Annotated in this window: 53 protein-coding genes; 36 read left to right on the top strand and 17 right to left on the bottom strand. The window is 40.1% G+C overall.

Annotated elements, in window-relative coordinates; translation table 11 throughout:
- Positions 1 to 232: 232 nt before the first annotated feature.
- Positions 233 to 1354, top strand: a complete 1122-nt coding sequence (mltA, locus tag PSE60_RS00265; protein WP_210835339.1) for a murein transglycosylase A — start codon at positions 233 to 235, stop codon at positions 1352 to 1354.
- Between the two features lie 30 nt (positions 1355 to 1384).
- On the top strand, positions 1385 to 2200 hold the full coding sequence (gene tcdA / locus PSE60_RS00260) for a tRNA cyclic N6-threonylcarbamoyladenosine(37) synthase TcdA (protein ID WP_272664258.1): 816 nt from the start codon (positions 1385 to 1387) through the stop codon (positions 2198 to 2200).
- 41 nt (positions 2201 to 2241) lie between these two features.
- On the opposite strand, the gene csdE is transcribed toward tcdA, so the two are convergent.
- Together csdE and csdA are read right to left on the bottom strand one after the other, a co-directional pair.
- On the bottom strand, positions 2242 to 2700 hold the full coding sequence (csdE, locus tag PSE60_RS00255) for a cysteine desulfurase sulfur acceptor subunit CsdE (RefSeq protein WP_272664257.1): 459 nt from the start codon (positions 2698 to 2700) through the stop codon (positions 2242 to 2244).
- Positions 2701 to 2718: 18 nt separating this feature from the next.
- Complete coding sequence (csdA, locus tag PSE60_RS00250) at positions 2719 to 3924, bottom strand: cysteine desulfurase CsdA (RefSeq protein ID WP_272664256.1); 1206 nt, start codon at positions 3922 to 3924, stop codon at positions 2719 to 2721.
- Between the two features lie 696 nt (positions 3925 to 4620).
- Between csdA and PSE60_RS00245 the strand changes: the two genes are divergently transcribed.
- Genes PSE60_RS00245 through rlmM form a run of 3 tightly spaced genes read left to right on the top strand, consistent with a single transcriptional unit; the run spans position 4621 to position 7081 of the window.
- Complete coding sequence (locus PSE60_RS00245) at positions 4621 to 5562, top strand: transcriptional regulator GcvA (protein WP_004908711.1); 942 nt, start codon at positions 4621 to 4623, stop codon at positions 5560 to 5562.
- A gap of 27 nt (positions 5563 to 5589) precedes the next feature.
- Positions 5590 to 5985, top strand: coding sequence for a DUF423 domain-containing protein (locus tag PSE60_RS00240; RefSeq protein WP_004908716.1), 396 nt, complete (start codon positions 5590 to 5592; stop codon positions 5983 to 5985).
- A complete protein-coding gene (gene rlmM, locus PSE60_RS00235) occupies positions 5978 to 7081 on the top strand; it encodes a 23S rRNA (cytidine(2498)-2'-O)-methyltransferase RlmM (RefSeq protein ID WP_004908722.1) in 1104 nt (367 codons plus the stop codon). Before PSE60_RS00240 ends, rlmM begins: the two co-directional genes overlap by 8 nt.
- Before the next feature lie 54 nt (positions 7082 to 7135).
- Here rlmM and xni read toward each other — a convergent pair whose 3' ends face one another.
- From xni to queF, 3 genes are all read right to left on the bottom strand, one after another.
- Positions 7136 to 7891 (bottom strand): flap endonuclease Xni, encoded by a 756-nt coding sequence (gene xni / locus PSE60_RS00230; RefSeq protein WP_210836168.1) that lies wholly within the window; start codon positions 7889 to 7891, stop codon positions 7136 to 7138.
- An 18-nt stretch (positions 7892 to 7909) separates the two neighbouring features.
- Positions 7910 to 9277, bottom strand: coding sequence for a nucleotide 5'-monophosphate nucleosidase PpnN (ppnN, locus tag PSE60_RS00225; protein WP_210836169.1), 1368 nt, complete (start codon positions 9275 to 9277; stop codon positions 7910 to 7912).
- 85 nt (positions 9278 to 9362) lie between these two features.
- The gene (gene queF / locus PSE60_RS00220; protein ID WP_272664255.1) at positions 9363 to 10208 is read right to left on the bottom strand and encodes an NADPH-dependent 7-cyano-7-deazaguanine reductase QueF; all 846 of its coding nucleotides are present in this window, start codon (positions 10206 to 10208) and stop codon (positions 9363 to 9365) included.
- A 146-nt stretch (positions 10209 to 10354) separates the two neighbouring features.
- Between queF and syd the strand changes: the two genes are divergently transcribed.
- Positions 10355 to 10915, top strand: a complete 561-nt coding sequence (syd, locus tag PSE60_RS00215; protein ID WP_272664254.1) for a SecY-interacting protein — start codon at positions 10355 to 10357, stop codon at positions 10913 to 10915.
- 468 nt (positions 10916 to 11383) lie between these two features.
- On the opposite strand, the gene PSE60_RS00210 is transcribed toward syd, so the two are convergent.
- A complete protein-coding gene (locus PSE60_RS00210) occupies positions 11384 to 12280 on the bottom strand; it encodes a DUF535 family protein (protein ID WP_210836174.1) in 897 nt (298 codons plus the stop codon).
- Positions 12281 to 12532: 252 nt separating this feature from the next.
- Between PSE60_RS00210 and PSE60_RS00205 the strand changes: the two genes are divergently transcribed.
- Genes PSE60_RS00205 through PSE60_RS00195 form a run of 3 tightly spaced genes read left to right on the top strand, consistent with a single transcriptional unit; the run spans position 12533 to position 14108 of the window.
- Positions 12533 to 12868, top strand: coding sequence for a YqcC family protein (locus PSE60_RS00205; RefSeq protein ID WP_272664253.1), 336 nt, complete (start codon positions 12533 to 12535; stop codon positions 12866 to 12868).
- Between the two features lie 7 nt (positions 12869 to 12875).
- The gene (gene truC, locus PSE60_RS00200) at positions 12876 to 13634 is read left to right on the top strand and encodes a tRNA pseudouridine(65) synthase TruC (protein ID WP_115167788.1); all 759 of its coding nucleotides are present in this window, start codon (positions 12876 to 12878) and stop codon (positions 13632 to 13634) included.
- Positions 13635 to 13655: 21 nt separating this feature from the next.
- Positions 13656 to 14108, top strand: coding sequence for a flavodoxin (locus PSE60_RS00195; RefSeq protein WP_272664252.1), 453 nt, complete (start codon positions 13656 to 13658; stop codon positions 14106 to 14108).
- A gap of 83 nt (positions 14109 to 14191) precedes the next feature.
- On the opposite strand, the gene PSE60_RS00190 is transcribed toward PSE60_RS00195, so the two are convergent.
- From PSE60_RS00190 to map, 4 genes are all read right to left on the bottom strand, one after another.
- On the bottom strand, positions 14192 to 14572 hold the full coding sequence (locus PSE60_RS00190; protein ID WP_004908747.1) for a DUF3461 family protein: 381 nt from the start codon (positions 14570 to 14572) through the stop codon (positions 14192 to 14194).
- Positions 14573 to 14990: 418 nt separating this feature from the next.
- Complete coding sequence (gene dapD / locus PSE60_RS00185) at positions 14991 to 15818, bottom strand: 2,3,4,5-tetrahydropyridine-2,6-dicarboxylate N-succinyltransferase (protein ID WP_004908750.1); 828 nt, start codon at positions 15816 to 15818, stop codon at positions 14991 to 14993.
- 62 nt (positions 15819 to 15880) lie between these two features.
- Positions 15881 to 18517 (bottom strand): bifunctional uridylyltransferase/uridylyl-removing protein GlnD, encoded by a 2637-nt coding sequence (gene glnD, locus PSE60_RS00180; protein WP_272664251.1) that lies wholly within the window; start codon positions 18515 to 18517, stop codon positions 15881 to 15883.
- 109 nt (positions 18518 to 18626) lie between these two features.
- Positions 18627 to 19424, bottom strand: coding sequence for a type I methionyl aminopeptidase (map, locus tag PSE60_RS00175; RefSeq protein ID WP_210836180.1), 798 nt, complete (start codon positions 19422 to 19424; stop codon positions 18627 to 18629).
- A gap of 652 nt (positions 19425 to 20076) precedes the next feature.
- Here map and rpsB point away from each other — a divergent pair.
- From rpsB to tilS, 19 genes are all read left to right on the top strand, one after another.
- The gene (rpsB, locus tag PSE60_RS00170) at positions 20077 to 20802 is read left to right on the top strand and encodes a 30S ribosomal protein S2 (RefSeq protein WP_004908759.1); all 726 of its coding nucleotides are present in this window, start codon (positions 20077 to 20079) and stop codon (positions 20800 to 20802) included.
- Positions 20803 to 20944: 142 nt separating this feature from the next.
- Entirely contained in the window at positions 20945 to 21796 is an 852-nt protein-coding gene (gene tsf / locus PSE60_RS00165; protein WP_004908761.1) for a translation elongation factor Ts, read from the top strand.
- A 189-nt stretch (positions 21797 to 21985) separates the two neighbouring features.
- Positions 21986 to 22714: a UMP kinase gene (gene pyrH / locus PSE60_RS00160; RefSeq protein ID WP_004257499.1), complete on the top strand. Its 729-nt coding sequence runs from the start codon at positions 21986 to 21988 to the stop codon at positions 22712 to 22714.
- A gap of 107 nt (positions 22715 to 22821) precedes the next feature.
- Complete coding sequence (gene frr / locus PSE60_RS00155; RefSeq protein ID WP_210836181.1) at positions 22822 to 23379, top strand: ribosome recycling factor; 558 nt, start codon at positions 22822 to 22824, stop codon at positions 23377 to 23379.
- Positions 23380 to 23526: 147 nt separating this feature from the next.
- Positions 23527 to 24720: a 1-deoxy-D-xylulose-5-phosphate reductoisomerase gene (gene ispC / locus PSE60_RS00150; protein ID WP_272664250.1), complete on the top strand. Its 1194-nt coding sequence runs from the start codon at positions 23527 to 23529 to the stop codon at positions 24718 to 24720.
- Between the two features lie 186 nt (positions 24721 to 24906).
- On the top strand, positions 24907 to 25662 hold the full coding sequence (gene uppS / locus PSE60_RS00145) for a polyprenyl diphosphate synthase (RefSeq protein WP_109911801.1): 756 nt from the start codon (positions 24907 to 24909) through the stop codon (positions 25660 to 25662).
- A gap of 9 nt (positions 25663 to 25671) precedes the next feature.
- The gene (cdsA, locus tag PSE60_RS00140; RefSeq protein WP_210836184.1) at positions 25672 to 26532 is read left to right on the top strand and encodes a phosphatidate cytidylyltransferase; all 861 of its coding nucleotides are present in this window, start codon (positions 25672 to 25674) and stop codon (positions 26530 to 26532) included.
- 8 nt (positions 26533 to 26540) lie between these two features.
- Positions 26541 to 27893, top strand: a complete 1353-nt coding sequence (rseP, locus tag PSE60_RS00135) for a sigma E protease regulator RseP (RefSeq protein ID WP_272664249.1) — start codon at positions 26541 to 26543, stop codon at positions 27891 to 27893.
- Positions 27894 to 27935: 42 nt separating this feature from the next.
- Entirely contained in the window at positions 27936 to 30350 is a 2415-nt protein-coding gene (bamA, locus tag PSE60_RS00130) for an outer membrane protein assembly factor BamA (protein ID WP_272664248.1), read from the top strand.
- An 89-nt stretch (positions 30351 to 30439) separates the two neighbouring features.
- Positions 30440 to 30934, top strand: a complete 495-nt coding sequence (skp, locus tag PSE60_RS00125; protein WP_115167781.1) for a molecular chaperone Skp — start codon at positions 30440 to 30442, stop codon at positions 30932 to 30934.
- 3 nt (positions 30935 to 30937) lie between these two features.
- The gene (gene lpxD, locus PSE60_RS00120; protein WP_272664247.1) at positions 30938 to 31975 is read left to right on the top strand and encodes a UDP-3-O-(3-hydroxymyristoyl)glucosamine N-acyltransferase; all 1038 of its coding nucleotides are present in this window, start codon (positions 30938 to 30940) and stop codon (positions 31973 to 31975) included.
- A 129-nt stretch (positions 31976 to 32104) separates the two neighbouring features.
- Positions 32105 to 32557: a 3-hydroxyacyl-ACP dehydratase FabZ gene (gene fabZ, locus PSE60_RS00115; RefSeq protein WP_004257450.1), complete on the top strand. Its 453-nt coding sequence runs from the start codon at positions 32105 to 32107 to the stop codon at positions 32555 to 32557.
- A 1-nt stretch (position 32558) separates the two neighbouring features.
- Complete coding sequence (gene lpxA / locus PSE60_RS00110) at positions 32559 to 33356, top strand: acyl-ACP--UDP-N-acetylglucosamine O-acyltransferase (protein WP_210836192.1); 798 nt, start codon at positions 32559 to 32561, stop codon at positions 33354 to 33356.
- 44 nt (positions 33357 to 33400) lie between these two features.
- Positions 33401 to 34552 (top strand): lipid-A-disaccharide synthase, encoded by a 1152-nt coding sequence (gene lpxB / locus PSE60_RS00105; RefSeq protein ID WP_272664246.1) that lies wholly within the window; start codon positions 33401 to 33403, stop codon positions 34550 to 34552.
- Complete coding sequence (gene rnhB, locus PSE60_RS00100) at positions 34552 to 35145, top strand: ribonuclease HII (RefSeq protein ID WP_109911807.1); 594 nt, start codon at positions 34552 to 34554, stop codon at positions 35143 to 35145. Before lpxB ends, rnhB begins: the two co-directional genes overlap by 1 nt.
- An 11-nt stretch (positions 35146 to 35156) precedes the next feature.
- The gene (gene dnaE, locus PSE60_RS00095; RefSeq protein ID WP_210836194.1) at positions 35157 to 38639 is read left to right on the top strand and encodes a DNA polymerase III subunit alpha; all 3483 of its coding nucleotides are present in this window, start codon (positions 35157 to 35159) and stop codon (positions 38637 to 38639) included.
- Between the two features lie 12 nt (positions 38640 to 38651).
- Entirely contained in the window at positions 38652 to 39611 is a 960-nt protein-coding gene (gene accA / locus PSE60_RS00090; protein ID WP_166264467.1) for an acetyl-CoA carboxylase carboxyl transferase subunit alpha, read from the top strand.
- Between the two features lie 146 nt (positions 39612 to 39757).
- A complete protein-coding gene (locus tag PSE60_RS00085) occupies positions 39758 to 40645 on the top strand; it encodes a DMT family transporter (protein ID WP_272664245.1) in 888 nt (295 codons plus the stop codon).
- 13 nt (positions 40646 to 40658) lie between these two features.
- The gene (tilS, locus tag PSE60_RS00080; protein ID WP_272664244.1) at positions 40659 to 42014 is read left to right on the top strand and encodes a tRNA lysidine(34) synthetase TilS; all 1356 of its coding nucleotides are present in this window, start codon (positions 40659 to 40661) and stop codon (positions 42012 to 42014) included.
- Positions 42015 to 42074: 60 nt separating this feature from the next.
- On the opposite strand, the gene rof is transcribed toward tilS, so the two are convergent.
- The gene (gene rof, locus PSE60_RS00075) at positions 42075 to 42338 is read right to left on the bottom strand and encodes a Rho-binding antiterminator (RefSeq protein ID WP_272664243.1); all 264 of its coding nucleotides are present in this window, start codon (positions 42336 to 42338) and stop codon (positions 42075 to 42077) included.
- A gap of 271 nt (positions 42339 to 42609) precedes the next feature.
- Here rof and nlpE point away from each other — a divergent pair, with 271 nt between their 5' ends.
- The 7 genes from nlpE (at position 42610) to chbG (ending at position 48945) form a co-directional block, all read left to right on the top strand.
- The gene (gene nlpE / locus PSE60_RS00070; RefSeq protein ID WP_210836198.1) at positions 42610 to 43266 is read left to right on the top strand and encodes an envelope stress response activation lipoprotein NlpE; all 657 of its coding nucleotides are present in this window, start codon (positions 42610 to 42612) and stop codon (positions 43264 to 43266) included.
- 371 nt (positions 43267 to 43637) lie between these two features.
- A complete protein-coding gene (locus PSE60_RS00065) occupies positions 43638 to 43958 on the top strand; it encodes a PTS sugar transporter subunit IIB (protein WP_115167775.1) in 321 nt (106 codons plus the stop codon).
- A 115-nt stretch (positions 43959 to 44073) separates the two neighbouring features.
- Entirely contained in the window at positions 44074 to 45432 is a 1359-nt protein-coding gene (gene chbC, locus PSE60_RS00060; protein WP_210836199.1) for a PTS N,N'-diacetylchitobiose transporter subunit IIC, read from the top strand.
- 44 nt (positions 45433 to 45476) lie between these two features.
- On the top strand, positions 45477 to 45824 hold the full coding sequence (gene chbA / locus PSE60_RS00055; RefSeq protein ID WP_004908815.1) for a PTS N,N'-diacetylchitobiose transporter subunit IIA: 348 nt from the start codon (positions 45477 to 45479) through the stop codon (positions 45822 to 45824).
- An 8-nt stretch (positions 45825 to 45832) separates the two neighbouring features.
- Positions 45833 to 46699, top strand: coding sequence for a transcriptional regulator ChbR (gene chbR, locus PSE60_RS00050; protein WP_198641592.1), 867 nt, complete (start codon positions 45833 to 45835; stop codon positions 46697 to 46699).
- Between the two features lie 108 nt (positions 46700 to 46807).
- Positions 46808 to 48160 (top strand): 6-phospho-beta-glucosidase, encoded by a 1353-nt coding sequence (locus tag PSE60_RS00045; protein ID WP_272664242.1) that lies wholly within the window; start codon positions 46808 to 46810, stop codon positions 48158 to 48160.
- Positions 48161 to 48195: 35 nt separating this feature from the next.
- Positions 48196 to 48945, top strand: coding sequence for a chitin disaccharide deacetylase (gene chbG / locus PSE60_RS00040; protein WP_272664241.1), 750 nt, complete (start codon positions 48196 to 48198; stop codon positions 48943 to 48945).
- Between the two features lie 62 nt (positions 48946 to 49007).
- Here chbG and proS read toward each other — a convergent pair whose 3' ends face one another.
- The 6 genes from proS to metN all read right to left on the bottom strand — a co-directional run bounded on the left by proS (position 49008) and on the right by metN (position 54638).
- Positions 49008 to 50726: a proline--tRNA ligase gene (proS, locus tag PSE60_RS00035; RefSeq protein WP_115167771.1), complete on the bottom strand. Its 1719-nt coding sequence runs from the start codon at positions 50724 to 50726 to the stop codon at positions 49008 to 49010.
- A 99-nt stretch (positions 50727 to 50825) separates the two neighbouring features.
- Positions 50826 to 51545 carry a tRNA (N6-threonylcarbamoyladenosine(37)-N6)-methyltransferase TrmO gene (gene tsaA / locus PSE60_RS00030; RefSeq protein WP_272664240.1) on the bottom strand — a complete coding sequence of 240 codons (720 nt, stop codon included), beginning with the start codon at positions 51543 to 51545 and terminating at the stop codon, positions 50826 to 50828.
- Between the two features lie 7 nt (positions 51546 to 51552).
- Positions 51553 to 51954: an Rcs stress response system protein RcsF gene (rcsF, locus tag PSE60_RS00025; protein ID WP_272664239.1), complete on the bottom strand. Its 402-nt coding sequence runs from the start codon at positions 51952 to 51954 to the stop codon at positions 51553 to 51555.
- A 125-nt stretch (positions 51955 to 52079) separates the two neighbouring features.
- Positions 52080 to 52901: a MetQ/NlpA family lipoprotein gene (locus tag PSE60_RS00020; protein ID WP_272664238.1), complete on the bottom strand. Its 822-nt coding sequence runs from the start codon at positions 52899 to 52901 to the stop codon at positions 52080 to 52082.
- 59 nt (positions 52902 to 52960) lie between these two features.
- Entirely contained in the window at positions 52961 to 53614 is a 654-nt protein-coding gene (metI, locus tag PSE60_RS00015) for a methionine ABC transporter permease MetI (protein WP_004257375.1), read from the bottom strand.
- Entirely contained in the window at positions 53607 to 54638 is a 1032-nt protein-coding gene (metN, locus tag PSE60_RS00010; protein ID WP_272664237.1) for a methionine ABC transporter ATP-binding protein MetN, read from the bottom strand. The genes metI and metN overlap by 8 nt, the downstream gene beginning before the upstream one ends.
- Before the next feature lie 168 nt (positions 54639 to 54806).
- Between metN and gmhB the strand changes: the two genes are divergently transcribed.
- Positions 54807 to 55373: a D-glycero-beta-D-manno-heptose 1,7-bisphosphate 7-phosphatase gene (gene gmhB, locus PSE60_RS00005; protein ID WP_272664236.1), complete on the top strand. Its 567-nt coding sequence runs from the start codon at positions 54807 to 54809 to the stop codon at positions 55371 to 55373.
- Positions 55374 to 55422: the final 49 nt, after the last annotated feature.

Genomic DNA, 55422 nt, shown 5'->3' with positions numbered 1-55422 from the left:
TCCGATGCGGGCACTATACTCGGGATGAGATCTGATGCAAGTTTTTTCGTGTTTTTTTTACAAAATTTAGCATTTACAGAACAAAATATGTTCTGTCTGGCTGTTTTTTACACTTTGATGAGTAGGGAAAGGAAAATAACCCCTCTAAATATATTTACACGTTTCATTCCCTAATTGGGTTTGCTATTGTGCGCTTCATATTGGATTGTTGGATTTATCTGGGTGGTAGAGCATGAATATAGGGCTAACAAAAATCGTCAATAAACATACAGTAAAAAAATGGTTAGTAACCAGCGTATTTCTTTCTTTATTGGCTGGATGCCAAACCCATCCAACGGATAAAGGCCAACAATATAAAGATGGTCGCTTAGTTCAGGATTTACAGAAAGTAAATCAGGTGAATGTAAATGGGCGACCTATAAATGCGCCAGATTTTAATCAACAAGTTAATGAAATTAAAAATGCATCACCGCGGTTGTTTAAAAATAATAACGACACCTACCATGCTATAGAGAATTGGTTGATGGCGGGAGGAAATCCGGCTCAATTGGCTAATTTCAATTTAACCGCCTTCCAAATGGAAGGCGCCGATAATTATGGAAACGTACAATTTACAGGGTATTACACACCTGTGATTGAGGCCCGCCGTATGGTTCAAGGGGAATTTCGTTATCCGTTGTACGGCATGCCACCAAAAGGAAAAACTCGTTTACCTAGTCGAGCAGCGATTTATAACGGCGCCCTGAGTGACAATTTAATTTTAGCTTATAGCAATTCGCCAGTTGAAAATTTTATGATGGAAGTTCAAGGAAGTGGCTATGTTGATTTTGGGGATGGTAGCCCACTGAATTTCTTTGGTTATGCAGGTAAAAATGGTCACGCATACAAAAGTATTGGAAAAGTACTGGTGGATCGTGGCGAAGTTCCTCTGAGCCAAATGTCATTACAAGCTATTCATGACTGGACTAATCAGCATAGCGAGCAAGAAGTTCGTCAGCTTTTAGAAGAAAATCCGTCATTTGTATTTTTTAAACCGCAATCATTTGTCCCTGTCAGAGGAGCTAGCGCGGTTCCTTTAATCGCTAAAGCATCTGTTGCATCAGATAAAACCCTTATTCCACCGGGTACAGCCTTGCTCGCAGAAATCCCTGTATTAGATAATAACGGGAAATTTACGGGGCAGTATGAAATGCGTATGATGATAGCCTTGGATGTCGGTGGGGCGATTAAAGGGCATCATTTTGATATTTACCACGGTATAGGCCATGAAGCTGGAAAAATGGCCGGTTTTTATAACCATTACGGGCGAGTTTGGGTGCTGAAAAAAAGCCAGCCGCTATTTGGTTCACTGTAGTTACAGGTTTAACTGAGGTTGTTCGTTATTATGCAAGCTAAGCTTTCTGATGCTTGGATGCAGCGTTTTGCTGGGATCGGGCGTTTATATGGGCAACATGCTCTTCATCTTTTTGCACGTTCCCACGTTTGTGTCATTGGTATTGGTGGGGTAGGTGTGTGGGCCGCTGAGGCTCTTGCTCGTTCAGGTATTGGGCATATCACATTGATTGATATGGATGATATCTGTGTGACTAATACTAATCGGCAATTACATGCCATCAAATCGACCGTTGGGCAGCCAAAAGTTGATGTGATGAAAAATCGTATTTTAGAAATTAATCCCGAATGTGTAGTGAATGTTATTGATGATTTTATTACGGTTGATAATGTCGCTCATTACCTTGATGCGGGGTTTGATTATGTTATTGATGCGATTGATAGTGTAAGGCCTAAAGCTGCCCTGTTAGCGTATTGTAGGCGCTTTAAAATACCCGTTATCACCACAGGTGGTGCTGGTGGGCAAGTCGACCCAACAAAAATTCAAGTAGTGGACTTGGCTAAAACAGTTCAAGACCCGTTAGCGGCTAAGTTGCGAGAACGCTTAAAGTCCGATTTTAACGTTGTTAAAAATGGAAAAGGAAAGCTTGGGATTGATTGTGTTTTTTCTACCGAACAGCTTGTTTATCCACAAAGCGACGGCACTGTGTGTGCGGCAAAAAGTACTGCGGATGGTTCAAAGCGAATGGACTGCGCTTCAGGCTTTGGCGCGGTTACTATGGTTACGGCTAGCTTTGGGTTTATTGCTGTTTCACATGCACTTAAAAAGATGATAGCAAAATCACAACGGGAAATGGAAAAGCAGTAAAGTGAATGAGGCTATTGCGATAGATAGCCTCATCCAATGAATTACGCGGGCGTCATTTCATTAGCAATATTTTGAATTGCAGTAATGAGTGATTGAATACCATTTTGGCGCGATTCGCTGAGCTGCCCAGGTAAGCCTGTTTGGGATAATAAGTGATTGAAATCAATCTCCATAATCTCTTTCGCTGTTTTTTGCTCTACTGCTGCTAACAAAATGGCAAATAACCCTTTCACTACTCGGCCTTCACTATCCCCATAAAAATGAAATGTTTCATCATCATTGAGTAGTGCACCAATCCAAACACGGTTTTCACAGCCTTTAACTTCTTGAGTTTGCAGCTTTTCATCATCAGACAATGCAGGCAACTTTCTCGCAAATTGAATTAATAAACGATATTTATCTTCCCATGCTTTATGTGTGGAAAACTGTTCAACTATTTCTTGAATTTTAATCTCTGTACCGAATGGGTGCGGAGCAAGTTCATGGTTAGTCGAAGTCATTAGGCTTCCTTTATTGATTTATTCATTGAGTATAGAAAGTGAAACAGTGACTGCATCGATAAATTTATCGACATCTTGCTGGTTATTGTAAGGCATCATTGAGATGCGCAAGCAGCCACTTATATTTAATGCAACCATTAATGGTTGGGTGCAATGTTGACCATAGCGTAATGCAATATTTTGCTCGGTCAAGAGGGCTCCCAGATCGCTATGGTGAACATCTTTAAAGTTAAATGATAGCAAAGGAGAATGAGGTACACTATAGCTAATAAAGCCGGGTAGCGCCGACAGCTTTTTAGCTGCATATTCGATTAACGAGCAAGTATATGTTTCTGCTAGTGTTAAATTTATTTCTTCCAGCCACTCTAAAGTAGCCGAAAAGGCAATTACCCCGGCAATATTTGGTGTTCCTGCTTCGAATCGTTGGGGAATAGGGGCAAGAGTGAAATTATCAAATGTGACGTGAGTCAACATTTTGCCTCCACCATGCCAAGGAGTCATTTGCTCTAAAAGTTCTGTTTTGGCGTAGCAAACCCCAAGCCCAGTCGGTCCATATAACTTATGTGCTGAAAATACATAGAAATCGATATTCAGCTCACTGACATTTATAGGTCTATGAACGACACCTTGTGCTCCATCAACAACGACTAGCGCTCCTACTTGGTGAGCGAGTTGAGTCACCATCTGTATATCTGGCTGATAGCCAGTTACATTAGACATTTGTGTGATAGCGATGACTTTCGTTTTTTCCGATAATTTAGATTTGAGAACATCAAGGTTCAACGTCAGGTTTTTTTCAACCGGCCATTTTATAATTTTGGCGCCAGTTTGCTGTGAAAGCATAATCCAAGGTAATAAGTTTGAATGATGTTCTATTTCGCTGACAATAATTTCATCGTTAGGCTGTAATCTTGAGCGAAAATAACCTTGTGTAATTAAATTAATTGACTCTGTTGTTCCACGAGTCCAAATAATATTTTTTTCATTTGAAGCATGAATATATTTCGCCGCACGAATTCGACCTAGTTCATAGTCACGGGTTAATTTTAATGATTCAGGTGATTGCCCGCGATATACCGAACTGCCTGACAAGCGATAATAGTCATTTGATGCATTGATCATGGCAATGGGCTTTAATGCTGTGGCTGCACTATCAAAAAATAGTGTTGACGAGTCTATCGCTGGAAAAGCGAGACGAAATGTGGCGGCGCTGAAATGATCCATGAGTATTTTCTTTTTAGTCAAAATTTCAATGTGATTTGATATTACTGAGCGTTGTATTAATGGATTGTACATTTATTAGTACATTTATGGTTATTTCTGATTAATTTAAACGCATCATTTTTTAATCTAATTATTGAAATATTTTGTTACGTTTGGTATTAATTGTTAGCATTATTCTCGATGTGGTTTCAAGATGATTCAGTGTTTTGCATTACAATGCAATGCCTTTAACTTATAAAGTTATTTTTTTTAGCACTTAGTAAATAATTTTCAAGATTTATCTTAAATATCTTACTGATAGTTTTTTCGGTACACTAGTAATTATCTATAGATATCTGTATTTGTTAAGTTAAATTGTTTAAGTAAATACCATTAAAACATTAAAAAAGAGTAAAAAAAAGCACCGCGCGTTGGCGGTGCACTATATAAAATCACTATGGACAGACAGGGTAAATGTACAGGAAGTGAAAAAACAGTAGCTAAAGCTACAAAGGTCTGGTTCAACCAGACAACTTGCAAACACAACATCACAACCACAAAGCCAAAAGTTTCAAAGTAACTAAACTCTGTAACTTTTCGTTCCGGCTTAGGAAGTGTGCATACTATAGGTATTTACTAGCGTATCCTCAAGGGACAAATTATAATGCTTCGGATGAAAAAAACTAATGCATAACAAGATGCCAAGTAGAAGTGATTATGTCTAAAAGATTACCGCCCCTAAATGCTCTGAGAGTCTTTGATGCTGCAGCTCGTCATTTAAGTTTTACTAAGGCAGCAGAAGAATTATTTGTAACTCAAGCGGCCGTTAGCCACCAAATGAAAAGTTTGGAGGATTTCCTTGGGTTGAAATTGTTTCGTCGACGCAATCGTTCATTGCTATTGACAGAAGAAGGTCAAAGTTATTATCTTGATATTAAAGAGATTTTTTCTTCTTTAAACGAGGCAACACGTAAATTACAAGCTAGAAGTGCAAAAGGGGCATTAACGGTGAGTTTATCCCCAAGTTTTGCGATTCAGTGGCTGGTACCAAGGCTTTCTGGTTTTAATCAAGCCTATCCCGGAATTGATGTGCGGATCCAAGCTGTAGATAGAGAAGAAGATAAATTGGCAGATGACGTTGATGTCGCTATTTTCTACGGCAAAGGTAATTGGCCTGGGCTAAGAACAGACAGGCTTTATGCTGAATATTTAATGCCAGTATGTTCACCATCTTTATTAACTGGGGATCGCCAACTAAAAAATCCTGAGGATTTAGCAAAACATACGTTGCTTCACGATTCTTCACGAAGAGACTGGCAAGCATATGTTAAGCAACTAGAGTTACAAAATGTAGTTAATGTACAGCAAGGTCCTATTTTTAGTCATAGCGCTATGGTTATTCAAGCCGCAGTCCATGGTCAAGGGATTGCACTAACGAATAATGTGATGGCTAAAAATGAAATTGATGCAGGGCGCTTAGTTTGTCCCTTTAGTGAGGTATTAGTGAGTAAAAATGCATTCTACTTAGTTTGCCAAGAAAATCAGGCTGATTTAGGCAAAATAGCTGCATTTCGCCAATGGATTCTTGGGCAGGCGGCAAGTGAACAAGAGAAATTAGGCTTTATTACGGGTGACCAAGATGTGGCGCTTATTCAGTAATCAAGTATTTAAATAAAAGGTGTTACTGTGAATAGTCGTTTGATGTTAATTTTCGCTGGAATTAGTGGCTTCTTTACCGTTGCTTTTGGGGCTATTGGTTCACATGCGTTATCGTCAATTATGAGTGTCCACCAAATGGACTGGATTGAAATCGGGCTACGTTATCAAATGTTGCATACTGTTGCATTGATGGTGCTCGGGGCAATTCTATTACGTAAAATTATTCTGTGGTTCTACTGGTCAGGTGTGTTTTTCTCTGTTGGGATACTTCTTTTTAGCGGTAGCCTTTATTGTATGGCACTATTGCAGGTAAAATACTTTTCTTATTTTACGCCAATAGGTGGTGTATGTTTCCTAATTGGTTGGCTGTTAGTGGTTATTGGCGCTATGCGTCTAAGGAAATCGGCGTCACGCAATGAGTAATAAAATTGCACTATATTGCCGTCCAGGCTTTGAAAAAGAATGTGCAGCAGAGATTACAGATAAAGCTGGGCAAAAAGAAATTTATGGTTTTGCCCGCGTAAAAGAAAATAGTGGTTATGTTATTTTTGAGTGCTACCAAGCAGAAGATGCGGATACGCTTGCACGAACGTTACCTTTTCGAGAATTAATTTTTGCTCGCCAAATGATTGTAATAGGGGATTTACTCAAGGATTTGCCGCCTGAAGACCGTATTACTCCGATTGTAAATGCATTGAGCCAGCAAGTTGTACGAGCAGGAGACCTTCGTGTCGAAGTTGCTGATACCAATGAATCGAAAGAATTACTGAAGTTTTGCCGCAAGTTTACGGTACCTTTGCGTAATGCATTACGTAAAGAAAAAATCTTATTACCACTAGAGAACTTTAAGCGGCCAGTTATTCATGTATTCTTTATTGCCCCAGGTTGCTGCTATACCGGGTATTCATATACTAATAACAGTTCAAATTTCTATATGGGGATCCCAAGGTTAAAATTCCCATCAGATGCCCCGAGCCGTTCAACCTTAAAACTAGAGGAAGCTTTCCATGTCTTTATTCCTTATGAAGAATGGGAGGAGCGTCTAGCAAGTGGAATGAAAGCTGTAGATCTTGGAGCATGTCCAGGGGGATGGACTTATCAATTGGTAAAACGCAGTATGATGGTTGATGCTGTAGATAACGGCCCAATGGCTGAAAGCCTTATGGATACAGGGCAAGTTAAACATCACCGTGAAGATGGTTTTAAATTTAAGCCTACTTCCCACAACATCACTTGGTTAGTTTGTGATATGGTCGAAAAACCAGCTAAAGTTGCTGCGTTAATGACGGATTGGCTTGCTCAAGGTTGGTGCCGAGAGGCCATTTTTAACTTAAAATTGCCGATGAAAAAGCGCTATGAAGAAGTTTCACATATCTTAGAAAAGATGAAAATACAGCTTAAAGAACAAGGTGTTAATGTGTTGATTCAAGCGAAGCAGCTTTATCATGACCGAGAAGAAGTGACTGTACATGTGATGAGGGTATGGTCGGCGAATCCGATGGCACGTGAGTATTATTAATTCATAAATTCAGTCAATAAAAAGGCCACTAATGAAGTGGCCTTTGTGTTTCTACTAATTGGTAGTAAAACGCAGCTGATTTAAATTTCCTTGGAGCACAATATCGGTTCTTAAAGTCGCAATATCTCGGCAAATCAATGCAATCTCCTGCTGGTTGATTAACTTTTTTTGCCATTTCTCTTCAATGTTATCTAAATTGGCAAATATATTTTCAATTGAGTGGTATTGCTGCAAGAGTATTGTCGCACTTTTGGGGCCAATGCCCGCAACACCAGGAACTTTACTGCTACTGATCCCGGCAAGTCCCCAATAATCAGGGAGCTGCTCAGGAGAAACGCCAAATTCCTTTTCGATGAAAGGGATATCAAGCCAGCGCTTTTGAAAATAATCGCGAATTCTTAAGTTAGGGGCTAGTAGTTGGCAGTAACCTTTATCTGTGGATACGATGGTAACAGTGTGCCCCGAACCTGCAATACGTGTTGCTAAGGTAGCGGCTAAATCATCGGCTTCATCTCCTTCAGACTGCCAGCAGTGAATCCCTTTCTCTTTAAATAAGGCTACCAATACGGGGAGTTCAGTATGCAAATCTTCAGGCATAGGTTGCCGACCTGCTTTGTAATCGGGCAGTTTTTCATGGCGCCAGCTTTGATGGCGCCCTTCTTCATCGAACACCGCAACAATGTGTGTGGCATTAGTATGGGCGATCAACTGTGATATTGCAGATAAACAAGTTTCTCCACACGGGCTTCCTTGTACCGCGTGGATACGGCGTATTAAGTTTAATGCATCAATAATTAATAAATGGATCATAAATACGCCATCATTTATTTATTTCACGATTTCATAGCAAGGTTCGTATGCAGTGCCGCCAGGTAATTTCATACGATGTTGTTCAACGAAGCCTTGTAATAGCACATCCATACGCTTCATTAGCTCACTATCGCCGTGAATTTTGAATGGTCCATGCTCTTCGATGGCTTTCATTCCAAATTCTTTCACGTTACCAGCCACAATACCGGAGAAAGCGCGGCGTAAATCTGAAGCTAGCTTTTCAGGTGCTTCTCCTGGATGGAGGTTTAGTGATGCCATATTTTCATGCGTTGGTTCGAATGGATGCTGTAAATCGTGAGCAATTTTAATTGACCAGTTAAAGCTATAGGCGTCACCGGTGCTACGACGATTTTCTTTAACTTGTGGCATGCTACGTTTCATTACACGAGCGACTTCCTGAGCATCATCAATAATAATTTGGTAATGCTTACTGGCTTCATCACCTAAAGTGTGGCGAATAAAATCATCTAAAACTTCAAAGTATTCTGCACTTTCTTTTGGACCCGTTAAAATCAGCGGTAGAACTTGTTCACTGTTGGCCGGGTCCATCAAGATACCAAGTAAATAAAGCAACTCTTCAGCGGTACCAACACCACCAGGGAAGATAATAATCCCATGACCTAATCGAACGAATGCTTCTAAACGTTTTTCGATATCAGGCATAATGATGAGTTCGTTCACTAATGGATTTGGCGGCTCAGCTGCGATAATTGAAGGTTCAGTTAAGCCAATAAAACGGCTATTTTTGTATTGTTGTTGTGCATGGCCAACAGCGGCACCTTTCATTGGTGCTTCCATCGCTCCCGGGCCACAACCAGTACAGATATTGAGTTCACGCAAGCCAAGCTCGTTACCAACCTTACGGCCATATTGGTATTCAATTTCATTAATTGAGTGGCCTCCCCAGCAAACAATCATACTTGGGTCTTCATCAATGTGTAGGGCACGAGCATTACGCAAGATAGAGAAAATCATATTGGTGATATGCGTGCCGTTTTCGAGGTCTAGATTAAATTGTTCTTTGGCATGTGTAATCTGCGCATGAACGAATAAAATGTCACGTAATACGGCAAACAGGTTTGCTTGTAAGGTGCGGATGATTTTACCATCAACAAAGGCTTTCTCTGGGGGCTCGATAAGTTCAAGCTTAACACCACGTTCGCGACGTAATACATTGATATCAAAATCTTTACTTTTTTCTAATAGTTCTTTACTGCTATCAGTTAAGCTGCCTGAATGCAAAACGGCTAAAGAGCAATTCCTAAATAATTGGTACAAATCGCTACTGGCCGTGCGTTTTAGCATATCAACTTCAAGTTGAGAGAGTAGATCCATAGATCCTAATGGACTGATATGAGTAATCAAGTAGTACTCCTTTACCCCATGGGTTCTTGATATGTGAATTGTACTGTAAATGTATTAATTACATTTACTTTTCAACTAGATATATTTATTGCCGTGATAAACGACCTAATTCAGGCGTAAATTCTTCATTACTACGCCATGGGTTTATATCAAGCCCTCCACGACGAGTATAGCGTGCGTAAACACTTAATTTTTCAGGTTTACATAATTGCATAATATCAGTGAAAATGCGTTCAACGCATTGTTCGTGAAACTCATTATGATGGCGAAATGAAACCAAGTAACGTAATAAGGCTTCGCGATCAATTTTTGGTCCACGATAGTGGATCTGTACAGAGCCCCAGTCAGGTTGATTGGTAATTAAACAGTTTGATTTTAATAAATGGCTCACTAACGTTTCGTCGACAGCCTGTTGTTGGGTACAATTCGCCAAATAGTCACGATTAAACTCATAATTATCAATATCAATTTCTTGCTCATCAATACATGCGCCAAGTAATGGCTGGATAGGCTGATGAGAAAAGTGCTCTAATTTATGAAGTGTAACGCTTACTTGTCCATTAGCACAGCGGCTTAAATCATTTTGCAAAGCGCTTCGCACATTTTCCCAAGTTTCAAAACGCGTTTGGTTAAAACTGTTTAGATAAAGCTTAAAACTTTTAGACTCAATTAAATTTTCGCTATTTGCATCAACACTAATCGAGCCTATCGCGACTTGGGGAACACCACGCTGATTTAGCCATGAAAGCTCGTACATTGTCCAAATGTCAGCACCGTGAAATGGAAGCGACTTAGCGTGAATTGCTAAAGGATCACGATTTAAGCTACGAGGAACGGCTTGTAATAATGTGGCATCATACAGGTCATGATAAGCCGTTTTTTTCCCAAGAGTTAAATTATTAAGTGCGGGATTATTCTGATAGTGTGACATAGGAGTCCTTATACTTCATAAACTGAAAATGAGGCTAACAGGTAAAAATTGGGATATTTTCTTCGTCTGTGAACTTCTGTCATAATACCATTTATCGGCAACATTGACGCCTTTCTCTTTAAATTGACTACAAAAAATACATAATTATGAATACATCACATTCTGTCGCACTACAAAATTTTACTCAGAAATATGTTTCACAATGGCATCAACAAACGGGACTACCTCCTGCATCAGCAGACTTATATGGTATTCCATCTCCCTGTATTGTCCGCACAGGTGAAAATTGGGTTTACTGGGAGCCTCAACCATTTCCAATAAAGAATGCTAACTTGGATAAAGTTGCGACAGCATTAGAGATTAATTTACAAAGTGATATCCATACTTTTTATACGACACAGCTTGCTGGTGATATGAAAGCCATATTTCGTGACATTACGCTGAGCTTAGTGCAAGTATGGAATGAAGATGATTTCATCCGTTTGCAAGAGAATTTAATTGGTCATTTAGTCACTCAAAAGCGTTTAAAACTATCCCCCACGCTCTTCATCGCGACTTTAGAATCTGAGATTGAAATGATATCAATGTGTAATCTCACGGGGGAAATTATATTAGAAAAATTTGGTAGTCAGGACAGGCGTGTACTTTCTTCGAATTTAACAAGTTTTCTTGATGAACTAGTGGTTGTTGTTGAACCTCAGGGGTAAGTGTTTTTAAGTGGGTTTGTGTAAGTAAATACCTACAATTAAACTAAGTAATTTCTTAAAAAATGATCTTTATATTGTAATGATAATTATTTAACTTTTAATTTCATGGCGTTACTACCTAGTTGGCGTTTTGCGAATGTTTTTACTGCTTTATTGTTTATTTTGCTAGGTTGTTTCATTAATAGATTTAATGCATTCTTATCTCGCTGGACAGGGTAAACTCGTTTAGCTTTTTATACCTTTATGTGAGGTGTAAAAATTGTTTAAAACAAGGCGATGGAACGCGATTAGATGATGAATCTATGAATTTGTTTTAATCAACAGGATGTTGAATGACGGGAAGTCATTTTGCAGGATGCGTAAATTTTAAAATATGAGCCAGTCAGCTTAGGTTGACTGGCTTTTTTAGTTATGAATCATTCGTAGCGGAATGATGTTAAAGTGTTAAAGGTAATTTATTGGAGAAAATCAATTCGTTAAGCTAATTGAATTCTTGGTTAACGAGGTGATAATATCTTGAGTCATGGCATCGCGTAGTGCTTCTCGGCGGCGAAACTCAGCACGACGCTGGCTTTTCACTGACTCAATATCTCGTACAGGCTCTTGAATGGGTAATTGGAACCAACCATCAGGTGTTTTCGTTGCACTACATTCTTGCCAAAACGTATCGTAACTTGATTTCAAATGCTGGCTCTTGATATGGCACTGGTTTGAAATTCCTAATATTGATTTTACCTGAAAGAAGCTTGCTACGGCATAAATTGCTGACATTAATAAGTTTTTTGGTCTCATTCCATGCATCTGCTTTGTTATCAACCTAACTTGGTCGACACTTTGTTCAGTGGAAGGACCTTGCAAAGAGCACACGTATAGTTGTCCTTCAGGGCCAAAGGAAAAGCTCATTAAGTAAATATCGTCACCCGTTTCATTTCTCAAATGTAGAGTGAGATCGCCTTCCCGAGGATATTGAGAGTAAATCAAAGTTAATTGAGCGAACTCGCCTGATTTTAATTCAATGTTTGCCACGAGAAGCCCTTCCCGTTTTGCAGAAAACATCGCTTCAATAGCTTCAGGTTTAAATGTGTTTTCAATTAAGTTGAGAGTGTAGCTGGCGGTTAATAGCTTTTGCTTTCCACTCCATGCTTTATGCAGGTACTTATTTATGGGGCGTTCAATAAAGCGAGGAACACCTTCAATAACTGAAGAAAGCTGGGCACTGTGGTAGTTTTGGCACATAGCTTGATAATGCTGATATTGTGACGAAGGTAGCTTTGAAATGCGTACTTTTCTTTTAAATTCAACATACTTGGATTTTAAAACTTTCCAAGTTTTATTTTCCTTGCGCCACTGTTTTAGTCGTCCCATAGATAAACCATTTTGTTGTTAATTATTATGTAAATACTAAATTAATAAAACATTTAATCATACATGTGTTATCTGCAACAAAATATAAACGAATCTTATTAAACGGGTTGTTAACTTAATAGCTGGGATAATAATTATAAATAAGCAAAATAAATAAACTTGTATTTGCTAACTTTTAACCCCATTTATCCGACAGAATTGTGATAGAAAATACCGTATATTTGCCACAGCCATCACTAAATGAGTTTAAGCATGAATATTGAACAACGTATTATTGAGAAACTTCGCCACTTAGAAGAGGAAATGAAATTAAAATCTCTTTGGAATGAACAACCGCCGTTACCGGAAGCGTTTAACAGTGTAGAGCCTTTTTGTATTGATACAATGGAGGCTATTGAGTGGCTACAGTGGATTTTGATACCTCGTCTTCAAATGTTAATTGAGCAAGAGGCAGTACTGCCAACTAATTTTGCAGTCGCGCCTTATTTTGAAGAAGCTTATAAGCATGATGAAGAAGAACAATACACGCTAATTATTAATCACTTGCGTGAATTAGATGGCTTTTTCTCAACGAAGACCCGCGGGTAATTTATTGATGTTGGAAATTATTTATCACGATGAATATATGGTGGCGGTGAATAAGCCTGCGGGTATGTTAGTGCACCGCAGCTGGCTGGACAGTAAAGAAACCGTATTTGTGATGCAAACATTACGTGACCAAATTGGCCAGTATGTTTATCCCATTCATCGCCTCGATAGGCCTACCTCAGGTATATTACTTTTTGCATTATCGAGTGAGGTTGCAAGGCTGTTATCGGCTCAATTTGAAAACCATCAACTAGAAAAAGTGTATCACGCCGTTGTTCGTGGTTATTTAACCGAAGAGCAAACCATCGATTATCCGCTATTAGAAGAGTTAGATAAAATTGCAGATAAACATGCGTCACGTGAACCTGTTTTACAGGAATGCGTTACCCACTGTAAACCGATAGCAACAGTTGAATGTGCCATTGCGATTGGGCGATATGAAACATCAAGATTTAGTTTAGTTGAGTTAAAACCTGAAACTGGTCGTAAACATCAATTGAGAAGGCATATGTCTCACCTTCGTCACCCTATTATTGGTGATAGTAAGCATGGGGACTTACGGCAGAATAGAGGGGTGAATACACATTTTTCAGTGTCTCGCTTGATGTTACATGCCAGCTTATTAAATTTAAATCACCCAATAACAAAAGAAAATATATCGTTAGTTGCCACGTGGGATACACAATGGTTGTCATTAATTGAGCAATTTGGATGGTCAGATAAAGTTGCAAAATTAGGGATAAACGTCATTAACTCATCAAGTTAACTATGAAATAGAGGGAATATTATGTCAAAAATAGGCATTTTTGTTGGTACTGTCTATGGGAACTCTTTAGCTGTTGCAGAAGTGGCACAAGAAGTTTTAGAGCAGCAAGGGCATGAAGTGGTTGTTTTTGATGAGCCCACCTTGAGCGATTGGCAACTTTATAATTCAGGCCATGAAATTGCACTTATTGTTACTTCATCGACAGGGCAAGGGGATTTACCTGATACAATCGCCCCATTATATAGCGAAATCAAAGATGTTGTCGGTTATCAACCCGATTTGCGTTATGGCCTAATTGCTTTAGGCGATAGCAGTTATGAAAGTTTTTGCGGAGCAGGAACTCGTTTTGATGAGCTGTTAGCTGAGCAATCAGCAACTCGTATTGGTGATATCTTATTTATTGATGCGATTGAAGTGGATGTTCCCGAGGAGTTTGCTAAGCCTTGGGTTGAAGCATGGGCAGAGCTACTTTAAATATCTGCACCGTAGTATTACCAGTATTAATGATAAATATCGGCAGTACTACGGCGCAGTAAATCAATCGTTTCGCCTGTAAATTATTTACGGGTCAATTTTTCTAGATCCGCTTCAATTTCCGCGATCTTGTTTGAAACCACATGTTCAAGATGGCGTAAATCATCAAGAATTTTGTGTTTTAAATCAATATCAGTTTGATCTGTTTGGCAAATTTGGTCTAGTTCTTCGATGGCATAACGCAGGTTAGTGTTAATTTCATTAATTTCTTTGAAATTATTATTACCATCCGCAATGGTTTTACGCTGGCGTGGATATTTGAATTTTACGCTTTTAGCGAAAAACTCCCCTTTATCTTTGCGAAAATAAATTTTTAAAATGTCATTATTCGCTTCTTGGCGTAAGGTGTAGCGGTCGATGTCTTGAGGGTTACTGATGCCTAAACTTTTCAAATTATCGTACATGTTAGCTCGCTTTACTGTAGAGACAGAGTCGGTGAACAAAGTGATAGTGTGAGCAGGCCGTAACAATATCGGTCTATTTCTCGTTAATAAATTATCTATTCTACCCATCTGGGTGATAGATTGAATGATGTTATTATGCAAACAGCATCATTATAATGAAAAATAAAATAATACAGTTTTATTAGAGGTAAACGGCAAAAGCTACGGACATATTATGCGCGATTTCTAGAAATTGACAAACTTCTCTTTGCAATTAATGCGCTAATATTAAAAGGTAACGCTGATATGGCCACCCGAGTTGCATACGAGTGTATGCGATTCGGGATAGCTTCGGTTTTTAACCTAATTACAATGGCTCATGACAAAAACTTATTATAAAAACCAGTAACAGGTTTGGTATGAGATTCTAGGTGGTTAATTACTCATCAATCGTTCTTAATAATTCATTAATGCCTACTTTGCCGCGAGTTTTCTCATCGACTTTTTTAACAATGACCGCGCAATACAGGCTATAGCGGCCATCTTTTGATGGTAAATTACCCGAAACAACTACGGAGCCAGCCGGGACTCGGCCGTAATGAATTTCACCTGTTTCACGGTCATAAATTTTGGTACTTTGCCCCAGATAAACTCCCATTGAAATAACGGAGCCTTCTTCAACAATCACACCTTCAACCACTTCTGAACGAGCACCAATAAAGCAGTTGTCTTCAATAATCGTTGGGTTGGCTTGTAGTGGCTCTAAGACACCGCCAATACCCACGCCACCAGATAAATGTACGTTTTTACCAATCTGCGCACATGAGCCCACGGTTGCCCATGTATCCACCATTGTGCCTTCATCAACGTAAGCACCAATGTTGACATATGACGGCATTAATACGCTATTTTTAGCGATATAAGCGCCTTTGCGTACAGCCGCTGGAGGAACAACTCGGAAACCTTCTTTCTCGAAGCGAGCTTGGTCATAATCCGCAAATTTCATCGGCACTTTATCGAAATAACGGCTTTCTGCACCGTCAATGACTTGGTTATCTTGAATGCGAAAGGATAACAAAACGGCTTTTTTCAGCCATTGATGGGTAACCCAAACGCCGGCAATTTTTTCAGCTACACGCAATTTGCCGCTATCGAGTAATGCAATGGTATCTAGCACGGCTTGTTTCACCGAGCTTGATACGGTATTTGGTGTGATACTAGCTCGCTCTTCGAACGCTTGTTCAATGATCGCTTGTAAATGCTGCATTGATTGTATTTTCCTCTTGAATGACATAAAAGTGAACGTTCACCATGAAAATGTGATGGACGCTATATTTTATCCTTCGATTTTAGGGTTTCTGTCAACCTTTCTGATAACTCTTGTTGCATATTTTTAGTCAACGCTTTGTGATCTTTATCTGCTAACACAAAGAAATCTTCCACTTTTTCGCCAATTGTGGTGATGCGTGCGCCATACAGAGAAATTTCCATTTGAGCAAAAATATGACCGATACGAGCTAATAAACCCGGTTGATCCAAAGCGAACAGCTCCATATAAGAGCGACGTTCGTTAGTGGAATGTAGAAAATTGACTTTTGTTGGTACGGTAAAGTGACGTAATTTTGACGGTAGAGTACGAGGCTTAGGCAGTGAAATTTCGGGTTGCTGAACGGCTAATAACAACATTTTTCGAATATGATCGTATCTGTCTTTGGATAGAGGGCTACCGTTAGGCTCCAGTACGACGAAGGTATCCATGGCCATATTGTCTTTGTTAGTAAAAATTTGAGCACTGTGAATGCTTAAATTTCGTCGATCTAATTCGCTGGCGACAGCGGCAAATAAATGGGGTTTATCATGGCACCAAATAAAAATTTCTGTTCCGCCATGTTTAGGCTGCGTGCTGATTAACACTAAAGGCTGGCTCAAATCATGGGCCAGCAGGTGCTTAGCATGCCATGCTAACTGGGATGGTGTGTGACGTAAAAAATAATCTGCATGGCAGCGAGACCATAACCCTTGTAGTTTCTCTTCATCAATTGACGATTGACGTAGTAATGATAAAGCCTGATAACGATGGTGACGAATACGTTCACGTAAGTCAGGGGTACTTTGCATGCCTTGATTTAATTGATGTTCTGTAGATAAAAATAGTTCACGAATTAAACTCTGTTTCCAACTATTCCACAGAGTGCTATTTGTCGCGCAAATGTCCGCGACAGTTAGGCACATCAAGTAGTTAAGCCGTGAAACGGTTTTAACTTCCCCTGCAAATTGTTTAATGACATCAGGGTCTTGAATATCACGTCGTTGAGCGGTTACTGACATCAATAAGTGATTTTTCACCAACCATGACGCCAATTCAGCTTCTTTGGTAGAAAAATCATGTAGTAAGGCAAAATCATAAACAAAGTCAGAGCCGAGATCGGAGTGATCTCCTGAGCGACCTTTAGCGATATCGTGGAAAATCGCCGCTAATCGTAAAAGTTCAGGTTGCAATAATTTAGGATAAACACTGACACAAAGAGGGTGATCTCGTCGGTTTTCTTCTAAGGTAAAGCTATCAATTTTTTGCAGCACACGAATAGTATGTTCATCAACGGTATATGCATGGAATAGGTCGAACTGCATTTGCCCGACGATATTGCTCCATAGCGGTGTGTAAGCGCTTAATACACTATGAAGGTGCATGGGAACAAAAGCACCTTTGATTGCTCTGGGGTGGCGTAGAATTTTGATAAACAGTTTTCGGGCTTCAGGGATTTCACATAATGGCACTGAAAGGTTACGGCGCGCGTAACGAAGCTGACGCAATGTGGTGGAATAGATCCCTGTAATATTTGGATAGCGAGCCATTTGATAAAACATTTTTAAAATAGCAGCTGGTTGCTTAATAAATAACTCTTCATCAATAACATCAATCAATGACCCGCGTAATTGGAATAGCGAATCAATAGGGCGCGGTTTTTCGTTAGGGTTGAGTGTTAAAATGGCTTCATCAAATAATTGTAATAGCATTTGATTGAGTTCCCTCACCCGGCGAGTGACACGATAGAAATCTTTCATCATTCGTTCAACGGGTTGGTTCTTTTCGCCCTCATAACCCAGTAACCGAGCCACGCTAAATTGGCGGTCAAATAGTAGACGATTATCATGACGTTTCACCACCAAATGGAGTGCAAAACGAATTTTCCATAAAAACATTAAGCACTCTTTGAGTTCTTGGCGCTCTTCTTCGGTGAGAAAGCCAAAGCCCACCATTTCATCGACGGTGGTTGCGCCAAAATGGCGCCTGCCGACCCACAGTAAGGTATGGATATCTCGCAATCCCCCAGGGCTACTTTTAATATCAGGTTCTAAATTATAGCTGGTGCTATGGTAGCGTTGATGGCGCTCTTGTTGTTCTTCAATTTTTGCAGCAAAAAAGACCGCGGAAGGCCAAAAATCATCGCTAAAAATGGTTTTTTGTAATTGTAAAAATAGGGTGACATCACCACAGATTAACCGTGATTCAATGAGATTAGTTGCAGTGGTTAGGTCTGCATTTCCGGCTTCAATGCATTCAGCGAGCGAACGAACACTGTGGCCGATATCAAACCGTAGATCCCACAATAGAGTAATAAATTGCCCAATTTTGCTAGCGATGTACTCTGGAAGAGGGGTTTTACTTAACACTAAAATATCAATGTCAGAAAGTGGATGCAATTCGTGGCGTCCATAACCCCCAACCGCGATTAGTGACATATCTGGTTGCTTATCAAATTGAAAGGATTGCCATAATCGTGTTAATAAGGCATCAAGGTAGTCACTACGTAAGTGAATGAGGTCGACAACATCTTTACCTTGGTTAAAAGCCTCTTCGAGCCACTGATCAAAATTATCGACATGTTGTCTTAATGAATTAAGTTCAAGGTCATGAGTACTAAATTGATTAGGGGATAGGTAGGAAGCTGAATTTACAGTCATCTTTATCTTTCCGTATTGATAGCAATAGGGGGGTAGCTACCAGCTTACGGTTTTTTGATAAAAATGAACAGAGGAAGAGCCTTCGGTTAGGAAGGCTCTACAGAGAAGATTATTCGTTAACTAATACTGCTGAGATAAACGGTTCTTCTTCTTTACGCAGTGTGAGGATTTCACAGCCGTTATCTGTCACAACTAACGTGTGTTCATATTGGGCAGACCAACCGCGGTCTTTGGTTTTAACTGTCCAACCATCTTTCATGGTGCGAATACGATGATCGCCTGTATTGACCATAGGCTCAATGGTAAAAGTCATCCCTTTTTGCAGGATCACGCCACTGTCGTCAGCGTCATAGTGTAGAACTTGTGGTTCTTCATGGAAACCTTGGCCAATGCCGTGGCCGCAATATTCACGCACAACGGAGAAATCTTGTTTTTCGACAAATTCTTGAATGGCTTTACCCAAAGTACGTAAGCGAATACCCGGTTTAACCATGCGAATTGCTAAATACAAACTGTCTAGTGTGACTTGGCAAAGGCGTTCACCTTGAATCGTTGGTTTACCAACGATAAACATTTTGGAGGTATCGCCATGGAAACCATCTTTAATGACGGTGACATCAATATTGACAATATCGCCATCTTTCAAAATTTTATCATCACTAGGAATGCCGTGGCAGATGACATCATTGACGGAAATGCAAACTGATTTAGGAAAACCGTGATAATTTAGGCACGCAGGGATAGCTTGCTGTACGTCAACAATATGTTGATGACATAGGCGATCTAATTCACCCGTACTAACTCCCGGCACAACGTGCGGAGCAATCATTTCTAATACTTCTGCGGCTAAGCGGCCAGCAACGCGCATTTTCTGAATATCTTCTTCAGTTTTGATAATAATAGCCATGAGTGTAGTCCATTCATGCCAACATTGATTAATGGCATGTTAAAAAAGAGGGGTAAAAATAGGGAGCCCATTTTACATCGATGAGACATATGGTAACAGCCACCGCATTTTCTGCCAACTAGCTATCGAATGGATTCGAAAGTCGAAGTTGCTTTATAGTAGATAAGGAAAGGAGCAGAGCTTGTTCATTTTGAGCTTTTAACAGCACAAAGTGCAAAGTAGTAATGAAGGCCATCTAGAAGACATTGCAAAAATAAGGCTTTTTTATCTTGTCAAATAGCGTCTATAATTGACCTGAGCAATGGTTAAATATTGCTCAGGTCAATGGCTTTAAACCAAATCCACTTTTAGGCACTTTTGTGAGCGAAAAAAACAACAAAAGTTGGCTTCTAGGTTGGTTTTATGGTATAAAGCGCGCCGGCAATCCATATTATTTCTTATCACCATCATCGAAATGACATTTTATGGCATCAAGATGAAGTCGCTGATAAAAATATTGGATGTGCGAAACTTAAAACTCAATTGTGTAATAACACACACAAATCGACACGTGCACCGGGGTGCTCTTATGCGTTTTTTAACGCAGCTTTGGAGTCGGTAGCATGGGATTTGTGGAGGCATAACCCCAATTACTTAAATACAGAGGTATTAAATGGCAACTGTTTCCATGCGCGATATGTTACAAGCAGGCGTACACTTTGGTCACCAGACTCGTTACTGGAACCCAAAAATGAAACCTTTCATTTTCGGTGCGCGTAACAAAGTTCATATCATCAACCTGGAAAAAACTGTTCCAATGTTCAACGAAGCTCTGGCTGAATTGACTAAAATTGCTTCTCGTAAAGGCAAAATTCTGTTTGTCGGTACTAAACGTGCTGCAAGCGAAGCCGTTCAAGAAGCTGCTAACAGCTGTGACCAATATTTCGTTAACCACCGTTGGTTAGGCGGAATGTTGACTAACTGGAAAACCGTTCGTCAGTCAATCAAACGTCTGAAAGATTTAGAAATTCAATCACAAGACGGTACTTTTGACAAACTGACTAAGAAAGAAGCGCTGATGCGTACTCGTGAACTTGGTAAGTTAGAAAACAGCTTAGGTGGTATCAAAGATATGGGCGGTTTACCTGACGCTCTGTTCGTTATCGATGCAGACCACGAACACATTGCTATCAAAGAAGCAAACAACCTGGGTATCCCAGTATTTGCTATCGTTGATACTAACTCTGATCCAGACGGTATCGACTTCGTTATCCCTGGTAACGATGATGCAATCCGTGCAATCAAACTGTATCTGGGCGCTGTAGCAAGCACCGTTCGTGAAGGTCGTTCACAAGATCTAGCTGTTCAAGCAGAAGAAAGCTTAGTAGAAGCTGAATAATAAGGCCCAAACCCTTATTTAGGTATTGCTATACAGGTACTGCTATATGTTAGAAGGGGCCTGATTTAGGCCCCTTTTATATATGAATCAGAACTATCCACGTGGGGAAGACTCCCACGGGGAATATCGAGGAATAAATCACATGTCTGGAATTACCGCTGCATTGGTAAAAGAACTGCGCGAACGTACTGGCGCAGGTATGATGGAATGTAAAAAAGCACTTGTTGAAGCTAATGGCGACATCGAATTAGCGATTGATAACATGCGTAAATCAGGTCAAGCAAAAGCGGCTAAAAAAGCAGGTCGCGTTGCAGCTGAAGGTGTTATCCTGACTGAAGTTTTCAACGGTGGTAAAACAGGTGCTCTGGTTGAGCTGAACTGCGAAACTGACTTCGTTGCTAAAGATGCAGGTTTCTTAGCATTCGGTAAAGAAGTTTTAGCTTCTGTTGTCGCTGACAAAAATGCTGACATCGATGCACTGAAAGCAAAATTCGAAGAAGCTCGTACAACATTAGTTGCGAAAATTGGTGAAAACATCAATATTCGTCGTGTTGCTATTCTGGAAGGCGCGCAAGTAGGTAGCTACCTGCACGGTGCTCGTATTGGTGTTTTAGTTGCGGCTGAAGGCGCTGACGAAGAATTACTGAAACACATCGCTATGCATATCGCTGCAAGCAAACCTGAATATGTGACTCCAGATGATGTTCCTGCTGATGTTGTTGCTCACGAGCATCAAATTCAGTTAGACATCGCAATGCAATCTGGTAAACCACGCGAAATCGCTGAAAAAATGGTTATCGGTCGCATGAACAAATTCACTGGCGAAATCTCTCTGACTGGCCAGCCTTTCGTAATGGATCCAAGCAAATCTGTTGGTGACTTACTGAAAGAGAAAGGTGCTACTGTTTCTGGTTTCCTTCGTTTCGAAGTAGGTGAAGGTATCGAGAAAGTTGAAACTGACTTTGCAGCAGAAGTTGCTGCGATGAGCAAGTAATCAACTAAGGGCCGCCAATTGGCGGCTCTGTTTTATATACGTATATTCCCCCGCGATGTTAGCGTCATCGGCATACGCTAGAATTTGTGTATAAAAAATTATATTTAAACTAATTAAAAATTTTAGGTACGTAGGACCGTGTGATTCTACGTGTGTTACCCCAATAAATATCTGTTAGGACAGAACACCATGGCAACCAATGCAAAACCCGTTTATCAGCGTATTCTGCTTAAATTAAGTGGCGAAGCCTTACAAGGCGCAGAAGGTTTTGGTATCGATGCTAGCGTTTTAGATCGTATGGCTCAGGAAATTAAAGAACTCATAGAACTGGGTATACAGGTCGGTGTGGTTATTGGCGGTGGTAACCTGTTTCGTGGTGCTGGTTTGGCACAAGCTGGCATGAACCGTGTTGTCGGAGACCACATGGGGATGCTAGCAACGGTGATGAACGGACTCGCGATGCGTGATGCATTACATCGCGCCTATGTGAATGCAAGACTGATGTCTGCGATCCCACTTAACGGTGTCTGTGATAACTATAGCTGGGCAGAGGCCATTAGCTTGTTACGTCACGGCCGCGTTGTTATTTTTTCGGCAGGAACAGGAAATCCATTCTTTACGACAGACTCCGCTGCGTGCCTTCGTGGTATTGAAATTGAAGCGGATGTCGTGTTAAAAGCCACAAAAGTTGATGGTGTATACTCAGCTGACCCAGCTAAAGACCCAGATGCGGTTCTTTATGAAAATCTGAGCTACCAAGAAGTGTTGGAACGTGAACTTAAAGTGATGGACTTAGCGGCATTCACATTAGCACGTGACCATAATTTACCGATTCGCGTATTCAATATGAATAAGCCGGGCGCTCTACGACGCGTAGTTATGGGCGAAAATGAAGGAACTCTGATTTCTCACAATTAATACTCAGAGACATGACCTGAGTTTAAATGTATTATCTAATATAAATTCAGACAATTTAAGCGAGGTCGCATGCGGCCTTTAATAACCAGTTCTTAAGGGTTGAAAACGTGATTAACGAAATCCAAAAAGATGCTCAAGACCGTATGGAAAAGAGCCTTGAAGCATTCAAAAACCAAATTAGTAAAGTTCGTACAGGCCGTGCATCTCCAAGCCTGTTAGACGGTATCTCTGTTGAATATTACGGTTCAGCAACACCTCTGCGTCAATTAGCTAACGTTACTGTTGAAGATTCACGGACATTAGCGATTTCTGTTTTTGACCGTAGCATGTCACCAGCGATTGAAAAAGCAATCATGGCATCAGATTTGGGCCTGAACCCATCATCAGCGGGTACTGTTATCCGTGTTCCACTTCCTCCATTAACGGAAGAACGTCGTAAAGACTTAATTAAAGTGGTTCGTGGTGAGGCAGAGCAAGGCCGTATCGCAGTTCGTAACGTTCGCCGTGACGCTAACGACAAAGTCAAAGCGTTACTGAAAGATAAAGAAATCAGTGAAGATGACGAGCGTCGTTCACAAGATGATATCCAAAAACTGACTGATAGCTACATCAAGAAAGTTGATGAAGCATTAGCGCAAAAAGAAGCAGAGCTGATGGAATTTTAATCCATCATAATAATAAAGCCACCAATGCAGACGGTAAAAGTGTGCGTTAGCGTGGCTTTATTATTTTTCAAGTTTATTAAAAAATCCTTTCTAACCTCTAAGCTGATATAATCTCAGTATTGAATTAATACAGAGTACTCAATCACTATGAAACGTCTGACAATCCTAGGTTCTACAGGCTCAATTGGTACAAATACACTTTCTGTTGTTCGCCAAAATCCCGAAAAATTTCAAATTGTTGCTTTAGTGGCAGGAAAAAATGTCACTGAAATGGCGAAACAGTGCCTTGAGTTTAATCCGAAATATGTCTCAATGGCGGATGAATTATCAGCAAAAGCCTTAAAAACTATTTTGATTGAGCATAACTGCAAGACTGAGGTTTTGTCAGGAAAACAAGCGGCTATTGACCTCGCGGGCCTTGATGATGCCGACCAAGTTATGTCAGCAATTACCGGAGTTGCCGGTTTACTTCCTACCTTGGCTGCAATACGTAAAGGTAAAAGAATATTATTAGCGAATAAAGAGTCTTTAATTACCAGTGGCCGTTTATTCTTTAATGAGATTCGTAAGCACAATGCAACCGTATTTCCTATTGATAGCGAGCATAATGCTATTTTCCAAAGTTTACCGGAAATTATTCAACGCAATTTAGGCTTTGCTGATTTATCAGCTTCGGGTATTTCAAGTATTGTTTTGACCGGTTCTGGCGGGCCATTTAGGGATACACCATTATCGCATTTTGATAACGTGACACCTGATGAAGCATGTAACCACCCAAATTGGTCAATGGGACGAAAAATATCAGTTGATTCAGCGACAATGATGAATAAAGGTCTAGAATATATTGAGGCTTGCTACTTTTTTAATGCGAATGCTGAGCAGATGGAAGTGATTATCCATCCTCAATCCGTTATTCATTCTATGGTTCGGTATAAAGATGGCAGCGTGATAGCACAACTTGGTACGCCTGATATGCGCACTCCGATTTCATATAGTATGGCTTATCCTCAACGTATTATATCTGGTGCGAAACCTCTTGATTTTGCAACGCTTTCATCATTAACGTTTGTTCTGCCTGACTACCAACGCTATCCTTGCTTGAAGCTCGCAATTGATGCCTGCCATCAAGGGCAAGCTGCTACAACCGCACTTAATGGCGCAAATGAAGTGACTGTTGCGGCCTTTCTTGAAGGTAAAATACGCTTTACGGATATAGCAAAAATTAACCACAGTGTATTAGATAGCCAAGTTTTTTCTGAACCTGTTTCAATTGAAGAGGTCTTAGAAATCGACGAGCGAGCACGTAAAAATGCAGAAAAAATAATCGCTCAGACAATTTAACGCTGGTATGTGTTTTATTTAGTTGCTGATAGCCATAATAACTCTTTAATATGTGACGTGTTTAAAAAAAGAAAAATAACATAGCACTACTTTGAGAATTAAGGATGTGTCTTATCAGCAAATTCAATAATAGTAGTTATTATTGGTCTGTATACTCAAAGTGGTACTCACAAGGATTAATATTTAATGAACTCTAGTGGTGAAAATCTCTCTGATTCAATGATGCCTAAGCATGTTGCTATCATTATGGATGGTAATGGTCGATGGGCAAAGCAAAGAGGGAAACTCAGAATTACAGGTCATAAGGCAGGTGTTGAATCTGTCCGTAATTCGGTGCGTTTTGCGGTGAAAAATAAAATTAGTTCGCTCACATTGTATGCATTTAGTAGTGAAAACTGGAGACGACCAGAGAAAGAAGTAAGTTCTCTAATGGAACTATTTGTTTTTGCTCTTGATAATGAAGTTAAGAACCTGCATAAAAACAATGTAAAACTAAAAGTCATTGGTGATATTAGTCGTTTTAGTGAACGCCTCAGAAAAAGAATTGATAAGGCAGAAGCATTAACGCAAAACAACACTGGGCTAAAACTGAATATAGCCGCGAACTATGGTGGTCGCTGGGACATCAGTAACAGTGTAAAACAAGTATTTGCAAAGGTACAAAGTGGTGAGCTTTCCATTGATGACATCAATGAAGAAAATATTAATGACCATATTTGTATGCATGATCAAGAAAATGTCGATTTAGTCATTAGAACCGGTGGGGAGCATCGCATTAGCAACTTCCTATTATGGCAAGTCGCTTATGCGGAATTTTATTTCACCAACGTTTTGTGGCCAGATTTTGATGAAATGGTGTTTCAGAGTGCAGTTGATGCTTTTAGTAAGCGTGAGCGCCGTTATGGTGGAGCTGAATCAGATGATGAACTGGGCAAGGAATAGGGGATAGATGTGCTGAAATATCGTTTACTTACTGCGATAGTCTTAATACCGATTGTAATAGCAGCTCTGTTTTTACTTTCCCCAGCAAATTTTGGGCTTGTCGTAATTGCGGTTTGTGCTTTAGGCGCTTGGGAATGGGCACAATTTGTCGGCTGGCATTCACAAGCTAAACGTGTCGGGTTGGCGGTTGTTTTTGCAGCAATATTACTTGCAATGCAATTTTCTATTTCCGATATAAACCTGTTCTCCTCTGAGCCTATGGTTTTGTATGGCCTGTGGGCAGGTCTTATTTGGTGGGTAATAGCGATTATTTTAGTAGTTACCTACCCTGCATCGGCTTCTTGGGGTAAATCAGCCATTATCCGGTTGTTATTTGGCGTGTTAACGATTATCCCGTTTTATTGTGGAATGATGGTTTTAAGAACCGTGGGTTATCAAAGTGATACATTCTTCGGTGCTTGGTGGTTACTGTATGTTATGTTGCTGGTTTGGGGGGCTGACTCAGGTGCCTATGCATTTGGTCGTACTATCGGACGCAACAAAATGGCACCTAAGGTATCTCCCGGTAAAACATGGGAAGGCTTAGTCGGTGGACTGATTACTGCTGGGATTATCTCATGGTTATTTAGCGCCTTTGCACCAATCCCTGTGATGCCTGATTATTTACTAGTGACTTCAATTATTGTTGTTGTAGTATCAGTATTTGGTGATTTGACCGAAAGTATGTTTAAGCGTCAATCAGGTATTAAAGATAGTAGCCACTTAATTCCAGGGCATGGCGGTATTTTAGATCGTATTGATAGCCTGACGGCAGCAATCCCTGTTTTTGCTGGGCTAAATTTGTTAATTTTTAACGGTTTTGGTCTTTAGGAAGATACATGGGATTTATTTGGAGTTTAGCTGCGTTTATTATTGCGATTGGTGTGCTGATTACAGTACATGAATATGGTCATTATTGGGTCGCTCGCCGTTGTGGTGTTTATGTAGAACGTTTTTCTATTGGTTTCGGGAAGACGTTATGGCGTAAAGTCGATAAACATGGCACTGAGTTCGTGTTAGCCATGATCCCGTTAGGGGGTTATGTCAAAATGCTTGATGAACGTGTTGGAGAGGTTGCTCCTGAGCGTCGTCATCAAGCGTTTAATAATAAAACAGTAGGTCAACGAGCTGCCATTATTAGTGCGGGGCCTATTGCGAACTTTTTATTGGCAATTGTTGTCTATTGGATTGTCTTTATGATTGGCGTTCCTTCTGTGAAACCTGTCATTGAAGATGTAAAACCAGGTTCTATTGCGGCAATTGCAAATTTTGAACCAAAAATGGAACTAAAATCTATTGATGGCATCGAAACTCCTGATTGGAATTCAGTTCGTTTAGCATTGGTCAGTAAAATAGGTGACCGCGAACTGACTGCACAAGTATTACCGAGTGGTTATAATGAACCGATGACAAAAACGGTTGATTTAACGACTTGGCAGTTTGATCCTGAGAAACAAGATCCAATTTTGTCGGTAGGGATAATGCCTGTTTCTGCAAAAATTGACCCTGTCATTCAAAAAGTCACTGAGGGGTTAGCTGGCGAACGAGCAGGTTTACAGAAAGGTGACAGAATAGTCAGTGTTAACGGGGAGGTATTAGGCCTTTGGAACCCAGTAACACGAATTATTCGTAATAACCCAGGTGTACCGTTAAAACTAGAAGTACAACGGTCGCAACAATTAGTTTCACTCACGTTGACTCCTGATAGCCAAGATGGACAACGCGGAGAGAAAATTGGGTTTGCAGGCGTAGAACTTTCAGTGTTACCGTTAGCAGATGAATATAAAATGGTGCAGCAATATGGGCCATTCTCTGCGTTTTACCAAGCCAGTGATAAGACGTGGCAGTTAATGAAGTTGACGGTCAATATGATGGGTAAACTGGTTGTTGGGGATGTCAAACTCAATAACTTGAGCGGTCCGATATCTATCGCTAAAGGTGCGGGGGTATCCGCCGAGTCAGGCTTGGTATATTATTTGATGTTTATTGCGCTTATTAGCGTCAATTTAGGTATCATCAATCTGTTTCCATTGCCTGTTTTAGATGGGGGGCACTTGCTCTTCTTATTAATTGAAAAAATTAAAGGAAGTCCAGTGTCTGAGCGAGTACAAGACTTTAGTTTTCGGATAGGTGCAATGGCATTGATTCTGTTAATGGGACTTGCACTTTTTAATGATTTCTCTCGCTTCTAATTTTTATAAGCTGGGGACCAGTAAGGAATACGCATAACAACGATGGCGATGAAAAAGTTGCTCATAGCGTCGCTGCTTTTAGGCAGCGCCACTGCATACGGTTCAGACGGATTCGTAGTTAAAGACATTCGTTTCGAAGGTCTACAACGCGTCGCCGTTGGTGCAGCATTATTGAACATGCCAGTTAGGGTTGGCGATTCAGTTGATAACGATGATATCAGCCGTTCGATCCGTTCCCTATTTTCAACCGGTAACTTCGAAGATGTTAGGGTCCTGCGTGATGGAAACACGCTGATCGTTCAAGTTAAAGAGCGGCCAACGATTGCCAGTATCACTTTTACAGGCAATAAGTCTGTTAAAGATGATATGCTCAAGCAGAACTTGGAAGCTTCAAATATCCGCGTTGGTGAGGCACTTGACCGCACGACAATTGCGAATATCGAAAAAGGTTTAGAAGACTTTTACTATAGCGTTGGTAAATATAATGCAACAGTAAAAGCTGTTGTAACACCTTTACCACGTAACCGTGTGGATTTAAAATTTGTTTTCTCTGAAGGTGTTTCAGCTCAAATTCAGCAAATTAATATTGTAGGTAATAAAAATTACACTACAGCAGAATTAGTTAATAAGCTGCAATTGCGTGATGATGTGCCTTGGTGGAACCTTGCTGCTGACCAAAAATATCAGAAGCAAAAACTGGCAGGTGACTTAGAAACTCTGCGCAGTTTTTATCTAGATCGCGGTTATGCACGTTTTAACATTGACTCCACGCAAGTCAGTCTGACTCCAGACAAAAAAGGCATTTATATTACGATTAATATCACTGAAGGCGACCAATACAAAATATCGGGTGTCGAAGTTAATGGTAATGCTGCTGAACACTTAACTGAAATCCAAGAACTTATCACTATCACACCGGGAGAGTTATATAACGGTGCTCAAGTGACAAGCATGGAAAACAAAATCAAAGATATGTTTGGCCGCTATGGTTATGCATATCCTCGAGTAATGACACAGCCTGAAATCAACGATGCAGATAAAACAGTTAAATTGCATTTAAATATTGATGCAGGTAACCGTTTCTATGTGCGTGAAATTCGTTTCCAAGGGAATGACACCAGTAAAGACACCGTTTTGCGCCGTGAAATGCGCCAAATGGAAGGGGCATGGCTTGGAAATGACCTTGTTGAATTAGGTAAAGAACGTCTGAATCGTACCGGTTATTTCGAAACTGTTGATGTTGAGACTCAACGTGTGCCAGGTAGCCCTGACCAAGTAGATGTTATCTACAAGGTTAAAGAGCGTAATACAGGTTCAATGAACTTCGGTATTGGTTTTGGTACTGAAAGTGGTGTGAGCTTCCAAGTTGGGGTTACACAAGATAACTGGTTAGGTACAGGTAATGCGGTTGGTATTAACGCAAGTAAAAATGACTACTCAACTAACGTTGAATTCTCATTTACTGACCCGTATTTCACCGTGAATGGTGTGAGCTTAGGCGGTCGTATTTTCTATAACGACTTTAGTGCGAAAGATGCGGATCTATCAGGCTATAACAATAAAACGTATGGTCTAGACAGTTTCTTAAGCTTCCCGTTCAATGAAAATAACTCTTTCCGCGTCGGTGCGGGTTATGTTCATAACCGACTTTCAGACATGCGTGCTCAAGCTGCCATGTGGGATTACCTTGACTCTATGGGTAAAAATCCACCAGTTACAGAAAATGGGCGTAATAAAGAAAGTTTTGATGCGGATGACTTTACGCTTAACTTAGGTTGGACTTATAACTCGTTAAACCGTGGTTTCTTCCCAACATCGGGTAATAAAACGAACGTATCGGGTAAAGTAACAATACCTGGCTCTGATAACGAATACTATAAACTGCGCTTTGATACTGCACAGTATTACCCACTGGATGAAGACCAAACTTGGGTAGTTCTTGGACGTGCACAAGCAGGTTATGGTGATGGTATTGGCAGTAAGCAAATGCCATTCTACGAAAACTTCTATGCGGGTGGTTCAAGCACCATTCGTGGTTTCCGTTCGAATAATATCGGTCCAAAAGCGGTTTACTTGAAGAAAATTAATGGTGTGGATGGCCCTGAGCCAGGAAGCCCATCAAGTGATGCAGTCGGTGGTAATGCGATGTACGCGGCATCATTTGAGTTAATCACTCCGACTCCATTTATTGACGAGAAGTATTCGAACTCAGTTCGTACGTCTCTGTTCGTTGATGCGGGTACAGTATGGGACACTAATTGGAACAGTATCAATTCTGATTGGCGTAAGGGTATGCCTGACTATGGTAAGGCAACTAACGTCCGTGCTTCTGCGGGTGTTGCTTTACAATGGATGTCTCCACTTGGACCACTGGTCTTCTCTTATGCGCAGCCGATTAAGGACTACGAAGGGGATAAATCAGAACAGTTCCAATTTAATATTGGTAGAACGTGGTAATCTATTCCAGTTTCTACTCATGATGGCTCCCATAATTTTATGGGAGCAACCAAAATTTCCAGCCATACGTATGGGTTAAGGAGTTTAGTGTGAAAAAATTGTTGTGTGCAGCGGGTGTGAGTATTGCTTTAGCAATGTCTGCGGGTGCTTATGCTGAGAAAATCGCTATCGTCAATGTTGGTGAAATTTTCCAAAATATGCCTGCGCGTGAAGCCGTTGCTAAACAGCTTGAAAGTGAATTCAAAAGCCGTGCGACTGAGTTACAAAATCTAGAAAAAGATTTGCAAACTCGTGTTGAAAAATTGCGCCGTGATGGTGCAACGATGAAGCAAAGTGAGCGCGAAAAGCTTGAATCTGAACTCATGACTAAACGTGATCAATTCGCTGAAAAAGCGCAAAAATTTGAAGAAGACAACCGTCGTCGTCAAGGTGAAGAGCGTACTAAAATTTTAACTCGTATTCAGGACTCTATTAAGTCTGTTGCCGCTAAAGAAGGCTATGATGTCGTTATCGATGCAAATGCAGTTGCTTACGCAAAAGATAGCGTTGACATTACAAGTCAGGTCCAAAAACAGGTTAAATAATAGATGTCTTCAATTCGATTGGCTGACCTTGCTCAGCAGTTGAATGCGCAATTACACGGTGATGGTGATATTACCATCACCGGTATTGCTCCAATGCATTCAGCGAATAATCAACAGATTACTTTTCTATCTGACAGCCGTTATAGTGACAAATTGGCCGAATGCCAAGCTGCAGCGGTGGTTCTCACAGCAAAAGATCTCGAAGCATGCAAAGTGGCTGCACTGGTAGTGGATAACCCATACCTTGCTTATGCACGCATGGCTCAAATTATGGATACAACGCCAAGTCCGGCTGAAGATATCCACGCATCAGCGGTAATTGCTGATGATGCAAAACTCGGTAAGAATGTCGCAATTGGCGCAAATGCTGTTATCGAAAGTGGTGTTGAACTTGGCGATAATGTGGTGATTGGCGCAGGTTGTTTTGTGGGTAAAAACACACGCATAGGCACAGGGACCCGTTTATGGGCAAATGTCAGCGTCTACCACAATATCGAAATTGGTGCACATTGTTTAATTCAATCTGGCACCGTGATTGGTTCAGATGGCTTCGGTTATGCGAATGATCGTGGTAATTGGATCAAAATTCCTCAGTTAGGTACAGTGATCATCGGCGATCGTGTTGAGATCGGAGCAAGCACAACGATTGATCGCGGTGCGTTAGATAACACTGTGATTGGGAATGGGGTTATTATCGATAACCAATGCCAAATTGCACACAATGTCATAATTGGTGATAATACCGCAGTTGCTGGCGGGGTTATCATGGCTGGTAGTTTAAAAATCGGCCGTTACTGCATGATTGGTGGTGCTAGCGTCATCAATGGCCATATGGAAATTTGCGATAAGGTCACAGTAACAGGAATGGGTATGGTCATGAGGCCTATCACTGAACCAGGAGTATATTCTTCAGGGATTCCTTTACAGCCTAATAAAGCTTGGCGTAAAACAGCTGCTTTAGTCTTAAGTATCAATGAGATGAATAAGCGACTGAAACACGTTGAGCGTGAATTAGATAGCCAAAATCAAAAAAATCAGTAATCATTTTGTAATTCAGGCTAAAATAGTTATCTGAGTTACGTTTTCCGGCCTGCCAGTTAACCTAATTTATGGGTTAAAGCAGGCCGATTCATTAATTAAACCGTATTAATAGACAGGAAGAGTATTTCGATGAGTGATAATCATACTCTGAATATAGAAGAAATCTTAGAACTGCTTCCACACCGTTACCCATTCCTTTTGGTTGACCGTGTATTAGATTTTGAAAAAGGCAAATCATTGCGTGCAGTGAAAAATGTGTCATTTAACGAGCCATTTTTCCAAGGGCACTTTCCAAGCAAACCCATTTTTCCTGGCGTATTAATTTTAGAAGCCATGGCACAAGCGACTGGGATCCTTGCGTTTAAAAGCGTTGGAAAATTAGAGCCTGGTGAGTTGTACTATTTTGCTGCGATAGACAATGCGCGTTTTAAACGTCCTGTTCTACCAGGAGACCAAATGGTCCTAGAAGTAGAATTTATTAAAGAACGTCGCGGAGTTGCACGTTTTAAAGGTGTTGCTAAAGTTGATGGAGAAGTGGCCTGCGAAGCAGAAATGATGTGCGCCCGTCGCCGTGAGGTCTGATATGATTGATAATACAGCCTATATTCATCCGTCCTCTATCGTAGAAGACGGAGCTATCATCGGTGCCAATGTTCGTATTGGCCCTTTTTGTTATATTGGCGCGAATGTCGAAATTGGCGAAGGTACTGAGTTGAAATCTCACGTTGTCGTTAATGGCCATACAAAAATAGGCCGTGACAATGTGATTTTCCAGTTCGCTTCCATTGGTGAGATTAACCAAGATCTTAAATATCAAGGTGAACCAACACGAGTTGAAATCGGGGATAGAAACCGTATTCGTGAAAGTGTAACCATTCACCGTGGTACTGTTCAAGATGTTGGCCTGACAAAAGTGGGCAACGATAATTTACTAATGGTGAATGTGCATATTGCCCATGATTGTATCATTGGAAACCGTTGTATTATTGCAAATAACGGCACTTTAGGTGGGCATGTAACACTTGGTGATTATGCCATCATTGGTGGTATGACTGCAGTTCATCAATTTTGTAAAATTGGTGCTCATGTTATGGTCGGTGGTTGCTCTGGTGTTGCACAAGATGTGCCACCTTATGTTATTGCGCAGGGTAACCACGCAACACCATTTGGTTTAAATCTTGAAGGTTTAAAACGCCGTGGTTTTGAAAAAGAATCACTACATGCTATTCGTAATGCATACAAGGTGTTATATCGTTCAGGTAAATCATTAGAAGAAGCGCGTGAAGAAATCGCGGAAGCGGCAAAAGCCAATGAACAGGTTAAAGTGTTTAGTGATTTCTTAGAGGATTCAGCGCAGTCTAAACGTGGTATTATTCGTTAATCTAGTATTAATGAATCGGGGCCTTTAATAAGGAGCGAATTTCGGTGAATAATAGCCGCCCACTTACTATTGGCCTTGTTGCCGGAGAAACATCTGGTGATATTCTCGGTGCTGGGCTTATCCGTGCACTTAAAGAGCAAATACCAGATGCTCGCTTTGTTGGTGTTGCTGGTCCATTAATGCAAGCGGAAGGTTGTGAAGCTTGGTATGAAATGGAAGAGCTTGCTGTCATGGGCATTGTTGAAGTTCTTGGTCGTTTACCTCGGCTATTATCCATTCGTAAGGATTTAACCCAGCGTTTTACTGAACTACAGCCAGATGTTTTTGTTGGGATTGATGCCCCTGATTTTAATATTACCCTAGAGGGGCGCTTAAAATCGAAAGGTATCAAAACCATTCATTACGTTAGCCCATCAGTTTGGGCATGGCGCCAGAAGCGGGTATTTAAAATTGGTCGTTCAACAAATTTAGTATTAGCTTTTTTACCTTTTGAAAAAGCATTTTACGACCGTTTTAATGTTCCTTGCCGTTTTATCGGTCATACAATGGCGGATGCCATTCCATTACACCCGGATAAACACGCCGCTCGACATCGGCTGAATATACCTGAGCATGTTAAATGTTTGGCTTTACTGCCAGGAAGTCGTCATTCAGAAGTCGAAATGCTAAGCGCAGATTTTCTCAATACAGCGAAAATATTACAATGCAATATCCCTGATTTACATATTGTGGTGCCGTTGGTGAATGAAAAACGCCGCCAGCAGTTTGATGAGATCAAAGAAAATACCGCACCTGAATTGCAAGTCCATATTTTAGATGGTCAAGCTCGTGATGCAATGATTGCAGCAGATGCGACTTTGTTAGCATCAGGAACGGCAGCACTTGAGTGTATGCTAACAAAATGCCCAATGGTAGTGGGGTATCGTATGAAACCTTTCACTTTTTGGTTAGCAAAACGGTTAGTGAAAACGCCGTATGTTTCTTTGCCTAATTTGTTAGCAGAAAAAGAAATTGTGAAAGAATTACTACAAGAGGAATGCCAGCCTGATAAACTCGCACAGCAGTTGCTTCCTCTCCTAGATGGTGGCGAACAGGTTGAAAACCTGAAACAAACTTTTTTACAATTACATCAGCTCATTCGTTGTGATGCAGATAAACAAGCTGCTGAAGCGGTATTAGATATGGTCAAAAATTAATGGAATTTATCTATCCAAAAGCAAATTTAATCGCTGGTGTTGATGAAGTGGGTCGAGGCCCGCTAGTTGGAGCTGTAGTGACTGCGGCAGTGATTCTTGATCCCAATAACCCAATTACAGGGCTGGCAGATTCAAAAAAACTCACCGAAAAAAAACGTGAGAAATTATTTGATGAAATCCAACAAAAAGCGCTGTGTTGGTGCATTGGTCGCGCAGAGCCAGAAGAAATTGATAACATAAATATATTACATGCAACTATGTTAGCGATGCAGCGTGCCGTTGCGGGTTTATCTATTGTTCCTGAGTATGTTTTAATTGATGGCAACCGCTGTCCTAAATTGCCAATGCCTTCACAAGCAGTCATTAAAGGCGACAGCCTAGTACAAGAAATTAGTGCAGCATCCATTTTAGCTAAAGTGATTAGGGATAGGGAAATGGTCGAATTGGACAAAACCTTTCCTGAATATGGCTTTGCGAAGCATAAAGGCTACCCAACCGCGTATCATTTAGAAAAATTGGCGCAGTATGGTGCAACCGAATTCCATCGTAAAAGCTTTGCTCCAGTGAGAAGAGCTTTAGACAGCAATAAGTAGGTATTAGGTCGATGGCATCACCTCGTTTTATTCATTTACGTGTTCACAGTGACTATTCCATGATTGATGGGCTAGCCAAAACGGGGCCACTGGTTAAAAAAGTGGCTTCAATGGGCATGCCTGCGTTTGCGATCACCGATTTTACTAACCTTTGTGGGCTAGTCCGGTTTTATGGTGCAGCACATGGTGCAGGGATCAAACCCATTATTGGTGCTGATTTTTATGTAGAAAGTGAATTGTTAGGTGATGAAATATCTCACTTAACTGTTTTAGCACGGAATAATGAAGGTTACCAAAATCTTACCCTACTCATTTCTGAAGCGTACCAAAAAGGCTATGGCGCGGTTGGGCCAACGATTAAACGTGAATGGCTGGCTAAGCACAAAGACGGTTTGATTTTACTCTCTGGTGGCCGTAAAGGGGATGTTGGGCAATTTCTATTAAGGGGGAATCAAGCCTTAGTGGATGAGTGCCTTGCATTCTATGAAATGCATTTTCCAGATAGCTACTACTTAGAGTTAGTCAGAACTGGGCGGCCAGATGAAGAAAGTTATCTTCATGCGGCTGTCGAGTTAGCAACTAAAAAAGGCTTGCCTGTTGTTGCAACGAATGATGTGTGCTTCATTGAAAGTAGTGATTTCGACGCCCATGAAATACGTGTTGCTATCCATGATGGTTTTACATTAGCTGATCCAAAAAGGCCTAAAAATTATAGCCCTCAGCAATATTTACGTTCAGAAGAAGAGATGTGTGAGCTATTTGCTGACATCCCTGAAGCGTTAGAAAACAGCGTAGAGATTGCTAAGCGTTGTAACGTCACAATTCGCCTTGGTGAATACTTCTTACCGCAATTCCCAACAGGGGATATGAAAACCGAAGACTTTTTGGTTATGCGGTCAAAAGAAGGGTTAGAAGAGCGCCTTGAATTTTTATTCCCAGACGAAAAAGTACGAGCGGAAAAACGCCCTGAATACGATGAGCGTCTGGAAATTGAACTTAACGTGATTAATCAGATGGGGTTCCCCGGTTACTTCTTGATCGTGATGGAATTTATCCAATGGTCAAAAGATAATGGCGTACCTGTGGGGCCGGGGCGAGGTTCCGGTGCGGGCTCTTTAGTCGCTTATGCCCTTAAAATTACAGATCTTGATCCACTTGAGTTTGACTTGCTTTTTGAGCGTTTTTTGAACCCTGAACGTGTATCAATGCCTGACTTTGACGTCGATTTCTGTATGGAAAAACGCGACCAAGTTATTGATCACGTAGCCCAAATGTATGGGCGTGACGCTGTTTCACAGATTATTACTTTCGGTACGATGGCAGCCAAAGCGGTTATCCGGGACGTGGGGCGCGTGCTTGGGCACCCATATGGTTTTGTTGATAGAATTTCAAAATTAGTACCGCCAGATCCCGGTATGACACTGGAAAAAGCGTTCGAAGCAGAACCTCAGTTACCTGAAATTTATGAAGCTGATGAAGAGGTTAAAGCGCTTATCGATATGGCGCGTAAGCTCGAAGGTGTCACACGAAATGCTGGTAAACATGCGGGTGGGGTGGTTATCGCTCCAACTAAAATTACTGACTTTGCGCCGCTTTATTGTGATGCGGAAGGTAATAACCCTGTCACACAATTCGATAAAAACGATGTTGAATATGCGGGGTTAGTGAAGTTTGACTTCCTTGGTTTACGGACGTTGACGATCATTAACTGGGCGTTGGAGATGATCAACGCGCGTCGAGCTAAGAAAAACTTAGAACCAATTGATATTGCAGCTATTCCGCTACATGATCAAAAAAGCTTTGATATGCTGCAACGTTCAGAAACCACAGCGGTATTCCAATTAGAATCCCGTGGAATGAAGGACTTAATTAAGCGATTACGCCCCGACTGCTTCGAGGATATGATCGCACTGGTGGCATTGTTCCGTCCCGGGCCTCTGCAATCAGGCATGGTAGATAACTTTATTGACCGTAAACATGGTCGTGAAGAAATATCGTACCCAGATGTACAATGGCAACATGAATCATTAAAACCTGTTCTAGAGCCGACGTATGGCATTATTTTATACCAAGAACAGGTTATGCAGATTGCTCAGGTTTTAGCCGGCTATACGCTTGGCGGTGCGGATATGCTGCGTCGTGCGATGGGTAAAAAGAAACCTGAGGAAATGGCGAAGCAGCGTTCTGTTTTTGAAGAAGGTGCAATTAAAAACGGAGTAGACGGCGAGCTATCAATGAAAATCTTTGACTTGGTAGAGAAATTTGCCGGTTATGGGTTTAATAAATCGCACTCAGCTGCCTATGCTTTAGTTTCTTATCAAACATTATGGTTAAAAGCGCACTATCCCGCTGAATTTATGGCTGCAGTTATGACCGCGGATATGGATAACACGGAAAAAGTGGTTGGTTTAGTTGATGAATGTTGGCGAATGGGCTTAAAAGTATTGCCGCCAGATATCAATAGTGGGCTTTATCACTTCCATGTAAATGATGAAGGTGAGATAGTTTACGGTATCGGTGCAATCAAAGGGGTCGGCGAAGGCCCGATCGAAGCGATTGTTGAAGCTCGTCAACAAGGCGGCATTTTTAAAGAGATTTTTGACCTTTGTGCGCGAGTTGATATTAAAAAAATTAACCGTCGTGTGATGGAAAAGCTTATCATGGCAGGGGCATTTGACCGATTAGGCCCTCACCGTGCGGCATTGATGTCTTCCCTTGAAGATGCGTTAAAAGCGGCTGACCAACATGCTAAAGCAGAGGCAATAGGCCAAGCCGATATGTTTGGTGTACTAGCTGAAGCACCTGAACAAGTTGAAAGTTCATATGCAAGTGTACCTAAATGGCCAGAGCAAGTAGTATTGGATGGTGAACGAGAGACGCTTGGTTTATATTTAACAGGGCATCCAATAACGCGATACTTGAGCGAAATAGAGCGCTATACTAATGGGCTTAGATTAAAAGATGTGAACCCCACCCCTCGTGGTCAAGTAACAACTGTGGTAGGTTTAGTACTTTCAGCTAAAGTGATTACAACCAAGCGTGGAAATAGAATCGGGATTTGTACGCTTGATGATCGTTCCGGTCGTCTGGATATTATGTTATTTTCAGATGCACTCGATAAGTACCAACATATGTTGGAAAAAGACAATATCCTGATAGCCACCGGTCAGGTCAGCTTTGATGATTTCAATGGTGGTAATAAAATGACAGTGCGTGAGTTAATGGATATTAGTGAAGCAAGGGAAAAGTATGCACGAGGACTTGCAATTTCACTGTCAGATAAACAAATTAACGATCAATTGCTGAACCGGCTTCGCAGTACTCTTGAACCTCATCGTTCAGGAACCATCCCGGTTCATCTGTATTACCAGAAGGATGATGCCAGAGCCAAGCTTAAATTTGGTGTTGTTTGGCGTGTGACGCCAGTGGATCCCCTTTTGAACGATCTTCGAACTCTGCTGGGTAGTGAGCAGGTAGAATTAGAATTTGACTAAAATAGGAATATTATGAGTCTGGATTTTCTTGATTTTGAACAGCCAATCGCGGAATTAGAGGCGAAAATTGATTCTCTAACAGCGGTTAGCCGTCAAGATAACAACTTAGAAGTCAACCTAGATGAAGAGGTTGCTCGTTTACGTGAAAAAAGTGTTGAACTGACACGTAAAATTTTCTCTGATCTAGGAGCTTGGCAAATAGCTAAACTCGCTCGTCACCCACGTCGTCCATATACATTGGATTATATTTCTCGCATTTTTACTGATTTCCAAGAATTAGCAGGTGATCGTGCTTATGCAGATGATAAAGCCATTGTCGGTGGAATGGCGCGTTTGGATGGTCGTCCAGTCATGATTATTGGGCATCAGAAAGGGCGTGAGACAAAAGAAAAAATCCGTCGTAATTTTGGTATGCCAGCCCCAGAAGGTTACCGTAAGGCACTGCGTCTGATGGAACTGGCTGAGCGTTTTAACTTACCTATTATCACCTTTATTGATACTCCTGGTGCTTATCCCGGAGTTGGTGCTGAAGAGCGTGGTCAGTCAGAGGCTATCGCACGTAATTTACGTGAAATGTCACGTTTATCTGTCCCAGTCATTTGTACCGTTATTGGTGAAGGTGGCTCTGGTGGTGCACTTGCTATCGGTGTGGGTGATAAAGTCAATATGCTGCAATACAGCACTTATTCTGTTATTTCACCAGAAGGCTGTGCTTCTATTCTATGGAAAAGTGCGGATAAAGCACCATTAGCAGCAGAAGCAATGGGAATTACTGCACCACGTCTTAAAGAACTGAAATTAATTGATAATGTTATTCCTGAACCATTAGGCGGTGCACATCGTAATTATGATGAAATTGCAGAACAGCTAAAAGCACGCCTAACTGAGGACTTAGATGAATTAGAAGTATTAGATGCTGAAGCATTGAAAAACCGTCGCTATCAGCGCCTGATGGACTATGGTTATTGTTAATCACTAACCGCTAATCACTAATAAATACGGGAGTTTGCTTTTGCCAGCTCCCGTTTTTTATTTTTAAGCTAGTCATTTTTAATGATAACAGAATGTTTTGATTTAAATTATTCATCTGCTGAAAATAACAATAGATAGGGACTAGGGTGCGACAATATAATTATTTGCTGTATGCTTTTACTTGCGTGTTGATATGGAGCTTTATTCCTATTGTCTCTCGTTTCGGGCAAGAAGGCATGGACAGCTTTCAATTTCTGTTCTGGTCGAACGTAATATCTGCGATATCTGTGATTATTGTTGCTCTTGCTTCAGGCTATCGACTGACAAAACTGTTTATTTTGCCAAGAGATATATTAGTTAAAGTCTTTGTTCTTGGCTTTCTTGACTGTTTATTCTATTTGTTGCTGTACTACGGATATTCCATTGAGAATGGTATCGCGGTATTGGTCATTCAATATAGTTGGCCATTAGTTATTATTTTGTTATCAGTAGTATTGCTAAAAGACAAATTAGCAGGAAGACAAATAATTGGTATCATAATCGGTTTTATTGCGGTGGTTATTACTTTTACCAAAGGGCAAATTACGCAATTACATGTTGAAAACCCAACGGCGTTATTACTGGTTTTTAGTGGTGCATTTTGCTTTGCCTTAATGTCAGTTTTTTCCCGCCAATATTCGATTGACCCTTATATTAGTACCGTATGGTTATTTATTTTTTCAACGCTGACTTCTTTTGTCTTATTGATGCTGTTTAGTGAAATGCGATTACCTTCAAAAGCCGCTTTTTGGCCAACGTTGATTAATGGTATTTTAATCAACGGTGTGTCTTATATTTTATGGTTCAAGGCGATGAATACAGGGCACTCGGCGAAAATAGCTTCTGTGGTATTTTTGTCTCCCGTATTATCGGTGCTCTGGTTAGTGTTAATCTTGAATGATGCTTTTGAAATTGCGTATGCAATAGGGGTATTACTGGTAATTATTTCTGGTGTTCTGTGTGTTGGCGCAAAGAGCCAAAGTCAGAAGTTGTGAGAAGGGCGAATAAATGGCGCAGCATTCGCAAGTCATTGTTGATAGAGTTTTTAATAAAATAAGCGGTATCGGAAAAATTCTAGTAGGATTCAGTGGTGGCATTGACTCAACCGTTTTATTACATGCACTTTATCTTATTCGAAAGCAACAGCTTCCTTTATTAGAGGTTCGCGCTATTCATATTCATCATGGATTGAATAGAAAAGCAAATGAATGGGAGCAGCATTGTGCTCAATTATGTTTACAGTGGGACATTCCTTTCATTTGCCGACACGTAGTGGTTGATTCAAGCCAAAAAGGTATTGAGGCAGCAGCACGAGATGCACGTTATCAGGCTTACCGAGAAGAATTACAAGAAGGTGAGGTGCTAGTTACGGCTCAACACCTTGATGATCAAGCAGAAACTTTCATGTTAGCGTTAAAGCGTGGTAGTGGGCCAGCAGGGTTGTCTTCAATGCCTGAACAATTAACCTTTTCAGCATGTTGCGGTTCAACATCGCTGCTAAGACCATTACTCTCAACACCCCGCATAGCGCTAGAAGCTTATATGCAAGAGCAGCAATTATCGTGGGTTGAAGACGATAGTAACCAAGATGATCGTTACGATAGAAATTTTTTACGCCTGAATATCATGCCTGTTTTGACTGAGCGTTGGCCGCATTTTTCTAGTGCAGTTGCCCGCAGCGCAGCGTTATGTGCAGAACAAGAAACATTACTTGATGAGTTATTAAAAGATACCCTTGATGAAATGATGGATTATCGGGGAGGGCTATTTATTGATGGCCTGAAAGCCTGTTCATCAGCAAAACGCAATGCACTTATTCGCCGCTGGGTTGGTCTGCATCAGCTACCAATGCCACCATTTAACCAATTGGAACGTATTTGGCAAGAAGTGGCGTTAGCTCGACAGGATGCGGACCCTATTTGCCGTTTAGGGCAATTCGAAATTCGCCGTTATCAAGATGCATTGTGGGTTGTTAAGCGCATTAATAGCTTAGCTAATCAACAGTTTGAATGGATTTATCCTGAGGTTTTTGAGTTACCTGAATCCTTAGGAATTTTACACGTTATGGAAGGCGAGGGGCAAATACGTCCACCATTTTCACATGAAAATGTGACGGTTCGTTTTGGGCTGCAAGGCACGCTCAATATTGTAGGACGGCATCGTTCCAGAAGCAGTAAGAAGATCTGGCAAGAATTAGGAGTGGCTCCATGGATGAGAGAAAGAGTGCCTCTAATTTATTATAACGACCAGCTCATTACTGCGGTGGGGTGTTTTATTACCCCTGAAGGAATGGTTGATGAAGCGTCTCTTGGTATTGCTATCGATTGGCAAAAAGAGAGTGAATTTAAGGTATTGAATCAATGAGAAGCCCCTTATGACTGTGATTACCATAAGGGGCCATAGAAGGACTCAAAATAGTGAGTATTAGTGAGAGTGGTCGACAACAATCGTGCCGATTTCTGGATGACTGAAGGAAATTATGCAATCCAATCTTAACTCCTTGGTTCCTTCATGTGTCTCAACAATCAGGTACTCAACTTTTTTTCGTAGGAGTAAATCATTGGCTTTCCCCTCAATATTCACGCCGTCATTGAGTGCTATTTGCAGTTTTAGCTGACGTTGGCATGCGATTTCTAGATATTCGTAATCATCACAATTGATAGGTTGATATTCAGTATCTGTAGACATATTCCCTCACCACTGTGTTAGTGGCGGTTATTGCCGCCTTGAACATGTTGTACCAAGCAAAAATGTGCTTAGTACGATAATAGCACAGTAACTTTAATAACTATAATCACAGCACTGGGAAAAAGACAATTCTTATTCACTAAATCAATGCATAACGTATTTTATCAGTAATGTCCGAATTTTCTTATGTTTGCCATATTTTTATTAGATGAAATGCTATGATGTTTATATTGGTTAATAAGTTAAAACACATGGTTTTAAGGGAATTATAATGAAAAAATCACTAATGTTAGTCTTAATGGCGGTTGGAAGCATTACGTTAGCTGGCTGTCAGAGTGCGACAAAAAATATTGATGCAGCGCCAGTCGATAAAGTATATACAGGCATTTTACCTTGTGCAGATTGCTCTGGTATTGAGGCGACATTGCTAGTTAACCAAGACGGTAGTTATGTTGAACAGCTTGTCTACTTAGGAACGAAAGATGGCGATACTGCTTTCCATGATACTGGTAAATGGAATATAGAAAATAATAAATTACGTGCAACTAATCCTAAAGGTGAGAGCACTTATTTTGCCCAATCAGCAGATGGCCAATCAATGACCTTACTGGATTTAGACGGTAACCCGATTGAAACACAGATGAATTATACATTAGACCAAGTTAAGCCAAGTAAAAAAGTGGGGCAATACCGCTATATGGCAGATGCAGCTGTATTTACAGAGTGCGCTAGTGGTCGTCAATATGCAGCTTCTGGTATCGAATTAGAAAAAGCGTATGGAGAAACGGGTGTAGATGGTGGTACGCCAGTCTACGCTGAAATTGAAGGTTATTATACCATTCGTCCTTCAATGGAAGATGGTCAGTTCGACTCAGCATTAGTACCAACAGGTACAATTAAATTCGACAAATCGGCTTCTTGTAACTAATTCGTATTTTTTCCTTTCTTAAAAGACCCACTTCAGTTGAAGTGGGTCTTTTTCTTTCGGACTCCTAAATTATCGACTAACGCCTCGTATTCTCTATCTTTAATTCATTTCTTATCATTATTTGACATCAGTATAACTTTTTTATTGACGCAAAATATTTATATAAATGTGAAGGTCGTCATAGCTGCTGGTCAATAGGAGACAATTGTTGCTCAGTTTGAATTATCGAAAATGCAGGGAAGGCAGTATACTCAATTCAACTAGAGATAATTATATTCTTTAGTATATAGGATTGAGCTATATGATAAGTCTATAAGAAAATTTATAAGTCACAGCGGTAATAAAAAATAGAACGAATTAAAGGATAAGGAATGAATAAGAAAAATATTTATCTATTTTGTTCTGCAGGTATGTCTACCTCACTGCTAGTTAACAAAATGAGACAGCAAGCAGAAAAATATGATGTACCTGTCAATATTGAAGCCTTCCCTGAAAGCTTAGCTTCAGAGAAAGGTGTAGATGCGGATGTAATATTGCTGGGCCCGCAAATCGCGTGGATGTTATCGGATATTCAGAAATTATTACCTAATAAGCCAGTTGAAGTTATTGATTCACTTTTATACGGAAAAGTGGATGGGCTTGGTGTACTAAAAGCCGCTGTTGCAATCATAAAACAACAATCGGCAAGTTAGTATCAAAAAGCTATTTACTACCTCTACAACATAATAACTCCATCGACATTAACGCTATTAATACAACGTAATTAGTTAAGAATGGAGCACACTCAAAAAAATTGAGGGTAATTTTATGAGTCTTTTTATCACTTCGCTTGAAAAGGTTCTCCTTCCATTCGCAGTTAGATTGGGAAAGCAACCTCATGTTAATGCAATAAAGAATGGTTTTATTCGAATTATGCCTCTGACACTAGTTGGGGCAATGTTTGTGTTAATTAATAATGTTTTTCTGAGTTTTGATACAGGGTCTTTTTTCTATTCTTTGGGAGTTAGACTAGAACCATCAACGATAGAAACACTAAATGGCTTTAAAGCCATCGGTGGAAATGTTTATAACGGGACATTGGGGATCATGTCCTTAATGGCGCCTTTTTTTATTGCAATGGCACTTGCGGAAGAGCGTAAGGTGGATCCTCTAGCAGCGGGTTTGTTAGCCGTTGCATCTTTCATGACAGTAACACCTTATGACGTCAATGGTGCTTATGCTGTTGGTGCTAATTGGCTCGGTGGGGCAAATATCATTTCAGGGATCATTCTAGGGTTAGTTGTTGCTGAAATGTTCACTTTCATTGTTCGCCGTGATTGGGTGATCAGATTACCCGATAGCGTACCTCCATCTGTATCTCGTTCATTTTCTGCACTTATTCCTGGTTTTATTATCTTATCCATTATGGGAATTGTGTCGTGGGCATTAAGCGGTATTAGTAGTAACTTCCATCAAATTATAATGGATACAGTATCAACACCACTTGCTTCTATGGGGAATGTTGTTGGTTGGGCATATGTTGTATTTACGTCTCTACTATGGTTCTTTGGTATTCACGGTTCTCTCGCATTAACCGCATTAGATAGTGGCATAATGACCCCATGGGCATTGGAAAACGTGTCTTTGTATGCTGAATATGGCTCAGTTGACGCTGCGATTGCTGCGGGTAAGTCTTTCCATATGTGGGCAAAACCGATGCTTGATTCCTATGTGTTCTTAGGTGGAACCGGTGCTACATTAGGATTAATTATTGCTATCTTTATTGCATCACGCCGTGCCGATCATCGTCAGGTTGCGAAATTAGCATTACCAGCGGGTATTTTCCAAATTAATGAGCCGATTATTTTTGGTCTACCCATTATTATGAACCCAGTAATGTTTATTCCATTTATTCTTATTCAGCCTTTATTGGCGGGAATAATGGTCGCGGCTTATTATCTAGGGATTATCCCGCCAGTGACGAATATTGCACCATGGACAATGCCTACTGGGCTAGCTGCATTCTTCAATACAAATGGTAGTATTGCCGCTTTATTACTTGCATTATTTAACCTTGGTGTGGCCGTACTCGTTTATCTTCCATTTGTTGTGATTTCGAATAAAGCACAAAACACAATTGATGAAGAAGAAAGTGAAGAAGATATTGCTAACGCACTTAAATTTTAAAATAGGGAGGAGCTTGCTCCTCTCATTAAAATAGAGATAAAAATATGTTTGAGCTTAATGATATCCAAGAAAATGCCACTACGGATGAACTGGAAGAAGTTGTCATGGGACTGATTATTAATGCAGGGCAAGCAAGAAGCTTGGCTTACACCGCATTAAAAAAAGCGAAAGAAGGTGATTTTGTGACCGCAAAAAGTTTAATGGCGCAATCTCATTCCTCGTTGAATGAAGCTCATAAAGTGCAAACCCAGTTAATTGAAAGTGATATGGGGGAGGGGCGAATCAAAGTAAGCCTAGTCCTAGTTCATGCACAAGATCATTTAATGAACGCAATGTTAGCCCGTGAATTAATTACAGAGTTAATTGAATTACATGAAAAACTAAACCATTAGAGAGGGTCATGATGCAGACACTGATGAATAGAACCGACACTAATGCTGAAATTAAACTAGTTCAAGAAAGTGAACTTTTTAATAATAAAACCTTTCATGTCTTTATTTATAATAAAGTTGAGAGTGCAAGTGGACTGCATCAACATGATTATTATGAATATATGATCGTTTTAACGGGGCGTTGTTATCAAATAATTAATGGAAAAAAAGTTTTATTAGAACGAGGAGATTTCATTTTTCTTCCAATAGGGTCTCATCACGAAAGCGCTTATGATTTCGGGCCAACACGAATATTAAATGTGGGTATCAGTAAATCATTTTTTGATAAACATTATTTACCACTGTTGCCAAGTTGTTTTGTTGCGTCACAAGGTTATCAACTGAAAAATGAGTTTATGGCTTATATAGAGTCCGTGATCGCATCATTAAATTTTCGTGATAGCGAATTTAATGAATTTATTGAATTAGTTACATTCAATGTAGTAAATCGATTACGCCATTATCGTGAAAAAAGTATGCGAGATGATGCACCGCAGTGGTTAAAAAGCACATTGGAAGAAATGCATGATATCGCAATGTTTAGTGAGAGTGCTCTACAAAATATGATTTCTATAACGGGAAAATCACAAGAATACTTAACCCGAGCAACAAAAAGATATTATGGCAAAACGCCAATGCAGATTATTAATGATATCAGAATTAACTTTGCTAAAAAGCAACTTGAAATAACTAATTATTCAATTACAGATATTGCTTTTGAATCAGGTTATAGCAGCCCAAGTTTATTTGTAAAAAAATTTAAAGAGCTAACTTCATTAACACCGAGTGATTACAGAAAGAATCTATTTAGCGTTGAACAAAAAATGGTAGGTTAAATTATTATCTAAATAAGCTTTCCATTTCTAAAATCTCTAGCATATCCATCTTTATATATAAGGATGGTGTGCTTTTCTATGTCTATTATAAAGGTCCATGAGGTTAATATGACTCAGAAATTAAAAGTTGTTACTATTGGGGGGGGGAGTAGCTACACTCCTGAATTACTGGAAGGTTTTATTAAACGTTACCATGAATTACCTATTACTGAATTATGGTTAGTGGATGTCGAAGAAGGTAAAGAAAAATTAGATATTATCTATAATTTATGCGAACGCATGGTTAAGCATGCCAATATTCCCCTAAAGATATTTAAAACACTGGATAGGCGAGAAGCATTAAAAGATGCTGATTTCGTCACGACTCAATTAAGAGTTGGGCAATTAAAAGCGCGTGAATTAGATGAATCAATCCCTTTAAAACATGGTTATTTGGGACAAGAAACTAATGGTGCTGGCGGTTTATTCAAAGGGTTACGAACAATACCCGTGATTTTTGACATTATCAAAGATGTTGAAGAAATTTGCCCGAATGCTTGGGTCATTAATTTTACCAATCCGGCAGGGATGGTCACTGAAGCGGTTTATCGTCACACTAATTTCAAACGTTTTATTGGTGTTTGTAATATACCAATCGGTATGAAAATGTTTATTACTGATGTCCTGAAATTATCTGACAGCGATGAATTGTCTATCGATTTATTTGGTTTAAACCATATGGTTTTTATCAAAGACGTTATTGTAAATGGCTCATCGAGGTTTAATGAATTATTAGAGGGTATTGCCTCTGGAACGTTAAGTGCCAACTCAGTTAAAAACATTACTGACCTTGCTTTTGACGAAGGTCTAATTCGTGGGTTAAATCTGATCCCATGTTCCTATTTATTGTACTATTTTAAACCTAAGGAAATGCTAGCGATTGAGCTGGGTGAGTATTATAAAGGCGGTGCTAGGGCACAAGTCGTACAAAAAGTTGAACATCAATTATTTGAACTATATAAAAACCCGACATTAGATGTAAAGCCTAAAGAGCTTGAATTAAGAGGTGGGGCTTATTATTCAGATGCAGCTTGTGAAGTCATCAATGCAATATACAATGACAAGCAAACGGAGCACTACGTTAATATTCCACATCATGGACATATCGATAATATACCTGAAGACTGGACAGTCGAAATGACATGTATATTAGGTCGTGATGGTGCGAAACCGCACTCACGAGTAAAACATTTTGATGATAAGGTACTTGGTTTAATTTATACCTTAAAAAACTTTGAGATTGCGACTAGCCAAGCTGCAGTAAATGGTCAGTTTAATGATGTATTATTGGCGATGAATTTAAACCCATTAATTCATTCTGATAACGATGCGCGTTTAATTTCTAAGGAATTACTTATCGCCCATAAAAAATATCTACCCAACTTTGCTAAAGCAATACAACAGCTTGAGCAAGAAGGTTAATTAGCCAGATAGCTTATAGAATTAAGGGAGAGCATATGGCTGTACTACTTATTGTAAATGCTGATGATTTTGGGCTCTGTGAAGCTGTCAATTATGGCATTATTGAATCTCATCGTAATGGGATAGTTCATTCAACTAGTGCGATGATGAATATGCCAGCAATATCTCATGCAGCTAAATTAAGCCAAGAAAATCCGAACTTAGCGGTGGGCATGCATTTTGTTTTAACGGCTGGGAAGCCTTTCTCATCAATGCCTACACTCAGTCGTGATGGAATATTGGGGAAATGGCTTTGGGATATTAATGACTTACCACTGATTGAGATTGAGCAAGAGCTAAGCCTACAATATCAAAAGTTTATCGAAATTTTTGGTCAAAAACCTAGCCATATTGATAGCCATCATCATGTCCATATGATTGAAGGCATTTTTCCGATTGTAGTTGCTTTTGCCCAAGAGAAGGGAGTCGCGTTACGCGTTGATCGCCAATTAGAGAAAAATTGGCCACCATTATCATATCAAGTGGCGAGTACGGACTGTTTCAGTAGCGAGTTCTATGGTGATGAAATTTCAGAAGCGCTATTTTTGAAAATTATTAATGAATCTAAGGTACAAGGTAATAGCTCTATTGAAGTTATGAGCCATCCTGCTTTTATTGATAATGCACTATTAAAAAGTAACTATGCATATCCACGTTTAAATGAATTGGAAGTTTTAACATCTGAAAACTTAAAATCACAAATTTTGGTACAAGGTTTTAAGATTGGTTCGTACCGAGACATCTAAAGAAAAAGCCCAAATTCAAAGTAACCTAAATTTGGGCTTTATTTTCTAGCTTTTAACCTGTTTTATTTACCGAGCTTACCTTTTAGGAAGCTAACAATATTTTCTAGACCAACCAGTTCTTTATCATCACTTCGGCGTGATTTATATTCAATTTGGTTGTTGTCTAAGTTACGGTCACCAATAACGATAGTATATGGAACACCAATCAGCTCCATATCGGCAAACATCACACCGGGGCGCTCTTTACGGTCATCGAAAATTACATCAATACCGTTTGCTTTTAAGTCAGCGTAAAGTTTTTCTGCAACTTCTTTAACACGATAAGATTTGTGCATATTCATTGGCAAAATAGCCACTTGGAACGGAGCAATTGCATCAGGCCAAATAATTCCTCGGTCATCATGGCTTTGTTCAATGGCAGCGGCCACAATACGCGTTACACCAATACCATAACAACCCATGGTGACGATTTGATTATGGCCATCTTCATTTTGGACTGACGCTTTCATTGCTTCTGAGTATTTAGTACCTAATTGGAAAATGTGGCCAACTTCGATACCGCGTTTAATTTGTAGTACGCCTTTACCATCAGGGCTTGGGTCGCCTTCAACAACGTTACGTAAATCAAAAGCTTCTGGTAGCGCTAAATCACGTTCCCAGTTGATGCCGAAATAGTGTTTGCCATCAATATTTGCGCCAGCACCAAAGTCACTCATTACTGCAACGCTACGGTCGATAACAATCGGTAGAGGCATATTGACAGGGCCTAAAGAACCTGGGCCTGCATTGACCGCATTTCTGATTTCAGCTTCAGTGGCAAACTCTAATGGGCTAGCCACTAAAGGGTGTTTTTCTGCTTTGATTTCATTTAATTCATGGTCGCCACGAATTAATAAAGCGACTAATGTGTGGCCTGAGTCTTTTTTCGCATGGACAATCAATGTCTTAACAGTTTTCTCAACAGGTAAATTGAATTGTTCGACAAGCTCTGCGATTGTTTTTGCATTTGGCGTATCAACAAGGCGCATTTCTTCTGTAGGTGCACCACGTGGCGTTGTTGGGGCTAATGCTTCTGCAAATTCGATGTTAGCGGCGTAATCAGATTCGGTCGAGAAAATAACATCATCTTCACCATTTTTTGCTAATACTTGGAATTCGTGGGATGCGCTACCCCCGATAGAACCGGTATCTGCTTGAACAGCACGGAAATCAAAACCAATACGCGTGAAAATTTTGCTGTAGGCTTCGTACATTGCATCGTAGGTTTCTTGCAATGATTCTTGGCTAGTGTGGAAAGAGTATGCATCTTTCATGATAAATTCACGTGAACGCATCACACCAAAACGTGGGCGAACTTCATCACGAAATTTGGTTTGAATTTGGAATAAATTCAATGGTAGTTGTTTGTAAGAAGTAATTTCGTTACGCACTAAATCGGTGATCACTTCTTCATGGGTTGGACCAAGAACAAACGGGCGCTCACCACGGTCAACAAAACGCAGCAATTCAGGGCCATACTGTTCCCAACGTCCACTTTCTTGCCATAAATCTGCAGGTTGGACGACGGGTAAAGATACCTCTATAGCGCCTGCATTTTCCATTTCTTCACGAACGATGGTTTCTACTTTTCGCAGAACACGCACACCAGTGGGTAACCAGTCATACAGACCAGAGGCAAGTTTACGGATCATTCCTGCACGCAGCATCAGCTGATGGCTGATAACTTCTGCATCCGCAGGGGTCTCTTTTAGAGTTGAGAGCAGATATTTGCTAGTACGCATTGTATAGGTTCCATTAGAACAACAAGTTATGGCAAACGACTTATTTGCCAAGGTATATAGTGAGCTAGTCTACCAGTGACGAAGGCTTGTCAAAAGGGGTTAAGGTGATTTTTCGTATGGTTCGATAGCGAATACTTCAGTCACACCATCAATTACTCGCCAACGAATATTAAAATCTAATAAATGGACTGCATAGTCACGTATTTCAGTCGATTGTTTTTTATATGCAGGGCGAGGGTCTTGCATTAAAACTTGTGAAATAAATTGTTTAATACCCGGGTACTGACTTTGATAAGTATTTAATACAGTTTCTGTATGTGGGGTAAATATAACTTGCATATCATCTGAAGGTGTGTCCTGTGCATAGCCGGCAGTTGCATTTGGTATAGCCTCTGCAAAAGTTAAGTAAGGCTTTATATCGATAACAGGGGTACCATCAACTAAATCAAGGCTGCCAAGCTCGAGGATCACTTGGTTGTTTTCTATTGTGACTCCATGTAATTCAATAAGTGACATACCTATCGGATTCGGTCTAAATGTTGAACGGGTGGCGAAAACCCCCATTTTATCATTGCCACCTAATCTTGGAGGACGAACGAGCGGTTTCCAGCCATTTCCCATCGTTTGATGAAAAACGAATAAAACCCAAACATGGCTAAATTGATTGAGTCCTCGCACCACATTTGGATCGTTATATGGAGAATGCAGGTATAAGCGTCCCACACCCCCCTGAACGAGTCCAGGTTGGCGAGGGATAGCAAACTTTTCTTTATAAGGTGATTCAATATGCCCAATAATATTAAACTGAAAAGATTGCATAAGATATTTATTCAACAATTTGTAATGCACTACCTTCACATATAGTTGCCTGATAACAACCAGGAGAAGTCATGGTTTGGCACTGGTGTAAAAGTACAGCATCAGCCGCAATATAGGCTGCCTGTGTTAACATACTGTTTTTAGCAGTATTCAAATTTGCCGGAGGGCTTTGAACGCTTTCTCGACAAGATTCCCCAGAAACAACACCTAAATCTTTGAAAGGCATCCCTAATAATTCTTCTGGGCTATTCATTAATTTAACGTTTGCAGTGTCTGGTTCTGTCACACTCGGTACAGGTTTAGACAATTTCATACTAGTGAAACCTTTATTTTGCCCTGGACTCGTGTATTGGTTAATTCCACACCCGGCTAACACAAATGTCACCAAGGTGAGCAATAACAGTCTCATAAGTTATACCTTTCTTATATGATTCAAAGTAATGCCGTTATTTTTATAGTCTATAAATTACAAAAAAATACTAGACGGCGTTAAGCCGTCTAGTATTTTAATCGTTTTTTAAATAATAAAAAAGATTACCAACCTTTAACTGCACCACCATCGAAGACTTCGTTAGCTTTATTTGCCACTTCATCTGATTGATATGCTTGAATAAATTTTTTCACATTCTCGCTATCTTTATTATCTTCACGAGCAACAATAATATTTACGTATGGAGAATCTTTATCTTCAACAAATAAACCATCTTTTGCTGGGGTTAATTTAGGTGTAGCACTACTTGCCCAAGTTGTATTTATGATCGCTAAGGCAATTTTTTGGTCATCTAAAGCTCGAGGTAATTGAGGCGCTTCTAACTCAACAAATTTCAGGTCTTTCGGGTTTTCAACCACATCTAAAACCGTTGGCATTAAACCTGTACCATCTTTTAATTTAATTAAGCCTTGTTGTTGTAATAACAGTAATGAGCGACCTAAATTGGTAGGGTCATTTGGTAACGCAATTTGTGAGCCATCTACAAGTTCATCAACTGACTTGATCTTTTTAGAGTAAGCCGCAATTGGGTAAATAAAAGTATTTCCAACAGGGACTAATTTATAGTTACGGTCTTTAATTTGCTGATCAAGATAAGGTTTGTGCTGGAATGCGTTCGCATCAATATCGCCTTTACTTAATGCTTCATTTGGTAAAACGAAGTCATTAAATGAAACAAGCTCAACATTTAAACCGTATTTTTCTTTAGCAACTTTTTGCGCGACTTCAGCAACTTCTAATTCTTTGCCCATGATCACACCAACTTTAATGCTGTTAGCATCTTTCTCTTTTTCACCACAACCAGTGAGAATGAGTGTGCCTAATAGCGCGCCGACAACTGCGATAGATTTTAATTTAATAGACATTGGTTTACCCCTTTAAAACGGACTTTATAAGCACCTCAACGGCGCCGCTATTTTACTAACTATCGATGTGAAACTTTTTTCATTAAATACTCGCCACCAAACTGAATTAGATTTACTAAAATGACGAGTAGAACAATAACGGTATTCATCACAACAGGGTTATAGGTTTGATAACCATATTGTAGTGCGATTTGGCCTAAACCACCGGCACCAACGGCACCACCCATTGCAGAATATCCGACTAACATAATTAACGTGATAGTGGCTGCATTAATTAAACTTGGCAATGCTTCAGGGATTAAAATCTTGCGAATAATCTGAAGCGGAGTTGCCCCCATAGCGCGAGCAGATTCAATTAAGCCACTTGGAATTTCTAATAGCGCATTTTCAACCATACGAGCAATAAACGGTGCGGCCCCAATAGTTAAAGGCACGATAGCCGCTTTTAAGCCAATAGTCGTCCCAACAAGAAACGACGTTAATGGAATAATCCAAACGAGCAAAATAATAAATGGTACTGAACGGAAAATATTAACAACAACCGCAAGAGCACGATATAAGCCAACATTTTCCATAACTTGATCTTTGCGCGTAATATAGAGCAACACGCCTAAAGGTAAACCTAAAACAAAACCTAAAAAGCCGGAAACAAAGGTCATTGTGATAGTGTCAATTGTGCCGTTAATCAGCAGATAAATCATTCTCTCAGACATAACCCAAAACCTCTACTTTCACATGATGCTCTTTCAAAAATGCAATTGTGGACTCAACACCACCATTGATGCCATGCAGCTCAGCTAACATCACACCAAATTTTACGCCACCGGCGTAGTCAATCTGCGAACTCAAGATATTAATATCAATATCAAATTTACGTACTGCCATTGAAATTAAAGGTGCATCAACAGACTGCCCTGTAAACTCTAGTTTGAGTAATGGTGATAAATCTTTGCCTGGCTCAGTTTTTAAGCGCTCTTTATAATCATCTGGAATATCAATTACCAGTGTTGATTGAATAAACGCTTGAGCGACAGGTGTTTTCGGGTGAGAGAAAACTTCGCTCACTTTGTCTTGTTCGATTAATTGACCACCACTAATTACAGCTACTTGATCACAAATACGTTTTACAACATCCATTTCGTGGGTAATTAATAAGATAGTTAGCCCTAATCGGCGGTTAATATCTTTCAATAATTCTAAAATTGAACGAGTTGTCGCAGGGTCTAATGCACTTGTAGCTTCGTCACATAGCAATACTTTAGGGGAATTAGCTAATGCGCGAGCTATAGCAACACGTTGTTTTTGTCCACCGGATAAATTCGCAGGATAAGCATCCTTCTTTTCACTTAAACCAACTAAATCTAGTAATTCATTCACACGCTCTTTAATTTTTTCTTTAGGCGTATTATCAAGCTCTAAAGGTAGAGCAACGTTATCAAAAACAGTGCGTGAAGATAACAAGTTAAAATGTTGAAAAATCATGCCAATGCCGCGACGTGCTCTCGTCAAGGTTTTTTCAGTCATCGACGTTAAATCTTGCCCATCAACAATAACTTTGCCTGAAGTTGGGCGCTCAAGCATATTTACGCAACGAATAAGCGTACTTTTACCTGCACCTGAAGCACCAATAACGCCATAGATCTGACCAGCAGGTACATGCAAGCTAATATCAGTAAGTGCTTGAATGTTACGGCTTCCTTGCTGGAAAACTTTATTAATATTTGAGAGCTTTATCATTTATAGTTTCTAACTTTATCTGAATTGTTTTTAGATAGTGTATCTAATAAGGTTGGATGTTAAGGCGTCTAGACGTCTAAGTCAATAAAGATTGTTCTATTTATTCTATTCTCCTTTTATTTCTTTTCATGAGATACTAAAAAAATACTAAATTTTAGGAGTAAACAGGTGAGTAACGGGATCCCAGCAGTCTTTTTAGATAGAGATGGAACAATTAATATCGATCATGGCTATGTACATAAAATTGATGATTTCGAATTTATCGAAGGGTCAATTGAAGCAATGCTTGAATTAAAAAAGATGGGCTATGCATTAGTTATTGTAACCAACCAGTCAGGTATTGGTCGGGGAATTTATACAGAAGACCAGTTTATGCAGCTCACAGAATGGATGGATTGGTCATTAGCAGATCGCGGTATTGACTTAGACGGTATTTATTTTTGCCCTCATCATACTGAAGCTACAGTAGAAGAATATCGACAAGACTGTAATTGTCGTAAACCAAAACCTGGAATGCTATTAGATGCACAAGACTTTTTAAAGATAGATATGGCTTCATCGATTATGGTCGGTGACAAACTAGCTGATATGTTAGCAGGTAAAGCTGCTAACGTTGGTACGACCGTATTAGTAAAAAGTGGTGAGCCAGTCACAGATGAGGCTATCAATAATGCAGATCTTGTTATTAATAGTATTGCCGAACTGCCAGAAGCACTAAAAAGAATCAAAAAGTAGTCGTTTTGTGTGGTAAATAGGCAGTTAGAAAAAAAATGTAAAAAAACAC

Origin of the sequence: Providencia sp. PROV174, from assembly GCF_028480685.1 — a bacterium.
Lineage (GTDB): Bacteria > Pseudomonadota > Gammaproteobacteria > Enterobacterales > Enterobacteriaceae > Providencia > Providencia rettgeri.
The sequence above is the reverse complement of the archived record's forward strand: the minus strand, read 5'-3'. Positions and strand labels throughout refer to the sequence as shown.

What these genes read in the sequence shown, in the direction of transcription:
- mltA (WP_210835339.1), top strand. Translation starts at nt 233, where the DNA reads ATGAATATAGGGCTAACAAAAATCGTCAATAAACATACAGTAAAAAAA.
- tcdA (WP_272664258.1), top strand. Translation starts at nt 1,385, where the DNA reads ATGCAAGCTAAGCTTTCTGATGCTTGGATGCAGCGTTTTGCTGGGATC.
- csdE (WP_272664257.1), bottom strand. Translation starts at nt 2,700, where the DNA reads ATGACTTCGACTAACCATGAACTTGCTCCGCACCCATTCGGTACAGAG.
- csdA (WP_272664256.1), bottom strand. Translation starts at nt 3,924, where the DNA reads ATGGATCATTTCAGCGCCGCCACATTTCGTCTCGCTTTTCCAGCGATA.
- PSE60_RS00245 (WP_004908711.1), top strand. Translation starts at nt 4,621, where the DNA reads ATGTCTAAAAGATTACCGCCCCTAAATGCTCTGAGAGTCTTTGATGCT.
- rlmM (WP_004908722.1), top strand. Translation starts at nt 5,978, where the DNA reads ATGAGTAATAAAATTGCACTATATTGCCGTCCAGGCTTTGAAAAAGAA.
- xni (WP_210836168.1), bottom strand. Translation starts at nt 7,891, where the DNA reads ATGATCCATTTATTAATTATTGATGCATTAAACTTAATACGCCGTATC.
- queF (WP_272664255.1), bottom strand. Translation starts at nt 10,208, where the DNA reads ATGTCACACTATCAGAATAATCCCGCACTTAATAATTTAACTCTTGGG.
- syd (WP_272664254.1), top strand. Translation starts at nt 10,355, where the DNA reads ATGAATACATCACATTCTGTCGCACTACAAAATTTTACTCAGAAATAT.
- PSE60_RS00210 (WP_210836174.1), bottom strand. Translation starts at nt 12,280, where the DNA reads ATGGGACGACTAAAACAGTGGCGCAAGGAAAATAAAACTTGGAAAGTT.
- PSE60_RS00205 (WP_272664253.1), top strand. Translation starts at nt 12,533, where the DNA reads ATGAATATTGAACAACGTATTATTGAGAAACTTCGCCACTTAGAAGAG.
- truC (WP_115167788.1), top strand. Translation starts at nt 12,876, where the DNA reads ATGTTGGAAATTATTTATCACGATGAATATATGGTGGCGGTGAATAAG.
- PSE60_RS00195 (WP_272664252.1), top strand. Translation starts at nt 13,656, where the DNA reads ATGTCAAAAATAGGCATTTTTGTTGGTACTGTCTATGGGAACTCTTTA.
- PSE60_RS00190 (WP_004908747.1), bottom strand. Translation starts at nt 14,572, where the DNA reads ATGTACGATAATTTGAAAAGTTTAGGCATCAGTAACCCTCAAGACATC.
- dapD (WP_004908750.1), bottom strand. Translation starts at nt 15,818, where the DNA reads ATGCAGCATTTACAAGCGATCATTGAACAAGCGTTCGAAGAGCGAGCT.
- glnD (WP_272664251.1), bottom strand. Translation starts at nt 18,517, where the DNA reads ATGACTGTAAATTCAGCTTCCTACCTATCCCCTAATCAATTTAGTACT.
- map (WP_210836180.1), bottom strand. Translation starts at nt 19,424, where the DNA reads ATGGCTATTATTATCAAAACTGAAGAAGATATTCAGAAAATGCGCGTT.
- rpsB (WP_004908759.1), top strand. Translation starts at nt 20,077, where the DNA reads ATGGCAACTGTTTCCATGCGCGATATGTTACAAGCAGGCGTACACTTT.
- tsf (WP_004908761.1), top strand. Translation starts at nt 20,945, where the DNA reads ATGTCTGGAATTACCGCTGCATTGGTAAAAGAACTGCGCGAACGTACT.
- pyrH (WP_004257499.1), top strand. Translation starts at nt 21,986, where the DNA reads ATGGCAACCAATGCAAAACCCGTTTATCAGCGTATTCTGCTTAAATTA.
- ispC (WP_272664250.1), top strand. Translation starts at nt 23,527, where the DNA reads ATGAAACGTCTGACAATCCTAGGTTCTACAGGCTCAATTGGTACAAAT.
- uppS (WP_109911801.1), top strand. Translation starts at nt 24,907, where the DNA reads ATGAACTCTAGTGGTGAAAATCTCTCTGATTCAATGATGCCTAAGCAT.
- rseP (WP_272664249.1), top strand. Translation starts at nt 26,541, where the DNA reads ATGGGATTTATTTGGAGTTTAGCTGCGTTTATTATTGCGATTGGTGTG.
- bamA (WP_272664248.1), top strand. Translation starts at nt 27,936, where the DNA reads ATGGCGATGAAAAAGTTGCTCATAGCGTCGCTGCTTTTAGGCAGCGCC.
- lpxD (WP_272664247.1), top strand. Translation starts at nt 30,938, where the DNA reads ATGTCTTCAATTCGATTGGCTGACCTTGCTCAGCAGTTGAATGCGCAA.
- fabZ (WP_004257450.1), top strand. Translation starts at nt 32,105, where the DNA reads ATGAGTGATAATCATACTCTGAATATAGAAGAAATCTTAGAACTGCTT.
- lpxA (WP_210836192.1), top strand. Translation starts at nt 32,559, where the DNA reads ATGATTGATAATACAGCCTATATTCATCCGTCCTCTATCGTAGAAGAC.
- rnhB (WP_109911807.1), top strand. Translation starts at nt 34,552, where the DNA reads ATGGAATTTATCTATCCAAAAGCAAATTTAATCGCTGGTGTTGATGAA.
- dnaE (WP_210836194.1), top strand. Translation starts at nt 35,157, where the DNA reads ATGGCATCACCTCGTTTTATTCATTTACGTGTTCACAGTGACTATTCC.
- accA (WP_166264467.1), top strand. Translation starts at nt 38,652, where the DNA reads ATGAGTCTGGATTTTCTTGATTTTGAACAGCCAATCGCGGAATTAGAG.
- tilS (WP_272664244.1), top strand. Translation starts at nt 40,659, where the DNA reads ATGGCGCAGCATTCGCAAGTCATTGTTGATAGAGTTTTTAATAAAATA.
- rof (WP_272664243.1), bottom strand. Translation starts at nt 42,338, where the DNA reads ATGTCTACAGATACTGAATATCAACCTATCAATTGTGATGATTACGAA.
- nlpE (WP_210836198.1), top strand. Translation starts at nt 42,610, where the DNA reads ATGAAAAAATCACTAATGTTAGTCTTAATGGCGGTTGGAAGCATTACG.
- PSE60_RS00065 (WP_115167775.1), top strand. Translation starts at nt 43,638, where the DNA reads ATGAATAAGAAAAATATTTATCTATTTTGTTCTGCAGGTATGTCTACC.
- chbC (WP_210836199.1), top strand. Translation starts at nt 44,074, where the DNA reads ATGAGTCTTTTTATCACTTCGCTTGAAAAGGTTCTCCTTCCATTCGCA.
- chbA (WP_004908815.1), top strand. Translation starts at nt 45,477, where the DNA reads ATGTTTGAGCTTAATGATATCCAAGAAAATGCCACTACGGATGAACTG.
- chbR (WP_198641592.1), top strand. Translation starts at nt 45,833, where the DNA reads ATGATGCAGACACTGATGAATAGAACCGACACTAATGCTGAAATTAAA.
- PSE60_RS00045 (WP_272664242.1), top strand. Translation starts at nt 46,808, where the DNA reads ATGACTCAGAAATTAAAAGTTGTTACTATTGGGGGGGGGAGTAGCTAC.
- chbG (WP_272664241.1), top strand. Translation starts at nt 48,196, where the DNA reads ATGGCTGTACTACTTATTGTAAATGCTGATGATTTTGGGCTCTGTGAA.
- proS (WP_115167771.1), bottom strand. Translation starts at nt 50,726, where the DNA reads ATGCGTACTAGCAAATATCTGCTCTCAACTCTAAAAGAGACCCCTGCG.
- tsaA (WP_272664240.1), bottom strand. Translation starts at nt 51,545, where the DNA reads ATGCAATCTTTTCAGTTTAATATTATTGGGCATATTGAATCACCTTAT.
- rcsF (WP_272664239.1), bottom strand. Translation starts at nt 51,954, where the DNA reads ATGAGACTGTTATTGCTCACCTTGGTGACATTTGTGTTAGCCGGGTGT.
- PSE60_RS00020 (WP_272664238.1), bottom strand. Translation starts at nt 52,901, where the DNA reads ATGTCTATTAAATTAAAATCTATCGCAGTTGTCGGCGCGCTATTAGGC.
- metI (WP_004257375.1), bottom strand. Translation starts at nt 53,614, where the DNA reads ATGTCTGAGAGAATGATTTATCTGCTGATTAACGGCACAATTGACACT.
- metN (WP_272664237.1), bottom strand. Translation starts at nt 54,638, where the DNA reads ATGATAAAGCTCTCAAATATTAATAAAGTTTTCCAGCAAGGAAGCCGT.